The organism is Desulfosoma sp., assembly GCF_052743555.1.
On sequence record NZ_JBRAHS010000011.1, the window covers coordinates 19,387 to 60,007 of the forward strand.

Here is a 40,621-nt window from a genome sequence, read left to right on the forward strand (position 1 = left end):
GCCCCATGGCATAGTGTGTGCCCCTTTCCGCTATTATTCTTTCCAGACCATCTGAAAAGAATTCAGACCGTTGGGTCGAAGCGGCACATCATGAAGTTTCCCGCTGTAACAGCGCACGATGGTAGAATGGGCCAGAGGGACCCAAGGGGCCTCACGATGAAAGATTTCCTGGGCCTTCATATACAGCTTGGCCCGCTCCTCTGTGCTGAAGATTTTCTTGGCCTGTTTGACCAGGTCCGTAAATTCCGCATTTTTCCACAACGCCACGTTGGCGGCACCTGGAGTGACAGCCGTCTCCGCCGACAGCAGGCCGTAGAGGAAATTGTCGGGATCCGCGTTGCCTCCCAACCAACCCAGCATGCACATGTCATGCTCACCGTTGCTTGTGTTTTTTAGATAAGTGCCCCAGTCGCAGCGGACGATTTTAGCCTTGATGCCCACAGCCCCTAGGTAAGCCTGGATCACCTCTGCCGTTTTGCCCGGTTCCGGCAGGTAGGCGCGGGATACGGGCATGGCCCAGAGTTCCAGTTCTGTGTTGAAATCAAAGCCGGCTTCCTGCAGAAGCTTCTTGGCCTTTCAGGATTGTATTCATAAGGCTGAAGGCTGTCGTTGTAGCTCCAGATGGTGGGTGGAAAAGGGTTCTTGGCTGGAATCGCCAAGCCCTGAAAGATGGCCTTGATCAGGGTGTCTTTGTCGATGGCGTGGCTGATAGCTTGGCGGACACCAGGGTCCTTGAGAGCGGGCTTTTCGGTGTTGAAGGCCAGATAACCCACATTGATACTCGGTCTTTCCATGACCTTGAGGTTGGGATCCTTTTTCACCACAGCGATGGAATCGGGATCCAAATCGTCGGCGATATCCACGGTGCCTGACTGAAGCGCCATGAGTCGCGCAGAGGGTTCAGGGATGGCCTTTAAAATCATCCGCTACACCTTGGCCTTGTCGCCCCAGTAGTTGTCGTTTCGTTCCAAAATGATCTGATCGTCTTTGACCCATCTGACAAATTTGAAGGGCCCTGTCCCTACGGGATGCAAGCCGATCTGGTCCTTGTATTCGGCCAAGGCCTTGGGGGAGACGATGGGACAGAGCCAGAGGGCCAGGTTATTGAGGAGCGGAGCATAAGGTTTTTTGGTGATCAACTGCACCGTGAACTCATCCACCACCTTGACCTGTTCCACCATACCCAACGACAGGTTCAGGTAAGCCCATTTGCCGTAGCTGTGAAACGGATGGTTCTTGTCGATCACCCGGGCAAAAGAGTCATAGACCGCCTGGGCGTTCAATGGGGTGCCGTCGTGGAAAGTGACCCCCTTGCGCAGGTGAAACGTCCAGGTGAGGCCGTCCGCGCTTACTTCCCAAGACGTGGCCAACTGAGGTTCGATGGCCATGGAGTTGTCCCCAAACTTCACAAGATTTTCATAGATCTGAATCCCTGCTTTGATGGATTCTCCATCGGTGGCCTGAGCCAAATCCAAGGAAACCCAATCCCCGCCTCGGCCCCAAATCAATGTGCCGTCCATAGGGGCTTGATCGGCCGTCATCCCCAGACCTGTACCAAGGCTTCCTAGAAAAGCCAAGAGCACGAACCACTTCCGCATAGCGTCCTCCTTTTCATGTTGGGTTCATGGGCTCGCATCCCCACGAAAGCCGCACCCGACGGCCGGAGATGGCGACTGTTTTGATAGCCTTTTTGGCCCGGGCCTGCAACACCTCGATCATGGCCTTCCACACCGCCAGATGGCCTTGCACGCACAGGTTGAGCCATGGGCCTTCGGCCACTTCATCCACCACTTCAGTGACCACTTCAAGGCGGGTGACTCGAGGCCGCTGAGCGCTGTAGTGGAGCTGGGCGACCCGCGCCACGGGAGGCAGCAAGGCCAGAGGGCCTTGCGTCACGAATGGAAAGATCTGCGGCTCCCAACGCTGGGCATAACGTTGATAGCGTTCTCGAATTTCATCGTTTTTTTGCACCAGATCAGCATCATTGTGCACATGACGTTGAATGCTCTGAGCGAGGTGCAGAGCCCACGAATGGCAAGGATTTTCAGGTTCATTGAGGTAGGGAAGATAGACGTAGAGGAAGGCTCGAGGGATCCAGTGCTCAGCAAACATTCCCGGAAGATACCCGGAAAAGGGCTGATTCCATTCGTGGCTTGGAACGCCGTGACCGTCCAGGATCATTTCGGGAAGCCATCGTTCCCAGGCGCGGCGCTTGGCCAAGGCTTCGGGAAGCCGAGGCCTTGGGAGAAAATAGTCTTCGTAAAACTCGCAGCCCAAGGCATTGTAGCGTGCTGCGTGCAGTTTGTGGCCGGGCGCCTTCCAAAAAGGCGTTCAAAGGCGGCGACGCCGTCCAGGTTTTCCGCAGGAATCCACAGGAGGTTGACCTTTCGAAGGAGTGCCCGTCCAGTGTCTGTGGCCCCCACCGTCCAAGCGGAAAAAAGCGCGGCTTCCGTGCCGGACACTTCATTGGCGTGATGGCGCGCGTTGAAGACTAAGGTCGGCTTCAAGAGCCGCAGGCGCGCCTGTGAGACGGCCGGAGAAGGGCATGGAAGAGCGGCCTCAAGAGCCCAGACCGCCCGGCCCTGAGAGCTCTTGGCCGCTTCCCAAAACCGGAGTCCAGGTAAGCTCGAAAGTTTTCGCACCCAATGGGCCACGTCCCGCATGGAAAGGATGCGGTCTGTCGGCGGCGAAGCCAGGGTTTTCCTTCGAGGCGCTGTGGCTTGGGAACGTTTGCGCCGTGGAGCGGGACATCGAAGGATCATCTCGCTCTGGTGCGTTGCAACGCACTCCAGGCCGAGCCGAGGAAGGATATTCGCCAGGTTGTGTGCAGCCCGCAGGTCTGTGGACGAGGAAAGAAGGATTCCCACATGCCAGTGTCTCTTGTGACAGCGCAGCCATACGGTGCCTGAACCGTCCTCTTTCCCGAAAGGACCCTGTGGGTGTGTCGAACCGCCGAGGGATGCGCAACCAGCCATGGATCCCGTAAACGGTCGCGCCTCAAAGCGCGCTTTGGCGCGTCCTCGAGGGCTTTTCCACGCCACGAAAGGCATGATCTGCCCCAGATGCAGGGACTGGCCAAGGCCGTGGCGTTCAGCAAAGTCTTTGTAGGCGTCCAACATCGTAAAATACACATCCTCGTGAAGCGCCTCCATGGGCGAAAGCCTCTCCTGGTCCAGATCGAGGGCCTTTTCCGTTTCCTCCATGATGACGTCGATGCGGATCTCTTTCCAGAAAGCCCGAGGCCACGGAGTATGGCCTGAAACCACGCGTCGTTCCATAGACTTCAGTAGCGCCGGTAACCATCTTTTCCCGAAAACCCTCCAAAACACCTCCCGGTCCGTGGGAATGGATCGGTCCAGAAGAACACGCGATCCCTGGACCATGCGGATCCCTGACGTCGTAGGATGAACCCTTTTTGCAGGGGTGATCCGCCCGAAATAGGGAAGCGCCGTCCATCGGGGATTCAGGGCCTCCTCCAGCAAAAGCTGCCCTTTCGAGTCCCAGGCCCGTACGCGATAAGCGGCCCGCTGGTTTGGAACCAATCGAATGCGGATTCTCGACACATCCCATTGAAGGCTTCGCGCCAGAAGGTCCGGCGCTGGATAAATTTCCTGGAGCCTGCGTGTGCGGGTTTCCATGGTGCCGTGAGGGCCCACAAAGGGGGCAAAACAAAGTTCCACTGCGTGGATGCGCGTGGCTTTTTCCTTGTGGAGAAGCTCAAGGGCAGGGAGCATCTTTTCCAGAAGCCAACAAAGTCAGGTTTTTAGGCGTTAAAGACTTCCAGGGATGGTTCATAACCCTTGGCTCGAAGTGTTTTTTCCAAACGAGCCTTCAGGCGACGCCGCACCGGTTCAGGTTTGCTGACGAAAACAATCGCGCAAAGAGGGCCCTGCCCCGAAGGCATTTTTTTTGACCAACTTTTCCAGTCGAAGGTCTTCAGCTTTCCACACGATTTCCTGTTTCAGGGAGGAACAAGACCCCGAGTCTAAGACGGTCGCTGGTGCTGGCCAAAGCCTCGTGATCAACTCCATCTTTTCACGCAGAGCCATGATGGGCTCCGCACCGGGACCAGGCTCACGAATCGTCCAAAGAAGCCAGCCCTCAAGAACCCTCTTGAGAGCTGCTGGTGAACCCTGAACAATGAGTTGCCCGGGATTTTCATTGGAGACGTGAACCAAGGCCTCGGGGCTGGAGGCGTCCTCGCGCAGTTCCAAAATGAGGCTGTCATGGACCACAGGGCCCACAGAAACGAAGGGGAGATCAATCTGAGTGGCTTGCAAGCTCACGAGAGATAGGACGTGGCAGAGGGTCCGTCCTGTCCCGGAGGACAATCTCGGGAAAGGCAGAATAACGTTCAAGCAAAGAGCGCGCTGCCTCGGATCCTCTCCGAGTCTTCGAAAAATGCCGTGTGGACTCGAAAGATTCAGGAGATCGAGTTTGCGGATGTGGGCTGCATCTCGATGTGACATGTGGGGCGAAGGAGAAAGTTCCAAGAGGACCGCCTTGGCCAGGGCGATGCGATGCATCAGGGACGGCTTCTTGGAATCACTTTCTTTCCACACCAGGAGCGTCTGTTCACTAGGTATCCATTGAAGAACAGACCAGGTCCCGGGAAGATTCGGCAGGTCGAGGGCATCTGAGACGGCCAATAGGCGAAGGAAAGAGGCCATGGACTGTGGTGAACCGCCGGTGGCGACGACTCGCACAGGGCTTTCTCGAACCACACGGACCGTCGACGATGACGAAGCCTTGTCGCTAACTCGGGCCGAAAGGCGAAGCATCACATGGGGATGGTTGCCTTGAGGTTGACGAAATCGCACCAGGGGCGCTTCCAGGCGCAGCGACTCAAAAGCCCAGCGGCAGGCCACGTGGGCCGCTTCCGCCCAAACGAGGCTGCTTGATAGGTTTCGAGGGAGGATGAGCCTGACGGAGATGCGATCGATCAGGCCATCTCCGTCCGTGTCTTCATACACGTTTTGTTCCGGAAATAGCTGTGGCAGCATAACCATCTCAAACGATCAAGGGTTTCAGATGCGCTGGAAAATCTTCCTTCCCTCACCAAGGTCCATGGGACATGCAATCAGGGAAAAGAGGCGGATGACGGCCGGCGGCGCCAGGGGGCAAAGCGCGGCAGAAGCACAATGCCCGGCAGGGCGCCCAAGACACTAAGGGTGTAAAACCACGGCCATCCCAAGGCGGCGACCATGAATCCTGTGGGTGTTCCAGCCAAAACTCTGGAGATGGCCATCAGACTTGAGAGGAGCGCGTACTGCGTGGCGGTGTAGCGTCGGTCGCACAGGCTCATGAGGAAAGCTAAAAAGGCCGCCGTGCCCACACCCCCGCACAGGTGTTCCAGGGCGACGGCTCCAACCAGAAACGCGTAATTCGGCCCTGCCAAGGCCAGACCCACAAAGGCGAGGTTGGAAAAAGCCTGAAGGAATGCCGCCACCCACAAAGACCGGGGGATGCCCAGGCGATGCACCAGCGCGCCACCGATCAATGTGCCCACGATGGTGCTTACCAACCCGAAGGCCTTGTTGACGGTCCCCACATCGGTTCGTGTAAAGCCCAACTCCAGCAGGAACGGTGTAGTTAACGCGCCCGCCAAAGCGTCACTGAGTTTGAAGACCATGACAAAAGCCAGCATGACCACGGCGCCGGGCCGGGCAAAGTAGTTGGTCAAAGGAGCCCACACGGTTTCCTTGAGACTCTTGGGAACGGCGGCGGTCGTCTCGTCGTTTTGTGTCGGTTCCGGGCAGAGAAAAGTCCACAGGGCGCAGGCGCCCATGAGCAGGCCCATGGTGCAGTAGACGGTCCGCCATGCCATATGATCGGATAGGATCAACGCCATGGCTCCGGACGTGAGCATGGCCAGCCGATACCCCACGACGCTCACGGCCGCTCCCGCGCCTTTGTCCGAATCGGGGAGGACTTCCGCCCGGTAGGCGTCGATCACGATATCCTGACTGGCGCTCCAAAAGGCGGTCAGAAGGGCCAAGGCGGCGACCATGCGCAAATGACGCGGGGGGCTGAGCGATCCCAGAATCAGAAGGCTTGCACTGAGAAGGAACTGGGTGGTAAGGATCCAACCTCGACGCCTGCCGAGCCAAGGTGCAGGAAAGCGGTCCATCAGGGGCGCCCAGACCACCTTGAGCGTGTAGGGAAGACCGACGAGGGAAAAGAGGCCGATGAGGCGAATGTCCACCTTTTCCGACATCATCCAGGCTTGCAACGTGCTGCCCGTCAGGGCCAGAGGCAGACCGGATGAAAAACCCAGACCCAGCAAACCCAGGACATGACGTCGGCCGTAGATGCGTAACCAGGACGGGAACACTTTCCCTCCACCAAAGAATCATTGCATCGAGGCGAAAAGGCAGTGATTTCTCTTGAAGAATTTGCCGCGCATTGGAAAATGCCCGTGACCCCCTGGATGGCGGTCCATCGGGTCTATCCATTCGTTCTGAGTCGTCACTTTGCCGATCTGATCCGCGCTCCGGAGGATCCTTTGTGGCGACAGGTGGTGCCGGACTCAAGGGAGCTGGACGAAAGCGACCCTGCAGGTCTGAAGGATCCCTTGGGTGAAGAGAGCCGGTCGCCTGTACCCAACCTGGTGCATCGGTATCCCGATCGTGTGCTGTGGATTGTCACTGATGCCTGTGCTGTGCATTGCCGTTTTTGCACGCGGAAACGGCGCTGGACTCACCCGCTGCCTCTCAGCGACGAGCTCATTGGCGAGGCCCTGCGCTACATTCGAAAAAACCCCGCCATCCATGATGTGATTCTTTCCGGGGGCGATCCGCTCATGCTGCCTTGGGAACGCCTGGAAGAGCTGGCGGCCAAGGTGCGGGAAATTCCTCATGTGCGCCTCCTTCGCCTGGGCACGCGTGTGCCTTTTGCCGATCCGGGGCGCGTCACGCCCGCTGTGGCGCGGCGCCTGGCGGCTTACGGCCCATTGTACATGAACATCCATGTGAATCATCCGTGGGAAATCACCCAAGAGAGCCGTGAAGCCTGCCGCCTGTTGGCCGATGCCGGCATCCCTCTGGGCAGCCAAACGGTGCTGCTCAAGGACATCAACGACTCGGCCGAAGTCCTGGGTACCCTGTTCACGGAACTCCTGAGCCTGAGGGTCCGTCCCTATTACCTGCTGCACATGGACCTCATGCAGGGCACGGCCCACTTTCGAACCCCCCTGGCGGCCGGAGCGGAACTCATGGCGGCTTTGCGCAACCGGATTTCCGGGCTGGCCATTCCCCATTTCGTGGTGGATCTTCCCAACGGGTTGGGAAAGGTGCCCATTACGGCGTCGGCCGTGGTGCGCGTGGACCCCGATCATGTGGTCCTTCGTAACTTCGCCGGGCATGCAGCGGCCTATCCCCTGAAACCTGAAGAGGGAAGCCGACTGCGGCGCGTTTTGGGCCTGGATTGAAGAAGGTTTAAGCGACGGGTTGTTCATTGTCCGAAGGGGCTGCCGAGTCGCGTCGATGGCGGGTAAGCCCGAATCATGAAACCCGTTCCCAAATCGGCCCGTGAGCGGTATCTCGAACCATGATGCCCCGGCGGCGCAGTTCTTCTCGAAGCGCGTCGGCTCGAGCCCAATCCTTTCGCGAGCGGGCAGCTTCCCTTTCGTCCAAAAGGGCCTTTTCGTGCTCCGACAAGGGGCGAAGATCCAGCTCAAAAAGGCCCAAGATGCGATCCACGCTCTCCACCGCTTTGAAGGCGGCTTCCTTGGCTCGGGGCGCAAGAGGACCTTGTTCCATGCGCAGATGCATCTTACGGACGAAATCAAAAAGAGCCGCCAGAGCTTTGGGCGTATTCACGTCGTCGGCCAGGGCGTCAAAAAAGTCACGTTCCAGCGAAAACACTTCCTCTTCCACGCCGTTGACGCTACCGTCATGCACCGGATGATGACGCAGTCGATGGATGAGTTCCCGAACCCTTTTGAGTCCCCGAACGGCGCTTTGAAGGCTTTGCTTGGAAACCCGCATGGGCTTGCGGTAATGGGATGCGATGAACCAGAAGCGCACTTCAGCGGGGGTCAGCCCTTGGGCATAGAGGTCTTCAAGGGTCAGAGGCCTTGTAGGTTCTTTATTTCTGGATGGTGTCCCGTTGTGCTCTTCCGCGCTTTGAATCTTTTCGCACAGAAGCCACGTGTTGGCATAGGGCTTTCCGGCAAAGGCGGCGGCGATGGTGCGCAGATTTTCCAGGTGAGGAAACAGAAAATCCATGGCACTGACACAGATGTCCACGGGAAATCCCATCTGATCCGTGACCATGGCGGCTGTGGCGATATGCCAGGTGGGCACCACATTGCCCCATTCGGTCTTGATATAGTGACCGCGTTTGAGCTCGGCCAGCGTAGCCCTCTTCAACAGAGCAAAATCGCGCGGATTCAATTTCTCGTAAGCGCTCAGGTCCACGGAAGATCCGACCCGAACTTTCCTGGGATCGATGCGGGGCAGTCTTCCGTAGTCGTCGACTTGCGCCACACTGAAATAGACGGAGCGCAGCTTTTCGTAAGCCACGCCTTTCTTGAGCAGGGAGCGCACCAGGTTGACGACAGCCTCCAGATGGTCGCTTGTTTTGGTCAGGGCCAATTGCGGGGCCATGCCCAGCTTGTGCAATTCCGATGAAAAAATCGAGATGCGCTCTTCCACGTAGTCTTCCAGAGCGGCGTTCTTTTCCAAGGCGCACTGAATGGAGCGGCTATCCAGGTCGGGAAGCAGGACGATGGTTTCCGTACGAAATCCTTTGGCCCGGACAAACCGCGTGAGAATATCCGCCAGCATGAGCCTTCGAGCGGTTTCCAGGGAGAGGCAGGAATCCAAGGGGGGGCCCGTGACCGCTATGCGGATTTTGCCTTCCAAGACGGGTTTGAAGTCCACTTTGCTGCGCTGCAGAAAATCGAAAAAGCGAAAATCCGGCTCCAGCATAGTGGTGAAAAGGTTGGTGCTCAGGTAGCGGTCACCGCCGTCGGGCAGGACGGCCACAATCACGCCGCTTTCCCGTTCCTTGGCGATTTCCACGGCCGCGGCCATGCAGGCTCCGGAACTCATGCCCACAAAGATCCCTTCTTCGCGGGCCAATCGCCGCGCCATTTCAAAAGCCTCCTCGTCTTTCACATGAATGATGCGGTCCAGCTTGTGGCGATCAAAGATGCCCGGCACATAGGATTCTTTCATGTTCTTGAGGCCTTGAATCTTGTGTCCCGGGTAGGGCTCCACCGCGACCACTTCAATGGCGGGATTGCGTTCCTTCATGGCTTGAAAGATGCCCATGGCCGTGCCGCTGGTGCCCAGCGTGGTCACCACGACGTTGACCCGTCCTTCGGTTTGCTCAAAAATCTCCGGGCCGGTTCCTCGATAGTGCGCCTCGGGATTGGCCGGGTTGTTGAATTGGTCGGCCAGGAAATACTTGTCGGGATGTTCCCGCACCATGCGATAGACTTCTTCGATGGCGCCGTCGGTGCCCAGGGCTCCCGGAGTGAGCAGCAGTTCGGCGCCCAGGGCCTTAAGGATTTTCTGGCGTTCCGTGCTGGCTGTTTCAGGCATGGCCAAAATGAGGCGGTATCCCTTAACGGCGGCCACCACAGCCAACCCGATGCCGGTGTTGCCGCTGGTCGCTTCAATGATGGTTTTCTGAGGCGTCAGTTCTCCGCTGCGTTCCGCCGCTTCAATCATGAACAATGCCGGGCGGTCCTTGATGGAGCCGCCGGGATTTTTGCACTCCAGCTTGGCGTAGATGGTGGTTCGTGGATTGGGGTTAAGGCGGTTGATGCGAATCAGAGGGGTGTTGCCGACGGCCTGGAGTACATTGTCAAAGACATTTTTCATGACTTGGCATTCTCCCGAGCGCATTCGCCGCCGAGGCGATGCCGACGGCTTAGAATCTGACGGCCCAACAGATGCGAAAAACCGAAAAGTATAGTGAATGGTTTGCGCGGCTTTGTCAAAGCGATTGGCAAGGTTTGACGAGACCTGAGCAGGGCGCTATACATATCCGGATTTGTCCGGAAAGGGCACCGGAAGGCGGTTCAAGGAGGGCTTCGCGAAGGAACATCCTTAAAGGTCGAGGTATTGAGCGACAAGGAGCGATCAATGAAGATCGGGGTCATGGGAACCGGAGGGGTTGGTGGCTACTTCGGAGGTTTTCTGGCGCGCGCCGGCCTGGACATCCACTTTGTGGCTCGAGGCAAGCACTTGGAGGCCTTGCAGGAAGAAGGCTTGGAGGTGGTCACCAACAACGATAATTTTCGTGTGCGCATTCACGCCACTTCAGAGCCGGAAGAAATCGGCCCGGTCGATTTGGTGCTTTTTTTGCGTCAAATCCCACGATACCGAAAAGGCCGCTCGTTTTGTCTCCCCCATGGTAGAAGCCGACACATCCATTCTCACGCTTCAAAACGGCATTGACAATGTGGAAAGGCTTGCCCAGGTCTTCGCTGAAGAAAAAATCTTGCCCGGGACCGTCTTTATCGAATCCACCATCGCGTCTCCGGGTGTGATCGCGCACACGGGCAAACCCGGAAAAATTATTTTCGGGGAATTTTCCGGGGAGCGCACGGAGCGGGTTCAAAGAATTTTGGAAACTTTTCACCGTGCCGGCATTGATGCCGAGGTGTCCGACAACATTCAAAAGGTCCTGTGGGCCAAGTTTCTCTTTATATGCGGTGTGCACGGGGTGAGCACTCTGGGACGGGCGGCGCTGGGCCTGATTTTGGATTGCCCAAAGACGCGCGAGGTCCTGGAAGGGACCATAAAAGAGGTCTTTGAGCTTTCCAAGAAATGCGGGATCGGATTGCCGGACAACGCCGTGGAAGAAGCTTTGGCTCTGGCCTACTCCTACAACCGCAAGTTCAAGTGTTCCATGCTGCGCGACCTGGAATGGCACCGCAAGACGGAAGTGGAAGCCCTCAACGGCATGGTGGTGAGGCTGGGCCAGGCCCATGGGGTGCCTGTGCCTTACAACAACATGATCTACGCGATCATGCATTTGGAAAACAAAAAGATCGAAAACCCCGTCTGGGCTAGCCAGCTCCTGGAACGTTAACCCGAGTTTGTCAGTTTTGGAGGCTCAAATGGGGGTTTTCTTTGATCATGCTCATCTAACCATTTGAGACCCTTATAGTGGGTTTCAGAAAAGGCGATGTAAAAGTGACAAACTTGGGTTAACCTTTTTTTTCGTCAAGGTAGGCGGCGATGCCCAGTTCTTGCGCGCGGCGGCGCACGCGCTGAACCACTTCCGGGTCCATGGCGATGTCGTCGGGCCAAGGGCGAAGGTGGCCGTCTTCGGGTCCTTTTTTAGTGGCATCGATCAGGATCCGAGGCCCTTTGCGGAAGATGTCCCGAAGCGGGTCCACATTGTTAAAGAGTTTCCACAACACCATGGACCCATCCTGCAGGGCGATGTCCTGATCATATAGCACGAAGACGGCAAAGGGTTTGAGCGATTCGGCGTCCATCAAGGCCGGTGCCAGGGAAAGGGCGGACAGGGTGCCGTCCTTGATGACGTTCAGCAAAAGGACGGGATTCAAGACGTCCAAAGGCACCCGCCGACATCCTGTGAATCTTTCACTGATTTGGCGAACACTGGTGAGCAGCTGAGCATCGGCGGGCCATGAGGCGGGCCGGGGCCGTTGAGCTCTTTGGGGTTCCGAAGCCCATCGAGCGGTGGCGTCCAAGCCCACTTTGCCGCCAAAGAGCGGTTCCGGGGCGCTGTGGTCCAACACATCCAGGACCCCTTCTGTGACGTAGAGATCTCGCTCCAAATCCACGGTGTTCAGCACCGTTTCCAGCACCCTTTCGGGGCGATGCAGGTCCACGTGGGCATCCACCATGACCAAGGCTTTGCAGAAACTCATCTGGCCCTGTCCCCACAGGGCGCTCATCACTTTGCGCGCATGGCCTGGGTATTCTTTTTCCAGAGCGACCACGGTGATGTTGTGAAACACCCCTTCCCAAGGCAGCCAATAATCCTTGATTTCCGGTAACACCGTTTGCAGCAGCGGAAGAAAAAGCCGTTCCGTGGCCTTGGCCAGGTAACAGTCTTCCATGGGAGGCCGACCCACAATGGTGGCCGGGTAAATGGGATTCTTGCGGTGTGTGATGGCTGTAAGATGAAAGACGGGATAAAGATCCGTCAAGGAATAGTATCCCGTATGATCACCAAAGGGGCCTTCAAGGCGAAGCTCTTCGGGATCCACGTACCCTTCCAGAATAAATTCCGCTTCGGCGGGCACATCCAGCGGCACGGTCACGGCTCGTGTCATGGGCACGGGGGCTCGACGGATGAATCCCGAAAGAATGATTTCGTCCACACCGCGAGGCAGCGGCGCTGTGGCGGCGTAGGTGGTCGCCGGGTCGGTTCCTACGGCCACAGCCACGGGCATGGGCTTGCCAGCGGCCCGGTATTCCTGAAAATAATGCGATCCATCCTTGTGAATATGCCAGTGCATGCCCGTGGTTTTGGCATCGTAGACTTGCAGTCGGTACATGCCCGCATTGCGTTTAGCGGTCTTGAGGCTGCGCGTGATGACGACGGGAAGGGTCACAAAGGGCCCTCCGTCTTTGGGCCAGCATTTGAGCACGGGCAATCGGTTCAAGTCCAGGTCGGCTCCGCGAAGCACCACCTCTTGACAGGGGCCTTTGCGAACCTTTCGCGGCACAAAACGCAAAAGGTCCAGGCCCAAAGGCAGTAAGCGCACCGCGTGCCCTAGGGACTTGGGTGGTTCGATTTCAAGGAATCGGCGCACTCGAGCCGCCAGGTCGTCCAAATGGCGCACGCCCAAAGCCATGCAAATGCGCTTTTCGCTGCCAAAGGCGTTGGTGAGCACAGGAAAAGGGGATTCCACGACGTTTTCAAACAGAAGTGCTTTGCCCCCGCCCGGGCTCTTGCACACGATGTCCGTGATCTGCGTGATTTCCAAATCCCGAGAGACGGGCGCCGTGATGCGCAACAATTCGCCTTCTTTTTCCAGAACCCGAACGAAATCCCGAAGATTTTTGTAGGCTGTTTTCATGAGACATCCTTTGTGCAACGGCCGATCCAATAGTAGGTGATTCCCCCCGTCAGTAGCCGTATACGGCGTGTTTCAAAACCGTGCGCCGCCCCGAGGCCGCTCATGGCTTCCGGCGTGATAAACGCCCCAACGGATGCCGGCAGGTAGCGGTAGGCCTCGCGGTCTCGAGATACCCAGGCGCCCAGGTGCGGAAGCATTTTTTCAAAGTACAGCCTATAAGCCTTTTTCAATACGGGCTGTCGTGGCAGGCTGAATTCCAAGATGAGCAAATGACCTTCGGGACGCAGCACGCGATGAAATTCTTGAAAAGCTTCGGAAATATCGGGCAGGTTTCGAATGCCGTAGGCGATCATGAGAGCATCAAAGGACTTGTCCGGAAAAGGCATTTTCATGGCGTTGGCGGTTACAAGGCCGTAGCGGATTGAAGCCACACCGGCGGCACGGCGTTTTGTGGCAGCGATGCGCAGCATGTTACGAGCCACGTCCAGGCCGATCACCGTCACGCTGGGACGGCCTCGCAACGCCGCAAAAGCCAGATCTCCTGTTCCCGTGGCCACATCCAGCACCCGTTGCGCCTGGGGCGCTAAACGCCACAGTGCGCCCACCGCCTGTCGGCGCCACCACACGTCCAGCCCCAAGGAGAGGGCATGGTTGAGCAGATCATACGTCCTGGCAATGCGATCGAACATAGAGCCCATGCGGTGCGGGCTTTTTTCCAAAGACACATTGAACACGAGCAGTCTCCTCAAGCCCAAGCCAAAACGGAAACACTCCGTGACCTAGGTCGTCCACAGGGTATCCAGCCACACAGCAGCGAGCAAAAGGATGGAAACCACGCTGTTAACATGGAAAAAGGCAATGGGAATACGGTCGAGCCGATGAGGGCGCACCAGCCGGTGTTCCAGGACAAGAAGGCCCGCAATGACGCAAAGAGAGAGATAAAAGACACGGCCCCTGTGAAAGGTCAGCCCCAGGGCCACAAGGCAGATGACAGTGACGGCGTGCAGGGTTGCGGAAAAACGCAAAGCTTTTGCAATGCCCCACCGGGACGGCAGGCTGTGCAAACCCGTGGACCGGTCAAAGTCCACATCCTGGCAGGCATAGAGGATGTCAAAACCGGCGATGTACGTCATGAGCGCCCCAGAGAGCCAAAGGATGCGCCCATCGAAGGATCCGGTGACCGCGATCCATGCGCCCAGGGGGGCAAGCCCGATGGCGGTCCCAAGATACAGGTGCGAAGCCGCCGTGAACCGTTTAGTGTAGGAATACCCAAAGAGCACAGCAAGGCATGGCAGGGCCAACTTCAGACACAAGGGTCCCAACATGGCGGCGCTCAGCAGGAACACGAGCGAAGAGCCCCCAATGAAGCAGACCATGGCCTGCATGGAAATCTCTCCGGTAACCGACGGCCGGTCGGCCGTTCTGGGATTCAAACGGTCAAAGCGAACGTCCACCAAACGGTTGAATCCCATGGCCGCGGAACGGGCTCCCACCATGGCCACAACAATCCAAAAAAGCGTCGAGATCGTCAGAGGTTTTTCCCGATGGGCCAAAGTGACGGCGGCCAGCGCGAACGGCAGGGCGAAAACCGTGTGGCTGAATTTGATCAGTTTTCCATAGGTGCGCAAGGATCGCATGGGTCGAGTCTTCATCACCGTTCTTTGGGATGGCGTGGTTGCGGAACAAAGGTTCTGGTTTTCCGAGGACGTATCTATTAACATAGATGTCCTGTGACGCACCAGAGATTTGCGGACGTGAAAGGGACGAGAAAACGATGGAATCCCTTCGCAAGGGCAGCGAACTGGCGCTCTTTGTGGACAAGTTGATTTTCGGAGGCAAAGCCCTCAGCCGCCTTGATGGCTTTGTGGTGCTCATGGATCGAGCCTTACCAGGCCAAAGGGTTCGCGTGCGCATCACCAAAAAGAAAGCCAATTACGCTGAGGCGCAAGTCCTTGAAGTCTTGGAGCGGTCCCCGGATCAGGTGGACCCGGCCTGTGCCCATTTTGGAGTGTGCGGCGGTTGCCTTTGGCAGGATTTGGCCTATGCAGAGCAACTGGCGTGGAAACATCGCCATGTGAGGGAATGTCTTCTTGAGCCTCGGGAGCCTGTGGACTTTCCCATTTTTCCAGTGACGCCGTCCCCTGTCCTTTATGGGTACCGCAACAAGATGGAATTTACCTTTTCGGCCTATCGGTGGCTGTCTTCCGACGAAGTGGCGTGCTCGGAGGTGGCTTATGACCGGACTTTCGCCCTGGGATTGCATGTGCGCAATCGATACGACCGCGTCTTTGACGTGCATGACTGCCGTCTGGAGTCTCCGGAAGCCATGGTCGTGGTGGACATCCTTCGACGTGCGGCCAAGGAAAGCGGTTTGGCTCCCTATCATATTCGCACCCATCAGGGAGTGTGGCGCTTTGTGGTGGTGCGCGAATCCAAAAAGACCGGGCAGCGACTTGTTCACCTCATCACGGCGGATGCGCCCGAGGTGCATCGAACCGTGGAGCGGGCGGCCCGAGAGCTGGAATCCCAAGGACCGCCGGTGACCACCTTTGTGCATTCCATCAATCGCTCCCGAGCCCAAGTGGCTCAGGGCGAGGCCCCTCGGATCCTTTGGGGTTCGGGAGCCATTGAGGAACATGTGGGGCGGCTTCGCTTTCGTGTTTCCGCCCAATCCTTTTTTCAGACGAATACCCTTGGCGCGGAAAAGCTTTATGCGGCGGTTTTGGAAAGTGCCGCATTGACGGGCACGGAAACGGTATGGGACCTGTATTGCGGCACCGGCAGCATCGCTTTGACCCTGGCGGCACAAGCCCGCAAAGTATCCGGCTTTGAGCTGGTGGAAGAGGCGGTGGCGGACGCCTACCGAAACGCGGCGCTCAACGGCGTCGACAATTGCCATTTCTTTGCCGGGGACCTCAAAGACGTGCTTCGCCAGCATTCCTTGAACATGTTTGGGGGACCACCGGACGTGATCGTCACCGATCCACCCCGATCAGGCATGCACCCCAAGGTGGTCAGAATGCTCCTTGAACTTGCGCCGCGCCGTATTGTTGCGGTGTCCTGCAATCCGTCGACCCTGGCTCGGGATCTCTCGGCCTTGTCACAGGCCTATAAGGTGTGTGCCGTCCAGCCCTTTGATCTCTTTCCGCATACACCACATATCGAATGCGTCGTTCGATTGGACCGCCGATGAGCCGAGGAGAGCCGCGGAAAAAGAAGAGGTCTTGGATACGCAGCCTTGTGGGATTTGGCCTGGCGTTGGGCATTTTCTGTGCTGCGGCGGTCTTCGCGGGCTATGTCTATTTGTCTCGGGCCATTGAAGAGCGATTTGCGGGACGGTTGTGGAGTGTGCCGGCGGTAGTGTTGAGCCAATCATTGATGATTTACCCCGGCATGCCTCTGAGCGCGGCCCGGTTCGAAGAGGTGCTGGCGGCTCGAGGCTACCGGATGAGCGCCGCTTCCATGCCAAGTCCTGGCGAATATGTGCGCGCCCGCGATGCCATTCGCGTTCATTTTCGAGATTTTTTCTATCCGGGCACGACCTTGAAAGCTCGACAGGTGCTCGTGCGCTTTCAGGGAGACCGGGTGCTGAGTCTTGAAGAGTCCGGGGCGAGCCGCCCTTATGTGGAGGTGGAGCCTGTAGTGCTGGCGCGTCTTTTCGGTGAAAAAAGGGAAAGCCGCTTGCTGGTTCGGCTCAAAGAGGTGCCGGACCACTTGATCAAGGCCGTCATCGCCATTGAAGACCGACGGTTTTTCGAACATCGCGGCATCGATGCCTGGGGGATCGCCCGAGCCTTGTGGACGGACCTCATGGCCGGACGCATCGTCCAGGGAGGGTCTACCATCACTCAGCAGCTGGTGAAGAACTATTTTTTGGAGCCGGAGAGAACGGTCAAGAGAAAGCTTCTGGAGGCCGCCATGGCCCTGGTGCTGGAAGCAAAGTATTCCAAAGAAGCTATTTTGGAAATGTACCTGAATGAAATCTACCTGGGACAGTGGCGAAGCATGGCCATTCACGGTGTCGGAGAGGCCGCACAGTTCTACTTTGGTCGAAATGTGGAAGACCTGAGCTTGGGGGAGTCGACGGTGCTGGCTGGAATGATTCAAGCGCCCAATCGTTACTCGCCTTACAAGAACCTGGATCTGTGTCGGGAGCGGCGCAACCTCGTGTTGCAACGGATGCGGGACCTTGAGTTCATCACGGCCCAGGTCTACCAACAAGCCCAGTCGGAACCCATTCGAACGGCACCGAGGGCGGCCTTCGGCACTGTGGCACCCTATTACATCGACCTGGTCAAGGCCCAATTGGAGGCGCTCTATTCCAAAGAAACCCTGGCTTCGGAAGGCTTAGTCGTCTACACCGCCTATCATCCGGAGATAGCTTGGGAAGCGGAAAAAGCTGTTCAAGAAGGACTGGCCGAGTTGGAAAGGCAACATCCTTGGCTTCAGGTGGAAGACCCCACGGAAAGGCTTCAAGCGGCTATGGTGGTGGTCCATCCCAAAACGGGAGCCCTCACGGCTCTGGTCGGTGGCCGGGATTATGCCCTGAGCACCTTTAATCGAGCGTTGCAGGCGCATCGGCAGCCGGGGTCCGCCTTCAAACCCTTCGTCTATCTTACCGCTTTGGACCAATTCACGCCCATCAGCCCCCTTGAGGACGTGCCCAAGGTGTATCACGTGGGTGGCATGGTGTGGACGCCGCGCAACTACGACGGGCGATACCGTGGCATGGTGACGGTTCAGGAGGCGCTGACCCATTCCTTAAATGCCGCCACCGTCAACATGGCCTCGCAGATCGGTTTCGAGCAGGTGGTCCAGACGGCAAGGCGTCTGGGGTTCCGTTCCAGGCTTGACCCGTACCCTTCCGTGGCCTTGGGCGCCTTTGAGGTAACGCCTTTGGAGTTGGCCGGGGCCTATGCGGCTCTGGCCAATGAAGGGCAGAGGCCCGAACTGTTGACCATTCGCAAAGTGGTCACCCCCAAGGGAACGGTCTTGGAACGGCGTCACGTGGAAATGACGACCGTGACCAGTGCCGCCAAGGCGTTTCTCATCACCCGCATGCTCCAAAACGTGGTGGAAGAAGGCACGGCTCGAGAGCTTTCCACCTTGGGTATTACTTTCCCCTGTGCGGGCAAGACGGGCACCACCAGCGATTATAAAGATTCCTGGTTTGTGGGCTATACGAGCGATGTGCTGGCTTTGGTTTGGGTGGGTTTTGATGACAATCGGTCTACGGGATTGAGTGGAGCGACGGGAGCTCTGCGCCTTTGGGCCCGTTTCATGAAAAGCATTCATCCATGGATTTCTCCCCAACCCTTTGCCGTGCCGCCTGGGGTGGTGGAACGGCTGGTGTGCACGGAATCGGGTCAGCCCGCCACGGCGGAGTGTCCTTTGACTCGACCCGTTTATTTCCTGGAAGAGCTAGTGCCCAGCGGTGCCTGCCACCTGCACGGGGATTGACGAAATGAAGGCGACGCTTGTAACGTCCCATTGGGTTAACGGGAACGACGCCCAAATCCAACGATTTTGGAGATACCCGCAAAAGCTATGCGAGGACCATGGCCAAGAAGTCGTTTTCGCCTGACCTGATTCACGGTCTAACCATTTTAGTGCGTGAAAACGGCATCTTAGGTCGAGAATTCGCCCTCTCGGGCAGGTGCCTATGGAGCCTGTCCGGGAACGCCTTCAGTAGGAGCGGGCAAGCCGCGAGCCTCAGCGCGCCTTGGGGCGCTCCTATAGAATGAGAGGAAAACGGCCCCGAAAAGCCATTTTCGGGCAAGCTCCTATGCTGGACGGGGTCCGATTCGGAGCCGTCAGGAACAGCGCGGGCCTTTGGCTCGCTAAAAAGGCAGGCAAGAGGCCTTTCTCTCTGGAGCCTTTTTGAGAGGGCAAATTTTAGACCCTCCAGACCCTGAACGAGCTGAAATTGCGCAACACCGAATGGGCGAAAACGACTTTTCAAACGGCCTGCTTGAGGACAAAGCATTTTGGGGCACCGATGGATTAAAGAGTTTTGAAAGAAGTCCATCGGGGATGTTGATCAGGAAGGGCTTCGCCTCAAAAGGGGCACAGGAGTGGACGATGGGACGCATGAGTGTGCTTTGGATGTGTGTGGGCTTGGCGATCTTTTGGGGCTGTACTCCGAAAAGGCCTGTGGTCCTTCCCGGCCCATGGGCCGGTTCGACGCCCACGGTGCAGGCACCCTCCACGCCAGCTCCGGCTTCATCGACGCCCAGCGCACCCTCGGCGTCCATCAAAGAAAAAACCTTACCCGAAACGCCCCAGGTGCCGCCCAGCGGGACCCCTGCGGCAAAACCGCCCAAGGAACCATCTCCCCAATATCTCGCCTCCGTACAGCTTGTGCACGAAGGGGATCGGGCCTTGGCCAAAGGAGACCCCGATGGAGCTTTGGGGTTTTATGAACAGGCGGTTCAGGTGGATGCGTATAACGGCTCGGCTTTTCTCGGCTTAGCCAAAGTTTGGCTGCAAAAGAATGCTCCAAAGAGATCGCTGGAATTTGCCAAGAAAGCGGAAATTCTTCTGACGAACCAGCCCAAGGAACTTCGGGAAACTTACCTTCTGCAGTCGTTCCTTTATGAAATGCTCAACGAGCCAGAGTTGGCCAAGACCTACAAGCAAAAGGCCCAAAGGTTGCTGTGATGCGGAGGGCTTCGTGAAAATGCGAAAAATGACGTGAGGCGTGACGTATGCAAAAGGAGAAAGATGGGGGCATCCAAGGAGGGCCGAGCGCCGAGTACCGTTACTTTTTGTTGGTGCTTCTGTTTTTTTCCCTTTTCATGGTTTTTGGGGTCATCAGGCCCTTTTTGCATACCCTTGTGTTTTCCATTCTACTGGCCAGCCTCTTTAACCCCGTCCAGACCCGCATTTGCCGATGGGTGCGAGGACGGCGCAATGTGGCCGCCCTGCTCACCGTGCTGTTGGTGACCTTCGTCATTGCCATTCCCTTCATCTTTTTTGCTTCCAGTCTTGTGGCCCAAGGGATCGATTCCGTAAGCCATGTCACGGAATGGATTCGCCAAGGCAATCTCCAGAAGTTGGCCGATCATCCAAGAGTGCTGCAGGGCATGCAGTGGCTGCAGGCCCGTTTGACATTTGTGGATTTCTCCAAGTTGAACCTGGAAGGCCATCTGCTGGCGATCAGTAAGAATGTCGGCCAGTTTCTCATCAATCGGGGGGCGGCATTACTGGGCGATGCAGCGACGGTGGTGACCCGATTCTTTATGCTGATCTTTTTTACTTTTTACTTGCTTCGGGATGGTGAGGCCATGATTCAGGCCATCAAGAAGCTCTCTCCACTGCGGGAAGAACAAGAAGATCGCATTTTGCAAAAAATGCACGCCGTGGCGCGCTCGGCTCTCTTGGGGAGTTTTTTGACCGCCGTGGCTCAGGGCCTTGCCGGCGGCATAGGGCTAAAGCTTGTGGGGATTCCGGGTCTCTTTTGGGGAACACTCATGGGCTTTACCTCCTTTATTCCCGTGGTGGGCACCGCTCTCGTGTGGGTTCCCGCCGTGGTGTATCTGGTCATCCTCGGTAAGGTGACTTCGGCCGTGTTTCTGACCTTGTGGTGCGTGGTGCTGGTGGGTTCCATTGACAATTTTTTGCGGCCGTTTTTCATGCGAGGCCGAGCGGACATGTCCACTTTTTACATTTTTTTGGCCATTCTGGGAGGGGTCCAATGGTTCGGATTGGCCGGCATCATTTACGGGCCCCTGATTCTGGCCTTTGCCATGGTTATGCTCTACATCTACGAAGTCGAATATCACGAAATGCTGCAACCCGTAGCGGCGCACGCGGCCCCGCATTCCCCGGCGGCTCCTGAAGGGTCGATCGAGAAAAAGTCCCGGTGAGTTTCCGTCCTCCAGGCATTGGACGCAGAGTCTAGGAGGGGTGTCCGAGAATACCTACCCGTGGCGTTTGTAACGGCCCCGATACCACAGAAGGGGCCGTGTTTTTGCGATCCATACATGTACGGACGCGCGGGAGCGCGTCCCTCAAACACCTAGGGCACGTCCCACGATTCACCGCGGAGGGACCGGCGCCTGCCGGTCCGCAGGTTCTCGGACAGGTAGCGATGAGGAACGCGTCCGATAACACCTTACCGTAGGAGCGGCGCAAGCTGCCATGCCTAATTGCGCCTTGCGGCGCTTCTACAGAATGAAACGAAAACGCCTCCGAAAAGCCATTCTCGGACGACCTCCTATGAGGAGCCTGTCCGACAATACCGATCTGGGGCCGATGGAGCCTTGAAACTTATTGACATTGCAAGGGCGCCAATTGTCACAATTGAGTTTTCGGACACGCTCTAGTGAGCAGCCCCTCCAAGAAGGCTGATCCGACGTGATTTGGGCGCCGTGTTAAAGAGGCGCCACGAGGGGCAAACCCCTGTTGCCTCTCGTGGCGCTTTCCTACCCCCGTCAGCGAGAACATCCAAGAGACGCCTTCAAAGACCCTAAAGGTTGCCGTTGGCAAAAAAGCGGTTGAAAGCGTTTACGTACGCCCGCGCACTGGCTTCGATGACGTCCGGACTCGTGCCGATGCCCGAATAGACCGTGCCGTTGATTTCCACGCGAACCATGGCTTCGCCGAGAGCATCCTTACCCGTGGTGACGGCTTTGAGATCATAGTCTAGAAGTTTCCCTTCCTGACCCACGATCCGTTCAATGCAGTTGAACACGGCATTTACCGGGCCGTTGCCGGTGGCGGCGTCGGTGATCTGTCGGCCCTCCTTGAGCAAGGTGACGGAAGCCAAGGGCTGCATGGTGTTGCCGCTCATGATCTGGAGACTGTGAAAGGTATAGGTTTCCGGCACCTCGGTCAGTTCGACTTCCACAATGCTGGTGAGGTCTTGCCCGGAGATTTCCTTTTTCCGGTCGGCCACGTTGAGGAAGCGTTTGTGGACGCGTTCGAATTGCTCTTCGGTGAGATTGTAGCCCAATTCCTGAAGGCGGTGGCGCAGGGCGGCCCGTCCGGATCGGGCGGTGAGCACCAAGCTGTGGGCTTTGACGCCCACGTCTTCCGGGCGAATGATTTCGTAGGTGGAACGATCCTTCAAAATGCCGTCTTGATGAATACCGGAAGAGTGGGCAAAGGCGTTGGCTCCCACGATGGCCTTGTTGGGTTGTACGGGAATGTTCATCAGACGGCTCACCATGCGGCTGGTCCGGTAGATTTCCGTGGTCACAATATCCGTGTGGGCGTTGTAGAAAGCTTCACGGGTGCGCAAGGCCATGACGATTTCTTCCAAAGAGGCGTTTCCGGCGCGTTCCCCCACGCCGTTGATGGTGCATTCCACCTGCTGGGCCCCGTTTCGAATGGCCGCCAGGCTGTTGGCCACCGCCAAGCCCAGATCGTTATGGCAATGAACGCTCAAAATGACTTTGTCCAGCGCGGGAACACGCTCTCGAAGACTACGAATGAGTTCGCCGTACTGTTCGGGAATGGCGTAACCGACTGTGTCCGGAACATTGATGACGGTCGCTCCCGCTTTGATACACGCTTCAATGACACGGCACAGGTAGTCGAAATCGCTTCGAGAAGCGTCTTCCGTGGAATATTCCACGTCCTCGCAGTACTTCTTGGCGTATTTGACCGCTTCCACGGCCTGCTGCAAAGCGCTTTCCCGGTCGCGTCGAAGCTTCTTTTGCAGATGAATGTCTGAAGATGGAAGAAAAACGTGAATTCTGGGGCGCTCGGCCTTCTGGACGGCTTCCCAGGCCAGGTCAATGTCCGATGGAACGGCGCGGGCCAGGGCGGCAATCACCGGCCCCTTGACTTGTTCCGCCACGGTCTGCACGGCTTTCAGATCTTCCGGTGAAGAGCAGGGAAAGCCCGCCTCGATAATATCCACACCCAGTTTGGCCAGCTGTTCGGCGATCTCCAGTTTTTGGCGCCGGTTGAGTTTGGCTCCCGGGACCTGTTCGCCGTCCCGCAGAGTGGTGTCGAACACATAGATTTTGCGGCTCATAAGAAAATCCTTTCTTTCCTAAAGGTGTCCGTTGAAACTTTTCGATGGCGTTCACATCTCTAAGGGGGCCGACCTCGTCATCCAAACCCACTGGACCGCCAAGTCCCATGTCCATCACCTCCTTTCACGGCAAATACAAAAGGCCATGGGGGGAACCCATGGCCTTCACGTCCTGTCCTTAAGCAATGCGTCACCTTCGGCGCACACGGAAGACGAAGGGTTCCCTCACCTGGGCCCCGCCGCTAAGCAACAACAAAAGGCGAAGTGCGCGCCAAAGATTTTGCGCCATATTGCCGATGCCTCAATTCATGTTCAATGGACCCGAACGCCGCTGCCACGGAGCGTCCGGCCGACACTCACAAACTCAGCGCAATCCAAAAGGCAATGCCGATTTCCAGCAAGAAAAGCATCACATAGAGTACGTACTGATGCAGGGGAAAATCCTCGATGATGCGATTGGCTTCTTCCATCACTTGAATGGCGTCCACAACATCCTCCGTCCCTTTATGTGCGCTTGTGCACCACCGACAGGGATTCTAATATAGGCAAAAAAAATGGAGATCAAGGAAAATTTCATGAAGGGGAAGATTCTGGACAAGATCTTTAGTCAAATGCCCGCCTCCGTGATGGATGTGGCTCGGCGCCTCAAGCAAAGGGGCTATGCAGTGTGGCTGGTGGGCGGAGCGGTGCGGGATCACCTGCTGGGCGTAACACCCGCAGACTGGGATTTTTCCACGGACGCCCCGCCGGAGGCGGTCCTCAAGGCCCTGAGCCCTCCGTACCGCATGGTGACTTTTGGGTTGAGTCACGGAACGTTGCTGGCCGTCACACCGGACGGCCCTGTGGAAATCACTACCTGGGCGTTCAACGGCCAGGAAGGCCTGCGCAAGGACCTTGAGCGACGCGATTTTACGATCAATGCCGTGGCTGTGGGCTATCCCGACGGCGCTCTTTTGGACCCTTTTGGCGGTCTTCAGGACCTGGTTGCAGGCAGGCTTCGTGGCGTAGTGGATCCTTTGGAGCGATTCCGGGAGGATCCTCTGCGGCCCCTTCGGGCGGCTCGAATGGTGAGCCGCTATGGTTTCAGGGTGAGCCCGAAGACCGAAGCGGCGATGCGCCAGGCGGCCCCGTGGCTGGGTCGAGCGGCCATGGAAAGAATACGCGAGGAAATTTGGAAACTACTCTCAGGACCTCATGTGATGGCGAGCTTGGATCTGTGCCGCCGCTCCGGGTTGATGGCCGTTTTTCTTCCCGAATTGTTGGAAGGGTGGCGAAAAAAGCAGAACCATTATCACCGTCATGACATTTATCGTCACACGCTGCTGAGTGTCCATTACAGCCCTGCGCGACTTCGCGTGCGCCTGGCCGCCCTTTTACACGACATCAGCAAGCCGCGGGTTCGTCAAAAAATTCGGGGAATTTTCCGGTTTTACGGCCACGAAAAACGCAGCGCTCAAATGTCTTCGGAAATTCTCGGCCGGTGGCTCGCCCCCAAGCGCCTCACTGAGGAGGTCGTGACTTTGGTGGCAAACCACATGGTGCATTCCACAGATGCGTGGAGGGACGGTGCTGTGAGGAGGCTCATTCATCGCGTGGGCGAACCACTTCTCGAGGACCTGCTGGATCTCCTTCGAGCCGATCGGCTGGCGCACGGCATTGATGAGCCGTCTTTAGAGGCCGTGGAAAGGCTGCGCGTGCGGATGCGGCGCATTGTGGAAGAAAAACCGCCCTTAACACGCCAGGCTCTCGCCATTAACGGCCGGGACGTCATGGCGGTGACCGGCGTTCCTCAAGGCCCGAAAGTGGGCGAGATCCTCACCGAAGCGTTTCACATGGTGCTCCAGGATCCGTCGAGAAACGACCGAACATTTTTGATGGATTGGTTAAAGAGAAGATCGGGCGTCCAAGAGAACGCGTTGTTCGAAACGGGCGCCGCGAGGTGAAAAAAGGCAAAAGGAGGCGATCAAGTGTCAGATTTTCCTGTGTTGGCATCGGCCCAAAGGGTTGCGGCGCGGGCACGCTTTGTGACGCTCAATGAAGAAGCTGTGACGCCCGCCGTCCAGACCTGGGGGCATCTTCTGCGGCAGCTTCCATCGTGGAAAGAGCCCTACCATTTCTGGGATGGAACGGAAGAGACGGCCCGCTGGATTTTCGTTCTGGATGTGCTCAACCACTGTTTCTGGCCGGACCCCCATGAGCCCTTGTGGGAAGTGGACCTCGAAGGCACGCTGTATTCGGGTTACTGCGGCTTGGCGGCAGCCCTGAAAAAGGCCTACGTCAGAGGGGTTCCTCTCACTCAGGCATGGTACCTACGAACGCTGACCTTAGAAGACTTGGAAAGCATTCTTGCCGGTCGTGGGCGGATTCCTCTGCTGGCGGCTCGGTTGGAAAACCTTCAGGAAGCCGGGCGGGTGCTCATGGAAAAATGGGGCGGGGATGTCATGAACCTCATTCGGTGGGCCGACGGGTCGGCCTGCCGGCTGGCGGCCAGGTTGGCACAAGATTTTTCAAGCTTTCGCGATCAATGCTCTTTGGATGCACAACCGGTCTACTTTTGGAAACGGGCACAGATTTTTGCGGCCGATTTGCACGGAGCCTTTGAAGGTCAAGGGCCGGGGCGTTTTGTGGACGTGGATCGCCTGACGGCCTTTGCGGATTATAAACTCCCTCAGGTGCTTCGCGAGCTGGAAATTCTTGCTTACCACAGAGACCTTGAGGAACGGATTGATGCTCGGAGCGTGCTTTCTTCCGGAAGTCGAGAGGAGATTGAGATTCGCGCCGTGACCATCGTGGCTGTGGAAAAGTTGAAAAAAGCTTTTCATGAGGTTGGAAGTTCACATGTGCGCAGCGTCCACGTGGACCATTGGCTGTGGTCTTTGGGGCAGATGGCGCCCTTTCGACGGCGTCCTTACCATCGGTGTCGAACCATCTTCTACTGAGGGTGCATACGAGGCATGCCTCCCATGCTTGACAGACTCCTCCATGGCGGATAGGATCGAACCCGGTGAACCGGGACCTTGCCCTGCCCGATTCGAACGAGCGCCATCTGGAGAGACGCCGGTTCTCTCTCAGAAACACTCATCAGTCCTTTTTCGGCACAGTCGCCTGCATTCTTTTTTGTGGAACCTTCGTGATCGCGTGCGTTTTCGCAGAATGTGCGGTTTTATTATTGTGGCCATGGGATCAGCATAAGCAATGAAAACGGGAGGAGGCATCATGAGGAAGTGGTTGGCTGTGGCGATTTGTCTTGGTTTGCTGAGCGCTTGGGGGACTGTGCCCGTGCTGGCGCAGGATACACTTCGCGTGGGGATCATACTTCCCCTGACGGGGGCGAAGGCCAAATTCGGCGAAATCGAAAAGCTTTCCTTTGATATGGCGCTCAAAGAAATCAACGATGCGGGCGGCATCAACGGCAAAAAGTTGGAATTTCTTTATGAAGACGACACAGGACGCCCGGAAGTGGCCCGGTCGGCGGCGGAAAAGCTCATCAACAAAGACAAAGTACTCATGCTGGGCGGCGGCTATGGAAGTTCGGAAACCTTTGCCATCGCCGGTGTGGCGCAGCAGAATCGAAAGCCTTTCTTGGTCAATACGGGATCCGATGACAAGATCACCGAGCAAAATTGGGACTACGTTTTTCGTCTCAACCCCCCCGTCAGCGAATATCCCAAGGCGCTGGAGTCCTTCCTCACAGAGGTGGTCAAGCCGAAAACCGTTGCCATTCTTTATGAAAACACCAACTTCGGCAGTTCGGGAGCCAAGGAATTCAAACAGATTTGTGAAAGGCTCGGCCTGGAGGTGGTGGTTGAGGAAGGCTACGAGCATGGTGGCGTTGACTTCAAGCCCATTCTCGTCAAGGTCAAAGACAAGAATCCGGATCTTATTTACATGATTTCCTATGTGATGGATGCCGCGTTACTGATGCGCCAGTCCATGGAGCTTCGGATTCAGCCGAAGCTTTTCGTGGGTGGAGGCGCGGGCTTCACTTTGCCCGAATTCCCCAAGAATGCGGGAAAGGCGGCGGAAAAAGTCTTTTCCGCAACCTTGTGGTACCAGACTTTGCAGTACCCGGGGGCGATGGATTATTATAATAAGTTTGTCGAAACCTATAAGAAAGATACCGAATATCACGGCGCCGAAGCCTATGCGGCCGCCTATGTCATCGCCGATGCCCTGAAGCGGGCCAAATCTACAGGCCCCGACGACATTCGCAAGGCTTTGTCGGAAACCGACATGATGACGGTGTTCGGCCCGGTGAAATTCATCTCCTATGACAAGAAAACCAACCAAAACCGCCTTCCCACCTATCTGGTTCAGTGGATTGACGGTCGCCTGGAGCTGGTTTGGCCCAAGGACCTAGCCACCAAACCCTATGTTTATCCCATCGATTGGCAGGCTGAGTGGAAGTAAATGCAACGATGCGGAGCGCCCCTGAAGCGCTCCGCACGACTCTGTCACTGTCTGCGGCTCAACCCGCAAGGATGAGACTCTATGGGTGTGTTGATACAAACCGTTGTCGCCGGTATCTTGATGGGAGGCATTTACGCTCTTGTGGGCATCGGCATGACCCTGATCATGGGCGTGATGAAAATCATCAACCTCGCCCACGGCCAGCTCATGATGGTGGCCATGTACATCACTTACGTCCTGTACGAGTATGCGCATCTGGATCCTTACGTGGCGCTCCTGATCACCATGCCCGCTCTGTTTGTGCTCGGCGCTCTGATTCAGCGCTACTTGCTGAATCCCCTGATCAAAGTGGAGGCGATTCTCCCCGAAAATCAGGTGCTCATGACGGTGGGGATTGGTATGGTGCTCACGGAAGTGGCGCGCATGATTTTCCATTCCGACTACAAATCGGTACGCCCGGCGTACACTTCCATGTCGCTTTATGCCGGATCCATCGCCTTTAACCTGCCCATGTGCATTGCATTTGGCATCGCTGTTGTGCTGACCATCGGGCTTTTTGTCTTTCTTCTCAAGACCGATATAGGTAAATCGGTTCGAGCCACGGCGCAGAACAAGGAGGCGGCGCTGCTTTTGGGGGTCAACGCGGACCGGATCACGGTCTTTACCTACGGACTGGGCGCGGCTTTAGTGGCCGCCGCGGGGACATTGCTTCTCCCCATCTATTACCTTTTTCCGGACTTGGGTGGAGCTTTTACCTTAAAGGCCTTTGTCATCACCATTCTCGGAGGATTGGGCAGCACCGTCGGGGCCATTGTGGGAGGTGTCGTGTTGGGGGTCTCGGAATCCCTCGGTGCCACTTACGTGTCCATGGCCCTGAAAGACGCTGTGGGGATGGTCATCTTTTTGTTGGTCCTCATCTTTCTTCCCGGTGGGTTGAAGCGGCTGACCAAGATTTGAAAGGCACGGAGGCGGCATGAAGGCAATACGGTGGCACGTGGCCGCCATCGTGGCGGCGTCCCTTCTTTTTCCCTTGATCGTGCGTTCAGACTATTATCAGCACGTGATTATTTTGGCCTTGATCTGGGTGGTGATCGGTTCCTCGTGGAACCTTCTGGCCGGCTTTACGGGGCAGGTTTCTTTCGGCCATGCCATCTTCTTCGGCCTCGGGGCCTACACAGCCGGCTTGTGCGCTACAAAATTAGGCATTTCCGCCTGGTGGGGCATGGCCTTTGGCGGCCCTGTAGCCTCCCTTTTGGGTTTCGTTATCGGCTGGATCTGCTTTCGGCTGCGAGGGCCTTACTTCGCGCTGGCCACCATTGCCGTGGGTGAAATCTTTCGGTTGTTAGCGGTGGTGTGGCGCAGTTTTACGGGAGGCATGCAGGGCATTTTGCTCATGCAAACCTTTCGTAGCAAACTGCCCTATTACTATCTGGCCCTTTTCATCGCCCTCGGCTGTATCTGGGCCATTCATGCCGTCATGCGTTCCAAGTGGGGCTATTATTTTATCGCCATTCGCGAGGACCAGGACGCGGCCGAGTCCATGGGGGTCAACGCGTTTCGGTATAAAAGTCTATCGCTGATCATCAGCTCCTTTTTCACGGGGTTGGCGGGAGCCTTTTACATGAACTACATGGCGTTCATCGACCCGGAAGTGGTCTTTTCGCTGCACCATATTTCCATCATGGCCATACTGGTCGGCATCATCGGGGGCGTCGGCACCCTGTGGGGGCCGCCTTTGGGAGCATTCATCATGGTGTTGCTTCAGGAAACATTCCGCAGTTCCTTTTTTGGGCTGGCTCCCCGATGGGTCAGCGAACTCCATGTCCTCGTCTTTGGATTGCTGGTCATCTTCGTGATCCTCTTCATGGCCAACGGCATCGTCGGCGACTGGAACAAGATTCGGCGCCTGTGGTCCTCAAAGGCCGCATCGGCTCCGGTGAGCATAGGAAAGGGTCCATGAGCACGCCAATTTTTCAATCCACTGAACTTACTAAGGACTTCGGCGGCCTACGGGCCGTGAACGAACTGAGCTTTAAGGTTCAAGAAGGTGAAATCTTTGGGCTGATCGGCCCCAACGGGTCGGGCAAGACCACGGTGTTCAATCTTATTAACGGTTATTACCCCATCACCTCAGGGCACCTTCACTTTCAAGGGAAGCCCCTAAACGGGTTACCCACCTGGAAGATCTGCAAACTGGGCATTGGTCGAACCTTTCAGGTGGTCAAGCCGTTTCGACGCATGACGGTTTTGGAAAACGTTATGACGGCGGCCTTCAACCATACGGAATCGGTATCCAAGAGTCGGCAAAAGGCCATGGAGGTTGTGGAGTTTTGCGGCATTGCTCACAAAAGCGACGCCTCGGCCAAGGGGCTTCCCCTAGGCGACCGCAAGCGCCTGGAAATCGCGCGCGCCTTGGCCACTGACCCCAAGTTGCTGCTTCTCGACGAGACCATGGCCGGACTGACGCCGCAGGAGCAGGTCGATGGGGTGCAATTGATCCGCAAGATTCGCGACTCGGGCGTCACCATCATCATTGTGGAACATATCATGCGGGTGATCATGAGTTTGTGTGATCGGGTTTTATGTATTAACTACGGGCAGCGCATCGCCGAGGGCCGCCCCGAGGAGGTGGCCAACGACCCCGCGGTCATTGAAGCTTATCTTGGAAAGGATTAGTGGGCATGCTGCAGGTGGAGCGATTGGATGTCGCCTACGGCGATGTGCAGGTGCTGTGGGATGTGTCTTTTCATGTGGAGGCCAATGAATTCGTTGTCCTGGTGGGATCCAACGGTGCGGGCAAATCCACGCTGATGAAAACCATCTCCGGCTTGATTCGGCCCAAACGCGGCAAGATTCTTTTTGAGAACGTGCGACTGGATCATCTGCAACCCTACGAAGTGATCCAGTTCGGTTTGTCCCACGTTCCTGAGGGTCGGCAGCTTTTTCCCGAAATGTCCGTTTTGGAAAATCTGGAAATGGGGGCTTTGACCCGCGAGGCTAAGGCCAAGCGCAAGGAAACCCTGGAATGGGTCTTTGAGCTCTTTCCTCGCCTCAAAGAGCGCACCGCTCAGATGGCCGGAACCTTGTCCGGCGGCGAGCAACAGATGTGCGCCATTGCTCGAGGCCTCATGTCCCTGCCTCGCATGGTGCTGTTTGACGAACCTTCTCTTGGACTTTCCCCTCGGCTGACCCAGGAGATTTTTCGCCTGGTTCAAGAAATTCATCGCAAGGGCATGACCATTCTCATGGTGGAACAAAACGTTAAGCAGACCCTGGCCCTGTGCGACCGCGCCTATGTTTTGGAAAACGGCCACATCGTCATGGAAGGCAAGGGGCGCGAGTTGCTGGAAGACCAAAAAGTCAAAGAGGCTTTTCTCGGGCTTTGAGGGCGCCCTGCACCCGCGCCCTCTGGCCTCCGCAGGCACCGCGGCGGGGACGCGCCCCGGTGGTGTCGGAGTGTGTCCCAAAATGGTGAAGAAAGCTTCTTGTGTCCTCATTGCGGGTTTTCCGGCTGCAGGCTTTCGAAGTGACGGCCTCGAGGCCGTCCGCTAACAGAAGGACCGGCGGTGCCGGTCCCTTCAAGGGCAATCGCGAGGAGCCCCTGTGGCATCGGAGAAACGCACGCCGATACGTCCGGGAATGTGCGGACCGCGAGGACGCGGTCCCTCCGCGAGAAAGTTGGAGGCTGCACCAAGTTTTCAAAGGGACGGCCTTGAGGCCGTCCGCAACGTTAGGCATCAGGGGCACGGCCTTTTGGGGCGTCTGAAAGGGTATAGCTGCCTCCTTTGGGGTTGAGGCTGCAGGTTAGAAGAAGATTTCTCTTCTGTTTTCGCGGTGGTCCACCATGTAAAGCATCTTGGCTTTCTTCGTTAAGGCTTCTTTGAGTTCCTCGATGGTTGTGCGATCCAGACCATAGGCTCGTATGTACACATGGCGGCTGCCGCTCGGTGCTCGGTCGTAGGAGCCGAGGATGCTGGCAATGCGGCCGCCGGCGGCTCGAATGATGTCGGTGAGTTCCTTCATGGATCCCGGCCGATCTTCGATCTCAAAGGCGAACTGAACACCGCGATGCCGCAGTCCGCTGAGGGATATGAGCACCTTAAAGATGTCGGTGCGCGTGATCACCCCCACGACGTTCCCTTGGTTATCCACCACGGGGGCCCCGGAAATGCCGTGTTCCAAAAGCCTTTCTGCGCCTTCTTCCACCGTGAAGTTCTCGGGAATCGTCACGGGGTTCTTGTTCATGATGTCCTGCACTTTGATGCGGGCCAGCAGATAGAGCAGTTCGTGAATTTCAAGCAAAGTGGCATCGGACGGTGAAGCCCTTTTGATATCGGTTTCGCTGACGACGCCCACGAGCCGGCCGTGTTTGAGGACAGGCAGAAGACGCATGCCTTTGTCTTTCATCAGGCTGACCGCTTTGGGCATGGTTTCGTCCGGATCGATGGTCACGGCGGGTGAAGACATCCATTCTCGAATCAACATGGCTCAACCTCCCTGTGTGTGCGTTCCCTTCACGGTGACTGGGCCTAGGCGAAAAACGACCAGAGGACACCCGCGGCAATGGTCGAACCGATCACGCCGGAGATGTTCGGGGCCATGGCGTGCATCAACAGATAATTGGTCGGGTCTTCCCGATTGCTTACCATTTGGACGACGCGGGCGGAGTCGGGGACTGCCGACACGCCCGCCGCGCCCACCAACGGATTGATCTTGTCTTTGAGGAAAAGGTTCATGAGCTTGGCAAAAAGAACTCCCGAGGCCGGGGCGACCATAAAAGAGGCCGTACCGAGAACAAAGATGCCCACGGATTTTGCCGTCAAAAAACGTCGGCTTGGGTGGAGGCTCCCACGGTCAGACCGAGGACAATGGTCACGATGTCAATGAGCGCCGTGCGAGCGGTTTGAGCAAGCCGGTCGGCCACCATGCATTCCTTGAGAAGGTTCCCAAAGAAAAGCATGCCCAGCAAGGGCAGGGCGGCTGGAGCAAGAAAACAGCACAGAAGAAAGCCGATGATAGGGAAAAGCACTTTTTCGCGCTTGCTCACCGTACAGGGATCACTCATGCGGATCAACCGCTCCTCTTTGGTGGTCAAAAGCTTCATGATGGGCGGTTGAATCACCGGCACGAGCGCCATGTATGAATAAGCGGCAATGGCGATGGGGCCGACCAGTTCCGGGGCCAGCTTGGAGGTCAGAAAGATGGCCGTGGGGCCGTCGGCGCCCAAAAGCATCAGAATGGGCCGTGCCAGCATGGTGGAAAAATCCGTCATGGCGCCGATGCCTAGAAAAATCAGTGGAGGATAGATGCTTTGGCGCACGCCAAAGTAAAGATAGTTCAGCACACTGCCGGGTTCATAGATGCCTAGGCCGAATCCCTTGAAGACCGGAATATTGCCCATGAGGATGCCAAAGCCGATGGGAACCAGCAAAAGGGGTTCGTAATGTTTGGCAATACCCAGGTAAATGAAAGCACAGCCCACGACAATCATGAGAAGATGGCGATAGTCCACGAGCCCAAAGCCGGTGTTGGCGAGAAAGCGCAGGATCGTTTCCATGCGTCGCGTTCCTTTCTTTTCCCTCCTCTGATGATCTGCTTCCATGGGCCGCAAGATCTTCAGCAGTCGCTCAAAAAATGGCCTATGTAGGAGCGTGTCTAAGAACACTTTCGGCAGGAGCACCGCAAGCCGCGACGCCTTATGGCGCCTTGCGGTGCTTCTACAAAGTATAACGAAAATGGCCTCAAAGAGCCATTCTCGGACGCGCTCCTATGAGGCAAGCTTTCCCGCCCAAGGTCCCCTCATTGGACCGCTTCCCAAATGCCCGTTTCTCAAAGCGAAAAAAACCTATTCCGCTGGGCACGCTTCGTAAAGACCATCCAAGAAGGCCTTCCCATGATGCTCCTACGGCTCCGCGGGGCCGACAAAGGGGCTGGTCCCAGCGATGCCAGGGGATTGCGCACTCGAAGCGTCGGGAAGGGAATTGGCCAGCCCGCACATGGGGCTTAAAGGCCGTACCTGCCAGTACCTGGGCGCGGAAATTCTTCACACGGTTACAGGCGTTCTCAGGCCGCATTCTGAAAAAAACGTCGAGCGGCCCGTGAGGGCGGTGGCTCTCGATGTGTGGCGCACACCGCAGCTCCCCATTGCATCGTGCGGTTCAACGATAAGGTGAAGCCAAACATCACGGTGCAACGCCTTCTCTGTCGGCTGCTTAACTTGCTGACGGCGGCGTTTCTTTGGGTCGGACCACAACGCCCTTCGCCCACCGGTAAAATCCTCGATCTTCGCCCGAAAGTTCCTCAAATAGCCCGAGGAGCAAGAATTGGTTCATGTGATAGTGAGGCCGATGAACGCCTCGTTTTTCCGCCTGTTCGAGGAGTTTGGGCAAGGAAAAGGCCGGAGCTTTCCTTTGGCTCAAAAGCTGAAAGGCCTGGTAGACTTCCAGCGCCTCGTGTTTCAGGTATATTTCGCGAGGCAAGGGCGCCGGGGCCGAAGCCTTCTCGAGAGGAATTCTCGCCGTGGGTTGCGTTTCCTGGATTTCCGCAGGGTGCCATGATGTTTTGAGTTTTGCCGAAAGCATGTCCCACCATGCCAGAAGTCTTTCCAAGTACGTTAGAAAAGCAGCCAAGACACAAAGCCCCACAAAGACGATACTGAGTCCCGAAAAGGTAATCACCCATCCATTGGCGGCTGTGATGGCCGTCAGTCCCCGCATAGCTTCCCCTTTCATGCCGCTTTCCGCGTGCGATAAGGCTTTCTTTCCTGCATCACCGCCTCAATTTTGACCATGATTCTGGAAGCCAGCGCCGTATTCATGCGAAACAGCTCAAAGAGTTCGGCATTTCGAAACTCGTAAAACACCGAGTCCGTCAAACAAATGCCCGTTGCGGTGTAATGCAAAGGGCTGACCAGGCTGGACCAGCCCAGAGCTGCCCGCTTTGACGCACCACCAGGGCCCGGCCGTTGGGAAAACACAAAAGAACCGCCCCGGATTTCAAAAGGATCAAAGAACGTGCCGGGTGGTTTGCCTGGAAAAGAAGGGCACCCTCATGGAAATTGGTGATGACGGCGATGCGAGCGAGCTGATGAATGTCCGATTCCGGAATATCTTGAAGAAACGGGCTTTGGGCTAACTCGGAAACTTCCACCATTGTTTCGTGCTCCACACCAAAAGCTTCAGGAATAATTGCCGCCTCTAGCGCGACCAGGCGTGCAAGGCCGCACCGTCCACAAAGATTTCGGCACCGCATGTCCCTGACGTTGCAGCTGAGATACTAACCGATCACCATGCGGCAGTCTACGGCGCAGCATCCCTGCTCATCGACGAACAAGGGATTGATGTCCAGTTCTTGGATTTCCGGATGCGCCCATGCCAGTTCGGAAAGGCGTACCACAGCGCAGATGAGCGATTCCAGGTCAGCAGATGGGCGTCCCCGCACACCGTGCAATAGGGGGTAGAATCGCAGAGAGGTGATCATTGAACGGGCTTCTTCCATGGACACAGGGGCGAGAGCCCTCTGAATGTCTTTAAAAACCTCCGCATAAATGCCGCCCATGCCCACAACCACCACAGGGCCGAACTGTGGGTCGCGTTTGATGCCGAGAAGCATTTCCCAGCCGCTCATCTGTTTTTGCACCTGAATACCCAGGAGTTGCCCCTGGGACGTCGCGGCGCGAAAGCGTCCCGTAAGATCTTCAAAAGCACGGCGGACGGCCTCAGCATCCGTGAGGTCCATCTGCACACCACCCGCATCGGATTTATGCGCCCATTGTGGGGAGAGCACTTTGAGCACCACAGGAAAACCGTTTTCTACAGCCCAGCGGACTGCTTCATCGGCATGGACCGCGACAGTGGACAAGGTCGTAGGGATACCGAAGCGGCGAAGCCACGCCTAGGTTTCATCCCCCAGAAGCACGGCGTGAGGAGCGCTGATCCGCTCCTCCAGGCCTTTGCTCGGGCCATGGCCCCACGCCTCATGGTCTTGCGCGGAGGATATCGTCGAGTGTTGGAAGACCGCGGCTTTGGTTGAGCGCGGCACGGAAGCGTTGATGGCGGCGTGTTGCCTTCTTTGGTCAAAGCGGTACGTGGCCGCGAGTCCCATCACGGCCTCATCGATGCTCGCAAAACAGGCAACTCCGGGAATGCGGTCCAAGAGGAGGGTTTCTTCCGCTGCGCCGTCACCGTAAACCCAACAGGCCAGGGGTTTTTGGTGCTCGTTTTTTTCTTGCACGCGACGTAAGACGTCCGCATAGTGCAAGTTCGCGTGCAGGGGAGAAGCCATGCGGGGAATAATGGCCAAAATGGCATGAACGTCTTTTCGAGCCACGAGGGCCGTGGCCGCCTTTTCCATCACTTCCGTGAAAGACCCACCCACCATGCCCAACGGCCAAAGGTCGACGGGATTACCCAATCGGTGCCAGGGAATTTTGGGGTTTTCCAGAAGGCTTCGAGCCTCTTCGGGAAACGGAGCAAGCTGCAGCCCGAAGTCCTCACAGGCGTCGGCGGTCATAATGCCGCAGGCTCCCGTGGCGGTGAGGACCCCCAGGTTGGAGCCGGCCATGGGTCGAAAATGTAAGAAAGCCTTGGCTACGGCCTTCAAGGCCACCATGTTGGGTACGCGAAGAAGGCCCGCCCTTTGAAACGCCGCATCAAAGACACCGTCTTCCCCCACGAGGGATCCCGTGTGGGAAAGGGCCGCTTGAGCGCCCGCTCGGCTTCGACCTGTTTTCAGCACGATGATGGGTTTTTTGCACTGACGGATTCGGCGATTTCCAGAAAACGCCTGCCATTTTGCATGCCTTCCATGTGCAACACGATGACTTCCGTCTGGGGATCCTCGGCGCAGTAACTTAAAGCGTCCACAAAGTGCACATCGCAGCCGTTGCCGATGTCGATGGCCTTACCAAGACGCCCTGTAAAGGATTCGATGCCCACTTGCAGGACGCCCGATTAGGCCACCAAGGTCAGGGGTGGAGGACAGGGATCGCGAGGAATGTCGATGAAAGCCGTGCTGAAGCCGTCGAAGGCATTGAGAAGACCCATGGTGTTGGGGCCGAGCACTCGAGCACCGGCTTGACGGCACAGCCGCACCAACTCTTCCTGAAGCGCCCGTCCTCTATCGTCCGCATCGGCAAATCCTTGGCTGATGATCACAAGGATCCTGACGCCCTTTTGCAGACAGTCCTGAACCACTGGTAACACGCGGTCTCGACCCACCGACACCACGGCCAATTCCGGCACCTGCGGCACATGGGCCACCGACGCGTAGCAGGGATGGCCCAGGATTTCCTCAGCCGAAGGATGGACCACAAAAATGGGGCCCTTGTAACCGTAACGGCGCATCATTTCCAGATTGTTGTAAGCGCCGATCCCTGTTTGGCGCGTCACCCCTACAAGGACAACCGACGTCGGATGCAGAAACGCCCTCATGCCGCCTCCTTGAGTTGACCGCTTTTTTTCAGCTTGTTAAGCCGGGGTGGCGAGTTTCGATGCGCTCTGTGAGAATCCCAGCGCCGTGGAACGCTCCGTAGCGGCCCGCACGGCTCCCAAAACAGCGCCTCGAAACCCTCGAGACTCCAAGACTTCCAATCCATGAATGGTGGTCCCTCCAGGGGACGTGACCATGTCCTTTAACACGGCCGGGTGTTTGGCGGTCTTTTGGGCCATGAGCGCTGTGCCCAGCACGGTCTGGATGACGAGATCCGAAGCGATGGCGCGGGGCAGTCCCATAAGCACCCCTGCGTCGATCAAGGCTTCCAGGAAACAAAGCACGTAGGCAGGGCCGCTTCCCGTCAGACCCGTGACGGCGTCAAGAAGTTTTTCGGGCACTTCGTGGGCGATGCCGACGGCACGGAAAATCTTGAGGGCCGTTTCCACGTGAGCGTCTTCGGCGTGTTGACCCCGTGCCAAAGCACTGGCTCCTGAAAGGACGAGAGCCGGGGTGTTGGGCATGACGCGAATCACGGGAGTTCCTGAAGGCAAAACGGCTTCCAGCCGCAAGAGAGGAATGCCGGCCACAATGCTGATCACCAAGGGGCGATGGGCAGCGGCAGGGGCCATTTCCTCAAGCACTTCCTGAATGTTTTGCGGTTTGACCGCCACAACGACCGTATCGCACGTGCGGACACACTGGGATAGCGATGCGGCTTTCAGGACAGCGAAAGTCTGAGCCAGAAAATCCATGCGCTGCGCAACCACGTCGTACACATGAATGCGATTCGAGGCCACGACGCCCGATTGAATCAAACCCCGTATGATGGCCTCTCCCATGTTGCCACCGCCGATAAAACCGATGTTCATGGGCTCCTCCATCGGTGAAAATTTTTGGCAAAAATGGATGTGGCCAAACCATTGTCGAACATGCTTGTGGACCCGAGCGGCCTTAAGGTGCTGCAAGGATCTGTGCTTACAGCCGGCATTGAACCTTGTGCGGCACGACGATTTCCAGTAAAGGAAAGGGATGTGGACAAAGCCGTTGTCAGCACGAGGCTCACGGAACATTCCCCCTCAAGAGGCTGGAGGATGGAAAGGATGATGCGCTTTGAAGTCCCAAAGCCCAAAGAGAGTCTTCTCAACAATGGGGAGCCGGTCCTCTTCAAGGTCTTGGTTCGAGACGACGAAGAGGCGGTGCGTGCTTTTTTCACGACATTCCCGACCATGAGGTGGAAAGCTTTCGAGATCAGGTGCCGGATCCCCACACCGTAGGCACATGGATTCGTCAAATCGATTTGCGCCGCGTGCTTCCTCTGGCCGCCTGGAACAAACCGCAAACGCGCCTCATCGGCCTGGCCTCGCTCAACCGCATGGCCGGCGCCTACAGGCATGTGGCTGAAATCTATGTGGTGGTGGGCGCGGATCATCGCCAGTTGGGTCTGGGGTCGTCTCTCATCAAGGAACTCATCGAAATCGGCACGCGTCAAGACTTGTACTTTCTCAAGCCAGAGTGCTCGTGGAAAACCAACTGGCCTGCGGGCCTTTCGCCAGCTGGGCTTTGAAGTCAAGGCCACCTTGGAAGACTACTTCATGACTCGGGACGGCAAAACCAAGGACGTGGCCCTGATGCTCAAGAGGCTGCGCTTCGATTTGGAAGAGGACTTCTTCTACCTCTTTTGACCCATGATGCCGACGGTCCACTAAGCGCCGCCGGGCTCACCATAGCCCATATGCCGTTGACACACAAGGGGCGATCCGGTAAGTTGGCGAATCATTGTACATGTACATGTGCCACCCTTCCCCAGGCAGGAGGCCTGAAAGGCTGGAGGACGAGCTCATGGCGACCAAGGCAAAAATTCTCATTGTGGATGATGATGCAGATTTCGCCAAGTCGACAAAGATGATTTTGCTGGCCGACGGCTATGAGGTGGTTATCGCCTAGGACGGCAAGGAAGGTCTTCGAAAGGTTCAAGAGGAAAAGCCTGATCTCATTATTCTGGACATCATGATGGAAAGCATCTTCGAAGGCTTCAGCCTGGTGAGCAGCGTGCGGTCGGACCCGCACCTTTCGCCTTTCAAGCACATTCCCATTCTCATGGTGTCCAGCGTTCGTGGGGATACGGGGTCCCGATTTACTTTCGACGATGCAGAAGACGTGGGGTCCCTGCCCGAACCCGACGACTACCTGGACAAGCCCTTTAAACCCAAAGAGCTTCTGGATCGCGTCGCGGAACTTTTGGCGCGGCGCCGCTCTTCTTGAGCCCCAGAGGGTGTATGGCATTCCACGCGGGGTGGTGCGCTCACGTCTTCCTGCGGTGTGGAGAAACCTGGCGTGCAGCGGATGCGGCGACAAGCTGGCAACTGCCGTGAGCGGGCTTGACAGAGCCGGACGAGCTTTTTTCAGTGCACTGAGGACAATCCATAAGGGCGCGTTGCCGTGGATGTTCCAAGGATTCTGGTGATCGATGATGAGGAAATCGCCCGGGTCTCGTGCCGGCGCGTGTTGGCTCGAGAAGGCATGCAGGTGACCCTGGCCTCCAGCGGCCGCGAAGGCCTGGAAAAGCTCCTGTGTGAGCCTTGCAACCTCGTCTTGGTCGATCTAAAGATGCCCGAGATGGACGGTGTCGAAGTGGTGCGGCGCATTCGCGACATCGACTCCAGCATCGTCACGGTGCTCATCACCGGATATGCCACCATCGAAAGCGCCGTGGCGGCGGTGAAGGAAGGGGCCTACGATTACTTGCCCAAGCCCTTCACGCCCGAGGAGCTCCTGATTGTCGTGCACCGGGGCTTGGAAAAGCGGCGTCTGGACCTGGAATCTCGAGCCCTGAGGGAAGAAAAGGAGGCCATGGAGCGCGTGACCATGGTCACGCATCAGCTTCGCTTACCCTTGGCGGCCATTTTGCAATATTTCGAAGTCCTCCTTGGGGGCATCGGAGGCGATTTGGCCGAAGCCCAGAGGGAAATGCTCAGCCGTGCCAAAGAACGCTTGGAATCCCTCATGCAGCTCATCAACGACTGGTTGGACATGAGTCGGCTTAGCGAAGGGGACATTGTCCGCAGGCTTCAGCCGACCCGCTTGGCCGACTGCGTGGAAGCCGCCCTCAAAGGCTTGGATTGGGCGGCCAAGGAAAAAGGGGTCGCCTCAGAAGTGCAGATCCCTTCCGATCTCGCTCCGGTTCAGGCCGACGCCGATTCTTTGCGGGAGGCTTTGAGCAATCTGGTGGCCAATGCCATCAAGTGCAATCGCGTGGGCGGTCGCGTGAGCATTCGGGCTCGCCGACAAGGATCTTGTGTGGTGGTGGACGTTGAAGATACGGGGGTTGGCATCGATGCCAAGGAAATTCCCTTTATCTTCCACCAATTCTATCGCTGTCAAGATCGGGACGTTCGCGCTCAACAAGGGACGGGCCTGGGCTTGACCATCGCCCAGAAGGTGGTGCGCGCACACGGCGGCACCTTGACAGTCGCCAGTGAGAAAGACAAAGGCTCTGTGTTTTCGTTGACGCTCAATGTGGCCGGAGCGGAAAGCCAGGGCTTGAGCCCACCCCCTTAGGCGGGCCGGCAAATGCACAATTTTTCTCTTGACCTTAAGGGACACATTGGGCAATAAATCACTCATTCGATGAGAGTGTGGTCTGTGATCCCTTAAGGATTGGCCGCGGCGGCAGAATGTGTGGAGGCTTCCTTGTATGGAACAGATGCTTCAGGACGCGGATGTTGATTAAAGAGATCAAAGCCAAGAGCACGTAGGTGAAAAACCATGAAGCGGCT

Annotated in this window: 32 protein-coding genes and 5 pseudogenes; 17 read left to right on the forward strand and 20 right to left on the reverse strand. The window is 57.0% G+C overall.

Translation table 11 applies throughout. From position 1 onward, the window contains the following. Positions 1–33: 33 nt before the first annotated feature. The 5 genes and pseudogenes from ACUVSA_RS08520 to ACUVSA_RS08540 all read right to left on the reverse strand — a co-directional run bounded on the left by ACUVSA_RS08520 (position 34) and on the right by ACUVSA_RS08540 (position 6,334). Positions 34–1,598, reverse strand: a pseudogene (locus ACUVSA_RS08520) (ABC transporter substrate-binding protein). 13 nt (positions 1,599–1,611) lie between these two features. Continuing rightward, on the reverse strand, positions 1,612–2,220 hold the full coding sequence (locus ACUVSA_RS08525; protein WP_445894485.1) for a hypothetical protein: 609 nt from the start codon (positions 2,218–2,220) through the stop codon (positions 1,612–1,614). After that, complete coding sequence (locus tag ACUVSA_RS08530) at positions 2,178–3,680, reverse strand: M14 family zinc carboxypeptidase (protein ID WP_445894486.1); 1,503 nt, start codon at positions 3,678–3,680, stop codon at positions 2,178–2,180. Before ACUVSA_RS08530 ends, ACUVSA_RS08525 begins: the two co-directional genes overlap by 43 nt. Positions 3,681–3,851: 171 nt before the next feature. Beyond that, positions 3,852–5,003 carry a hypothetical protein gene (locus ACUVSA_RS08535; protein WP_445894487.1) on the reverse strand — a complete coding sequence of 384 codons (1,152 nt, stop codon included), beginning with the start codon at positions 5,001–5,003 and terminating at the stop codon, positions 3,852–3,854. A gap of 77 nt (positions 5,004–5,080) precedes the next feature. Then, complete coding sequence (locus tag ACUVSA_RS08540) at positions 5,081–6,334, reverse strand: AmpG family muropeptide MFS transporter (RefSeq protein WP_445894488.1); 1,254 nt, start codon at positions 6,332–6,334, stop codon at positions 5,081–5,083. Between the two features lie 42 nt (positions 6,335–6,376). On the opposite strand from ACUVSA_RS08540, the gene ACUVSA_RS08545 reads away from it, so the two are divergent. Further along, positions 6,377–7,429, forward strand: a complete 1,053-nt coding sequence (locus ACUVSA_RS08545; protein WP_445892370.1) for a KamA family radical SAM protein — start codon at positions 6,377–6,379, stop codon at positions 7,427–7,429. 73 nt (positions 7,430–7,502) lie between these two features. Here the strand turns inward: ACUVSA_RS08545 and ACUVSA_RS08550 are convergent, their stop codons facing one another. Further along, complete coding sequence (locus ACUVSA_RS08550) at positions 7,503–9,833, reverse strand: cysteine synthase (protein WP_445894489.1); 2,331 nt, start codon at positions 9,831–9,833, stop codon at positions 7,503–7,505. A 264-nt stretch (positions 9,834–10,097) separates the two neighbouring features. Here ACUVSA_RS08550 and ACUVSA_RS08555 point away from each other — a divergent pair, with 264 nt between their 5' ends. Both ACUVSA_RS08555 and ACUVSA_RS08560 read left to right on the forward strand, forming a co-directional pair. Further along, on the forward strand, positions 10,098–10,412 hold the full coding sequence (locus tag ACUVSA_RS08555; RefSeq protein WP_445894490.1) for a ketopantoate reductase family protein: 315 nt from the start codon (positions 10,098–10,100) through the stop codon (positions 10,410–10,412). Continuing rightward, positions 10,303–11,049 (forward strand): ketopantoate reductase family protein, encoded by a 747-nt coding sequence (locus ACUVSA_RS08560; protein ID WP_445894564.1) that lies wholly within the window; start codon positions 10,303–10,305, stop codon positions 11,047–11,049. The genes ACUVSA_RS08555 and ACUVSA_RS08560 overlap by 110 nt, the downstream gene beginning before the upstream one ends. Positions 11,050–11,167: 118 nt before the next feature. Here ACUVSA_RS08560 and ACUVSA_RS08565 read toward each other — a convergent pair whose 3' ends face one another. From ACUVSA_RS08565 to ACUVSA_RS08575, 3 genes are read right to left on the reverse strand one after another with little or no spacing between them, the layout of a single operon-like run. Beyond that, positions 11,168–13,018, reverse strand: a complete 1,851-nt coding sequence (locus ACUVSA_RS08565; protein ID WP_445894491.1) for a menaquinone biosynthesis decarboxylase — start codon at positions 13,016–13,018, stop codon at positions 11,168–11,170. Then, positions 13,015–13,752, reverse strand: coding sequence for a bifunctional demethylmenaquinone methyltransferase/2-methoxy-6-polyprenyl-1,4-benzoquinol methylase UbiE (ubiE, locus tag ACUVSA_RS08570; RefSeq protein WP_445892374.1), 738 nt, complete (start codon positions 13,750–13,752; stop codon positions 13,015–13,017). The genes ACUVSA_RS08565 and ubiE overlap by 4 nt, the downstream gene beginning before the upstream one ends. Before the next feature lie 45 nt (positions 13,753–13,797). Further along, the gene (locus ACUVSA_RS08575) at positions 13,798–14,670 is read right to left on the reverse strand and encodes a UbiA-like polyprenyltransferase (RefSeq protein WP_445894492.1); all 873 of its coding nucleotides are present in this window, start codon (positions 14,668–14,670) and stop codon (positions 13,798–13,800) included. 122 nt (positions 14,671–14,792) lie between these two features. Here ACUVSA_RS08575 and rlmD point away from each other — a divergent pair, with 122 nt between their 5' ends. From rlmD to ACUVSA_RS08595, 4 genes are all read left to right on the forward strand, one after another. Continuing rightward, positions 14,793–16,211: a 23S rRNA (uracil(1939)-C(5))-methyltransferase RlmD gene (gene rlmD / locus ACUVSA_RS08580; protein ID WP_445894493.1), complete on the forward strand. Its 1,419-nt coding sequence runs from the start codon at positions 14,793–14,795 to the stop codon at positions 16,209–16,211. Between the two features lie 47 nt (positions 16,212–16,258). Further along, complete coding sequence (locus ACUVSA_RS08585; protein WP_445894494.1) at positions 16,259–18,478, forward strand: PBP1A family penicillin-binding protein; 2,220 nt, start codon at positions 16,259–16,261, stop codon at positions 18,476–18,478. 621 nt (positions 18,479–19,099) lie between these two features. Next, positions 19,100–19,678 carry a tetratricopeptide repeat protein gene (locus ACUVSA_RS08590; protein WP_445894495.1) on the forward strand — a complete coding sequence of 193 codons (579 nt, stop codon included), beginning with the start codon at positions 19,100–19,102 and terminating at the stop codon, positions 19,676–19,678. Between the two features lie 47 nt (positions 19,679–19,725). Next, positions 19,726–20,886, forward strand: a complete 1,161-nt coding sequence (locus tag ACUVSA_RS08595; protein ID WP_445894496.1) for an AI-2E family transporter — start codon at positions 19,726–19,728, stop codon at positions 20,884–20,886. 602 nt (positions 20,887–21,488) lie between these two features. Here ACUVSA_RS08595 and ACUVSA_RS08600 read toward each other — a convergent pair. Both ACUVSA_RS08600 and ACUVSA_RS08605 read right to left on the reverse strand, forming a co-directional pair. After that, positions 21,489–23,003: a 2-isopropylmalate synthase gene (locus tag ACUVSA_RS08600; RefSeq protein ID WP_445894497.1), complete on the reverse strand. Its 1,515-nt coding sequence runs from the start codon at positions 23,001–23,003 to the stop codon at positions 21,489–21,491. A 356-nt stretch (positions 23,004–23,359) separates the two neighbouring features. Continuing rightward, positions 23,360–23,491, reverse strand: a complete 132-nt coding sequence (locus ACUVSA_RS08605; RefSeq protein ID WP_445892259.1) for a hypothetical protein — start codon at positions 23,489–23,491, stop codon at positions 23,360–23,362. A gap of 87 nt (positions 23,492–23,578) precedes the next feature. On the opposite strand from ACUVSA_RS08605, the gene ACUVSA_RS08610 reads away from it, so the two are divergent. The 7 genes from ACUVSA_RS08610 to ACUVSA_RS08640 all read left to right on the forward strand — a co-directional run bounded on the left by ACUVSA_RS08610 (position 23,579) and on the right by ACUVSA_RS08640 (position 30,799). Continuing rightward, on the forward strand, positions 23,579–24,946 hold the full coding sequence (locus ACUVSA_RS08610) for a CCA tRNA nucleotidyltransferase (RefSeq protein ID WP_445894498.1): 1,368 nt from the start codon (positions 23,579–23,581) through the stop codon (positions 24,944–24,946). A gap of 24 nt (positions 24,947–24,970) precedes the next feature. Further along, a complete protein-coding gene (locus tag ACUVSA_RS08615; RefSeq protein WP_445894499.1) occupies positions 24,971–25,942 on the forward strand; it encodes a queuosine 5'-phosphate N-glycosylase/hydrolase in 972 nt (323 codons plus the stop codon). Between the two features lie 277 nt (positions 25,943–26,219). Further along, positions 26,220–27,413: an ABC transporter substrate-binding protein gene (locus tag ACUVSA_RS08620; RefSeq protein WP_445894500.1), complete on the forward strand. Its 1,194-nt coding sequence runs from the start codon at positions 26,220–26,222 to the stop codon at positions 27,411–27,413. An 81-nt stretch (positions 27,414–27,494) separates the two neighbouring features. Continuing rightward, complete coding sequence (locus tag ACUVSA_RS08625; protein ID WP_445892263.1) at positions 27,495–28,370, forward strand: branched-chain amino acid ABC transporter permease; 876 nt, start codon at positions 27,495–27,497, stop codon at positions 28,368–28,370. A gap of 16 nt (positions 28,371–28,386) precedes the next feature. Next, a complete protein-coding gene (locus tag ACUVSA_RS08630; protein WP_445892264.1) occupies positions 28,387–29,373 on the forward strand; it encodes a branched-chain amino acid ABC transporter permease in 987 nt (328 codons plus the stop codon). Beyond that, entirely contained in the window at positions 29,370–30,089 is a 720-nt protein-coding gene (locus tag ACUVSA_RS08635) for an ABC transporter ATP-binding protein (RefSeq protein ID WP_445894501.1), read from the forward strand. Before ACUVSA_RS08630 ends, ACUVSA_RS08635 begins: the two co-directional genes overlap by 4 nt. A gap of 5 nt (positions 30,090–30,094) precedes the next feature. Further along, positions 30,095–30,799 (forward strand): ABC transporter ATP-binding protein, encoded by a 705-nt coding sequence (locus ACUVSA_RS08640; RefSeq protein ID WP_445892266.1) that lies wholly within the window; start codon positions 30,095–30,097, stop codon positions 30,797–30,799. 418 nt (positions 30,800–31,217) lie between these two features. On the opposite strand, the gene ACUVSA_RS08645 is transcribed toward ACUVSA_RS08640, so the two are convergent. From ACUVSA_RS08645 to proC, 9 genes and pseudogenes are all read right to left on the reverse strand, one after another. Further along, positions 31,218–31,898 carry a CBS and ACT domain-containing protein gene (locus tag ACUVSA_RS08645; RefSeq protein ID WP_445894502.1) on the reverse strand — a complete coding sequence of 227 codons (681 nt, stop codon included), beginning with the start codon at positions 31,896–31,898 and terminating at the stop codon, positions 31,218–31,220. A gap of 44 nt (positions 31,899–31,942) precedes the next feature. Then, positions 31,943–32,970 (reverse strand): annotated as a pseudogene (locus ACUVSA_RS08650) (sodium ion-translocating decarboxylase subunit beta). A 655-nt stretch (positions 32,971–33,625) separates the two neighbouring features. Further along, positions 33,626–34,144 carry a hypothetical protein gene (locus tag ACUVSA_RS08655; protein WP_445892269.1) on the reverse strand — a complete coding sequence of 173 codons (519 nt, stop codon included), beginning with the start codon at positions 34,142–34,144 and terminating at the stop codon, positions 33,626–33,628. Next, positions 34,141–34,287 carry a hypothetical protein gene (locus tag ACUVSA_RS08660; protein ID WP_445894503.1) on the reverse strand — a complete coding sequence of 49 codons (147 nt, stop codon included), beginning with the start codon at positions 34,285–34,287 and terminating at the stop codon, positions 34,141–34,143. The genes ACUVSA_RS08655 and ACUVSA_RS08660 overlap by 4 nt, the downstream gene beginning before the upstream one ends. Next, positions 34,284–34,565, reverse strand: coding sequence for a hypothetical protein (locus ACUVSA_RS08665; RefSeq protein ID WP_445894504.1), 282 nt, complete (start codon positions 34,563–34,565; stop codon positions 34,284–34,286). The genes ACUVSA_RS08660 and ACUVSA_RS08665 overlap by 4 nt, the downstream gene beginning before the upstream one ends. Before the next feature lie 123 nt (positions 34,566–34,688). After that, positions 34,689–35,288 (reverse strand): annotated as a pseudogene (locus ACUVSA_RS08670) (acetate--CoA ligase family protein); the annotation flags it as partial. Between the two features lie 18 nt (positions 35,289–35,306). Beyond that, a pseudogene (locus ACUVSA_RS08675) lies at positions 35,307–36,349 on the reverse strand (hypothetical protein). A 15-nt stretch (positions 36,350–36,364) separates the two neighbouring features. After that, the gene (locus ACUVSA_RS08680; RefSeq protein ID WP_445894505.1) at positions 36,365–36,844 is read right to left on the reverse strand and encodes a CoA-binding protein; all 480 of its coding nucleotides are present in this window, start codon (positions 36,842–36,844) and stop codon (positions 36,365–36,367) included. 36 nt (positions 36,845–36,880) lie between these two features. After that, positions 36,881–37,714: a pyrroline-5-carboxylate reductase gene (gene proC, locus ACUVSA_RS08685; protein ID WP_445894506.1), complete on the reverse strand. Its 834-nt coding sequence runs from the start codon at positions 37,712–37,714 to the stop codon at positions 36,881–36,883. A 362-nt stretch (positions 37,715–38,076) separates the two neighbouring features. Between proC and ACUVSA_RS08690 the strand changes: the two genes are divergently transcribed. The 3 genes and pseudogenes from ACUVSA_RS08690 to ACUVSA_RS08700 all read left to right on the forward strand — a co-directional run bounded on the left by ACUVSA_RS08690 (position 38,077) and on the right by ACUVSA_RS08700 (position 40,403). Continuing rightward, positions 38,077–38,409: a GNAT family N-acetyltransferase gene (locus ACUVSA_RS08690; protein WP_445894507.1), complete on the forward strand. Its 333-nt coding sequence runs from the start codon at positions 38,077–38,079 to the stop codon at positions 38,407–38,409. A 392-nt stretch (positions 38,410–38,801) separates the two neighbouring features. Next, positions 38,802–39,107: pseudogene (locus tag ACUVSA_RS08695) on the forward strand (response regulator transcription factor); the annotation flags it as partial. 177 nt (positions 39,108–39,284) lie between these two features. Next, positions 39,285–40,403, forward strand: coding sequence for an ATP-binding response regulator (locus ACUVSA_RS08700; protein WP_445894508.1), 1,119 nt, complete (start codon positions 39,285–39,287; stop codon positions 40,401–40,403). The last annotated feature ends 218 nt before the right edge of the window (positions 40,404–40,621 follow it).

Excerpts from the sequence above, each read along its gene's own strand:
- ACUVSA_RS08535 (WP_445894487.1), bottom strand. The coding sequence starts at position 5,003 with ATGCTGCCACAGCTATTTCCGGAACAAAACGTGTATGAAGACACGGAC.
- ACUVSA_RS08550 (WP_445894489.1), bottom strand. The coding sequence starts at position 9,833 with ATGAAAAATGTCTTTGACAATGTACTCCAGGCCGTCGGCAACACCCCT.
- ACUVSA_RS08555 (WP_445894490.1), top strand. The coding sequence starts at position 10,098 with ATGAAGATCGGGGTCATGGGAACCGGAGGGGTTGGTGGCTACTTCGGA.
- ACUVSA_RS08565 (WP_445894491.1), bottom strand. The coding sequence starts at position 13,018 with ATGAAAACAGCCTACAAAAATCTTCGGGATTTCGTTCGGGTTCTGGAA.
- ACUVSA_RS08575 (WP_445894492.1), bottom strand. The coding sequence starts at position 14,670 with ATGAAGACTCGACCCATGCGATCCTTGCGCACCTATGGAAAACTGATC.
- rlmD (WP_445894493.1), top strand. The coding sequence starts at position 14,793 with ATGGAATCCCTTCGCAAGGGCAGCGAACTGGCGCTCTTTGTGGACAAG.
- ACUVSA_RS08590 (WP_445894495.1), top strand. The coding sequence starts at position 19,100 with ATGGGACGCATGAGTGTGCTTTGGATGTGTGTGGGCTTGGCGATCTTT.
- ACUVSA_RS08595 (WP_445894496.1), top strand. The coding sequence starts at position 19,726 with ATGCAAAAGGAGAAAGATGGGGGCATCCAAGGAGGGCCGAGCGCCGAG.
- ACUVSA_RS08600 (WP_445894497.1), bottom strand. The coding sequence starts at position 23,003 with ATGAGCCGCAAAATCTATGTGTTCGACACCACTCTGCGGGACGGCGAA.
- ACUVSA_RS08610 (WP_445894498.1), top strand. The coding sequence starts at position 23,579 with ATGAAGGGGAAGATTCTGGACAAGATCTTTAGTCAAATGCCCGCCTCC.
- ACUVSA_RS08620 (WP_445894500.1), top strand. The coding sequence starts at position 26,220 with ATGAGGAAGTGGTTGGCTGTGGCGATTTGTCTTGGTTTGCTGAGCGCT.
- ACUVSA_RS08625 (WP_445892263.1), top strand. The coding sequence starts at position 27,495 with ATGGGTGTGTTGATACAAACCGTTGTCGCCGGTATCTTGATGGGAGGC.
- ACUVSA_RS08630 (WP_445892264.1), top strand. The coding sequence starts at position 28,387 with ATGAAGGCAATACGGTGGCACGTGGCCGCCATCGTGGCGGCGTCCCTT.
- ACUVSA_RS08635 (WP_445894501.1), top strand. The coding sequence starts at position 29,370 with ATGAGCACGCCAATTTTTCAATCCACTGAACTTACTAAGGACTTCGGC.
- ACUVSA_RS08640 (WP_445892266.1), top strand. The coding sequence starts at position 30,095 with ATGCTGCAGGTGGAGCGATTGGATGTCGCCTACGGCGATGTGCAGGTG.
- ACUVSA_RS08645 (WP_445894502.1), bottom strand. The coding sequence starts at position 31,898 with ATGTTGATTCGAGAATGGATGTCTTCACCCGCCGTGACCATCGATCCG.
- ACUVSA_RS08655 (WP_445892269.1), bottom strand. The coding sequence starts at position 34,144 with ATGAAAGGGGAAGCTATGCGGGGACTGACGGCCATCACAGCCGCCAAT.
- ACUVSA_RS08665 (WP_445894504.1), bottom strand. The coding sequence starts at position 34,565 with ATGGTGGAAGTTTCCGAGTTAGCCCAAAGCCCGTTTCTTCAAGATATT.
- ACUVSA_RS08680 (WP_445894505.1), bottom strand. The coding sequence starts at position 36,844 with ATGAGGGCGTTTCTGCATCCGACGTCGGTTGTCCTTGTAGGGGTGACG.
- proC (WP_445894506.1), bottom strand. The coding sequence starts at position 37,714 with ATGAACATCGGTTTTATCGGCGGTGGCAACATGGGAGAGGCCATCATA.